This window comes from Pseudomonas sp. (assembly GCF_049300855.1).
Taxonomy (GTDB): domain Bacteria; phylum Pseudomonadota; class Gammaproteobacteria; order Pseudomonadales; family Pseudomonadaceae; genus Aquipseudomonas.
Genome location: NZ_JBAQKH010000002.1, coordinates 54,943 through 110,955, shown reverse-complemented (window position 1 = coordinate 110,955; position 56,013 = coordinate 54,943). Strand labels below are relative to the sequence as shown.

The window sequence follows — 56,013 nt, the reverse complement described above, 5'->3', positions numbered from 1 at the left end:
TGGTTTTGAAGTAAGTGTCGGCGAAGACTTTCTGGAAATATTTGAAGTCAGCCTCGATTTCCGGATGCTCCGGGTTCGGCAGCGGCGGCACGAAACCCGGGTCTTCCATCAATTCCCACGCCGGCAACTCGATACCCCAAGCCTTCGACAGCCCCGCCTGATTGCGATACTTGTCGCGCAACTGTTTGAGGAACGCCCGTTTGGCCGGCACGTCGGTGGTCATTTTCAAGGTGCCATAAGCCAGCGCATAGCGCGACTTCGCATCGTCGCCGGGGCCGGCCCAAGCCAATTCGTTGTCAGCGTAATAGCCGATCAGCCAGGGATCGTCGCGGTGATCACGGGCGGCAATGGCCACGGCACGCTCGGTGGCCATGGCGAAGCGCGGGTCGAACGGATCCGGCATGCCGCCCCACCAGTCGTTGCCGGTGCTGATGCTGGTGTAATCGCCAACGATCGACAACGGCAGGGTATACGGCACACGCTCGGCATCACTTAACGAATCGGCACTCCAGTTGCCGACCGTGTTGAAGCCCCAGGCTTGCAGGCGATCGAGCGTGTGGTTGGCCCACTGTTGCTCATCGACAGCGGCCTTGCACGGCTCGGCAGTTTTTTCTGTCGTTACTTGTACCGTTTCAGTCTTGGCGGCTTCAGCGACGCCAGACTTCGGCTCCGCAGGCACAGCGACAGGCTCAGCCGCTTTCACCGCAGCAGATTCGGCAGCTTCGGACTTGGCCGCGTCAGCGACGCCGGATTTAGCTTCACTGTCTGTTTTGCACGGATCGCCGTAAACACGCTGCAAGTTGGCGCCGTAGAAGTCGTACCAGCGTCCGTAACCGTAACCCCGGCCCTGATCGGCACCGTTGCCACCACGGTTGTCGCCCTCGCCAAAATGTCTGGCCAGTGGCTCATCGGGTTTGGGCAGCGATTCGAACATGTACTCTCGACCGGCGACGTACGTCTGGTTGACGTCCGGGCTGACGGTGTTCACGCCCAGCGAGTAAAACGGATGACCTTCAGGCGTGACCAGATACCAGCGACCGTCACGTTTTTCTGTGCGGAAGAAACCGCTGGCCTTGAACGCCGGGCCTTTGCTCCAGCCACCGAACTTGTCCAGCGAGGACTTTTCGCGCTCGGCCAGCCAGGTTTTCAACTGCTGCTGTTCCTTGGCGGCAGCGGATTTCAGCTGTTCGTCGCTGGCGACTTTTTCCGGCCATTTGCTGCGGGTCGATTGCCCGTAAGCGTCGACCAGATTGCCGTAGACAGCTTGGGTCACGGCATCGCCGTCCTGCACGCCGAAACGCTCGAGCAACAAGCTCTGCGCGACTTTCGGCTGATCCATCGACAGGCTCACCGACACCACCTGGCTGCGATCCAGCTCTCCGCTGCTGCTGGCCAGCAATACGCGCTGACCATCGACGGTCATCGGCATCGGCGGCCCGGCCTTCATGCCTTGGCTCAACGGTGTCGAGGCCACCAGCGGCACCAACAGGGTTTGCGCCGGGCCGGCCGGCAGGTCGACGCGGCTGACCAGCGTCTGGCCATTGTTGCTCTGGATTTGCACGTAGACCGTCACGGCCCAGTTCATCGCGCTCTGCAGGCGCAGGCTCATCATGCCCGACTGCGACCAGTCCCACGCGCCGGTCTGCGGCGCCAGGCGCAAGGTCGGCCGCGCCACCGGGTTGAACGTCACACGGCGCAGCACTTCACCTTCCGGGGTTTGTTCGGCGTTGGCTTGCGGCAGATCGGCGTTTTCAGTGGTGACTTTGACCACGTCGGCAGGGCGTACAAAGTTGAACAGGGTCTGCTGACCGGCGGGCGCTGCCAGCAACGGGGCAGCGAAGATCAAGGCGAATACGGCAGGCAACGAACGGCGGATCATAAGAACGGAGTTCTCCCTAACGACCAACTAAGGCCAATGGAAAAGCATGGCAGAGAGATAGACAACGCGGCGGGCAAAACTGCCCACCGTTGTCTCAGGATATTTCACGACGGAAAGGCGGCAACGCATTGAGGATCGCCTTGCCGTAGCGCTGGGTGACCAGTCGCCGATCGAGCAGAGTGATGGTGCCGCGATCTTCTTCGGTACGCAGCAGACGCCCGCAGGCCTGAACCAGTTTCAACGAGGCGTCGGGCACCGAAATTTCCATGAACGGGTTGCCGCCACGGGCTTCGATCCACTCCGACAGCGCCGCTTCGACCGGATCATCCGGCACCGAGAACGGGATCTTGGCGATGACCACGTGCTCGCAGTAGGCCCCCGGCAGGTCGACACCTTCGGCGAAACTGGCGAGACCGAACAGCACGCTGGAATCACCGCCATCAACGCGCGCCTTGTGCTTGTTCAGGGTTTCCTGTTTCGACAGGTTGCCTTGAATGAACACTTGCTTGCGCCAGTCGCGGTCGAGGCCGTCGAACACGTCCTGCATCTGTTTGCGCGAAGAGAACAGCACCAGCGTACCGCGCGAACCTTCGACCAGATCCGGCAGCTCACGGATGATCGCTGCGGTGTGGGCGGCGGCATCGCGCGGGTCGGCCTTCAGATCGGGCACGCGCAAGACACCGGCATCGGCGTGATGGAACGGGCTCGGCACCACCGCAGTGACGGCTTTTTTCGGCAGGCCGGCACGCATGCGGAAGCGGTCGAAGGTGCCCAGCGCGGTCAGCGTTGCCGAAGTCACCAGACAGCCGTAGGCCACGTTCCACAGGCTGCGACGCAAGGTTTCCGCCGCCAGAATCGGGCTGGCGTTGACCTCGATGTCGAACAGCGAACCGCTTTCGGCCAGGGTCAGCCAACGCGCCATCGGCGGGCTGTCTTCCGGGTCTTCGGCGGTGAATGCGGTCCACAGTTCCCAGTTGCCGGAGGCACGGGACAACAGGCTGCCGAACAGCGGATACCACTCTTCGGCCTGATTGCTGGCGATGCCGATGTTGACCTCGCCGTCCATGCCTTCCTTGAGCAGGTCGGTGAGGCGCGTGAACAGATCGTTGAGACGCGAGAAGCCTTTCTTCAACTCGATGCCCATTTCGCGCATGTGCTCGGGAATCACCCCGGCGACAAAACGATGGCGCGGCCGCTCACGGCCCTCGACGTCTTCGCCGGGTTTGAAATCGGCGACTTGTTCGCAGGCGCTGAACATGAACTGTTGCTGGGCCTTGATCTCCCGTGCCAGCTCCGGTACTTGTTCGATCAGTTTGCCGAGATCGCCCGGCAGCGGGTGCTGGGCCAGCAGTTTGGTCAGATTCTTCGCCGTGGTTTCCAGCCAGTCAGCGGTGGAACGCAGGCGCGTGTAGTGGGCGAAGTGGCCGATAGCCTTATCCGGCAGGTGGTGGCCTTCGTCGAACACGTAAATGGTGTCGCGCGGATCGGGAAGCACCGCACCGCCGCCCAAGGCCAAGTCAGCCAGGACCATGTCGTGGTTGGTGACGATCACGTCGACCTTGCCCATGCCTTCGCGGGCCTTGTAGAAAGCGCACTGGCCGAAGTTCGGGCAATGACGGTTGGTGCACTGGCTGTGATCGGTGGTCAGACGCGCCCAGTCGGCGTCTTCCAAGGCATTCGGCCAACTGTCGCGGTCGCCGTCCCACTTATTGCCGGCGAGCTTTTCGATCATGCTGGTGAACAGCTTCTGACTGGCCTCATCGACCTCGATCTTGAAGCCTTCTTCTTCGAACAGCTGGGCGGTGGCGGTTTGCGCGTGACCTTCCTGCAACAGCATGTCGAGCTTGGACAGGCACATGTAGCGGCCCCGGCCCTTGGCCAGGGCGAAGGTGAAATTCAGCCCGCTGTTGCGCATCAGGTCGGGCAAATCCTTGTAGACGATCTGCTCTTGCAGCGCGACGGTCGCCGTGGCGATGACCAGACGCTTGCCGGCGGCTTTCGCGGTCGGGATCGCCGCCATGCTGTAGGCCACTGTCTTGCCGGTACCGGTGCCGGCTTCCACCGCAACAATCGCGGGGTCGCCACTGCGCCGGCCTTCGTCGTCGGTGTCGATATCCCCGAGGACTTTGGCGATTTCAGCGATCATCAGGCGCTGGCCGTAACGCGGCTTGAGGCTCTTGGCCTCTAGAAAACGCGAATAGGCGCCCTGGATCGTGGTTTTGAGTTCAGTACTGATCATGGATTGTCGGGCGCAAAAAACGCTGGATAAATTTTCAGTGGTTTCGGATGGCGGCTATCATACCCCGCTAATTAATCCCGCGCAGAACGGAGTAACCCAATGACACTTTTTAGCCTCGTCTATCCCCTGCATGTGCTGTCCGCCCTGGTCTGGGTCGGCGGCATGTTTTTCGCCTGGATGGTCCTGCGCCCCGCGGCTGTGAAGGCCCTCGACGGTCCCGCCCGTCTCACCCTGTGGGTGGAAGTGTTTCAAGGTTTTTTTCGTTGGGTCTGGGTCGCGGTGATCCTGTTGCCGATCAGTGGCGTGGGCATGTTGCATTTACAGCAGGTCGGGTTTGAGACCGCGCCGAAATATGTGCAGGTGATGATGGGCTTGTACGTGGTGATGACGGCGCTGTTTATCCGCATTCAGGGGTTGATGCTGCCGGAGCTGCGTAAAGCGGTGGAAGCGAAGGACTGGCCGGCGGGTGCGGCGGTGCTGGGGCGGATTCGCCGGGTGGTGGGGCTTAATCTGATTGTCGGGTTGGTGCTGGTGGCGATTGCTGCGGCAAGGCCGTGATTGTTCCCACGCTCTGCGTGGGAATGCCGCAAGGGACGCTCCGCGTCCAGTGACGCGGAGCGTCACGGGCTGTGTTCCCACGCAGAGCGTGGGAACAATCAGCCATGGATAGCGTGAGTCACCTCGGTCGGCCCCCTCTCCCTCCGAGAGAGGGCTGGGCCGGCGGCGTTCCGATGAGGGTCTGCTTTTACAAGCGCTGCACCGTCACAGCCCCCGCCGCCCCCACCGGCCCAGGCTGGCCATCAACCCCGGGCTTGCCGTTCTTGCCGCCATCGGCGCGATACACCAGGCAACCCTTGGACTTGCCGCCCTTGCCTGCTTTGCCGCCAACACCCGCCGGGCCACCGTTGCCACCCGCCACGTTGACCTTGATCAGCTCCGCCGGAAACTCGCGCGGCACTTCAAGACGCACCAACGCACCCGGTGCACCCGGCTGGCCGTCGGCGCCGTTGCTGCCATCAAAACCGTGCCCAGCCGAACCATAAGTGCAGCCCGGGTCTTCGCCGTTACCGCCATCGAGGCCGACAAAACCCGGCGCGCCGGTGCCGCCACGGGCATCGACCAACAGTTGCGGCGCGTTCAACGCCTTGAACTGCAGATTCAGATTGCGCCCGGCACGGGCGGCTTTTTCATAAGTACCCGGCGCCCCGCGCGCGGTGATCTGGCTGCCTTCGCTCAGCTCTGCGCGAACGACCTTCATGTCCAAAGCGTTCTCGCCCGGAACGATCGCGATGCGTGCTTCATGGCCAAGACGTAGTTCACCGACACTCAACTCGGTCACGTTCGCTGGAATCAGCAACGTGCCGTAATCCGCCACTTCCAGTTTTTCCAACTGCAAGGTGCTGGTCGTGTTGGGCAAACGCATCAGCGAATTGGTCTCAACACTGACCACCTGGGCACAGGCCAGTGGGCTGATAAATGCAGCAAGCAAGCAAAGGTTACGCATGGGAAGAAGCCTCCGGAGCGGCCGGGGCCGGGATGGATTGCAGGTGGAAAACGCCAAACAAGAGGATGCGGCCACGGTCACGCCAAGGGTGCGGGCGACCTTTGAGGCTGCGATTGCACAGCAGCACTTCGAATAGATGAATCAGCAACAACAGACCGCCGGCCAGATTGACCAGCAGATGCAACGGATGTACGAACGGCACCAACTGATTGGCCAGTACCACGCAGCAGAACAGCAGGGTCAACAACCGCCCCAGCCCCCAGAACACTTTCATACGCTCCCCCGTGTTGCGAATTATTCTTTGGGCGCACAGTAACGGCTTCTGCGGGGGATAAGCCAGAGGGATAAATGAAAAAACTTTGCTCGACCGCCAAATGGCTGCCGGGACGATGAAGATCATCGCCCGGCAGCTCTAGCCCGCGGACTACAGACACCTCCTAACGATTGATGTGCAACTCCACACGACGGTTTTGCGCGCGCCCTTCGTCGGTAGCGTTATCCGCCACCGGCTCGCTCTCGCCCCGCCCTTCGCTGGTGAGTTTGTTCGGCGCCAGGCCCTGACTCAGCAAGTACGCCGCGACACTGCTCGCACGCCGCTCCGACAATGCCTGGTTGTACGCATCCGAACCTTTGCTGTCGGTGTGGCCGATGACCTTGATGCTCACCACGTCGGCATTGCGCAGTTTGTCCATCAGCGTATCGAGCTGGGCTTTGGCCGCCGGGGTCAGGTCGGACTTGTCGAAATCGAACAGCACGTTGCCGGCATCGCTCAAGGTGATGACTTCAGTTTGCGGCGCTGGCTCCGGTACCTTTTCCGTGACCGGATACTGCGGCAGCGGGCAACCACGGTGATCGACAGGGGTATTGGCCGGGGTGTCAGGGCATCGGTCGCGGCGGTCGAACACGCCGTCGCCGTCTTCATCGCCGTCCTGGGCATAACAGATCAGTCCGCCGGTCAGAATCCCCAGCGCTGCGCCGCCACCGGCCCAGCCGCCACTTTCAATGGCGCCGAGACCGCCACCGACCAGCCCGCCGATAAGGCTGCAGATCGGCCACGTACGTTGATTGAGGGGTGCCGTGCCATCGCTGTGGGTGGCGCAACCGGTGAGCAAGCTGCCTAGCAGTAGTACCGGCAAGACGGACCTTGAGAAAACACTCATTGTGAAAGCTCCTGTGTCACCGGCCCATACCGGTTACACAGGAGTAAAGACCCGCATCCGCGACTGCACAAGCCGCGGATGCGAGAGGTCTAGCGGACGATTTTGATTTCAGTACGACGGTTTTGCGCGCGACCGTCAGCGGTTTTGTTGTCGGCAACAGGCTGGCTTTCACCCAGACCGGACACCGAAACGAAGCTGGCGCGTGGCACACCCTGCTGGATCAGATATTCCACCACCGAGTGCGCACGACGATCCGACAGTTTTTTGTTGTAGGCATCGCTGCCCACGCTGTCGGTATGACCGGTCACGGTCAGTTGTGCAGTCGAGGATTCCTGTTTCAGGCGGGTGGCGACCTTGTCGAGCACTTGTTTATCAGGGCCGGTCAACGTGGCTTTGTCGAACTGGAAGTGAACATCACGGATAACAATGGTTTCTTCCTTGACCACTACAGCTTCTTCGACCACGGGTGCAGGCGCTGGTGGTGGGCAACCGTCAGCGTCGACTTGCACGCCTTTAGGCGTGTGCGGGCACTTGTCGCGACTGTCCGGCACACCATCGCCGTCTTCGTCGCCATCACCGTGCACCCAGCAATAGGCCGCTGCCGTACCACCGACCACCAACGCCCCATACCCCGCCCACGCCGAGCTTTCCGTCGCGCCGAGCCCCGCACCCACAACACCACCGACCGCCGCACAGGTCGGCCAGTCGGTTTTCTGCAAACCTGCGCAACCAGTCAACACACTGGTTAGCAGAATCAAAGGTAATGCTGTCCGAACTATGCTCATCTGGTTTTCTCCTGAGGGATCGGCTTAGAACCGATTCAGGGAGTAAAGACCGGAGTTTTAATCTCCGCCAGCAATAGGCCACCGCTGTTTGCGACCGTGTTCACAGGACTTTGGCGCTTTTGCCGCAAACCCGCGTGACAGGGCGCTAGGCTCCGGTGGTGGAGCGCGCTAGTCTTGGCGATCTGATTGAGGAGCTTCGATGAACGTCGCCATTTCTTCGCGCACGCCACAGCAGGCGTTGGCTGCTTTACTGGATCGTTATGCCCCGGCGCGCTTGCTGCTGATCGGCGCCAGCGAGTTTCCGGCGTTGAGCGCCTTTAAAGAGGCGCATCCGGACAACGTCGTCGCCCATGCGGCACCGGGTCCATTGCCCGCCGAGCTGGCCGCGCAACGTTTTGATCTGGCGCTGGTGGTCGATTGTCTGGAACATTTGCCCAAGCGCGATGGCCTGAATCTGTTGGGCGGCATCCGTAATCTCAACGCCAGCCGCATCGCTGTGCTGGCGGACCTGGCGGCCAGCGGCTGGCAGGAAACCGACTTCTATTCGCTGGCACTGCAAGCCAGTGAACGCTTCCAGCGCGACGATCAAGTGCTGACCCTGTTCACCTACGATCTGCTTGACTACAAACAAGTCCCCGACTGGCTCAACTCACGGTTCTGGGCCAATCCGGAAAACTTCGGGAAATACTGGTGGTAATGCAATGAGTACAGCCATTTGCCCTTGCGGCAGCGGCAATCTGCTGGATGCCTGCTGCGGTCACTATCACGACGGTCATCCTGCGCCGTGCGCCGAAGCGCTGATGCGGTCGCGCTACAGCGCCTACGTATTGGGCCTGATCGACTATCTGGTGGCGACCACCCTGCCCGCTCAGCAAGCAGGGCTGGATCGGCAGTCGATCAGCAACTGGAGCGCACAGAGCACCTGGCTCGGCCTTGAGGTTGAGGGTTCGGAAGTCTTCGGCGGCCAGCCGGAACACGCCTTCGTCACCTTCACCGCACGCTGGCACGACGATCAGGGCGAGCACAGCCATCGCGAGCGTTCTTCGTTCGTGCAGAACAGCGGGCGCTGGTACTTCATCGACCCGACGGTGCAGTTGAAGCTGGGGCGCAATGACAGTTGCCCGTGCGCCAGCGGGCAGAAGTTCAAGAAATGCTGCGCAGGGTATTTCGGCGCCTAGATTCGTCGGCGACTAGACTGGGGCCAAAGGGAGTTTTACTCGATGCTCAGTCAATGGCGCACATTCCAGATTTTCACCCTGATGCTGATCCTGAACCTCGGCGGTTGTGCGTCCTGGTTCAGCGATGACAGCGTCGACCCCGCCGTGCACCTGGTGAAAGTCGAGGTGGTGCGCGCCAAACTGCTCGAACAGAAATTCATCCTGCACTTTCGCATCGATAATCCCAACGACAGCGACTTGACCGTGCGCGGGCTCGAATACCGTATTCATCTGGCCGACATGCTTCTGGCCGATGGCGAATATGAACGCTGGATCACGGTCGGCCCGAAACGCAGCGGGATGTACAAAGTGCCGATCCGCACCAACCTGTGGCCGCAGGTAAAAGAGGTGGTGAAAATGTTGAAAAGTCCGAACCAGCAGATTCCCTATCGTTTGCAGGGTGAAATGGAAACCGGTTTATTCATCGCCCACTACGTGCACCTTGAGCGCAATGGCGTGATAATCCCCGCCGATTTAATTCCGGAGCAACACCGATGACCCAGCAACCTCATGTCCATGGCCCTGACTGCAACCACGACCATGACCACGACCATCATCACGATCATGACCACGGCCATGTTCACGGCCCGAACTGCGGCCACGCCCACCAGGAACCGGTGCGCAACGCCCTGAAAGACGTCGGCCGCAACGACCCGTGCCCATGCGGCAACGGCAAGAAATTCAAGAAGTGCCACGGCGCTTGATGCGCGGGGCGAAGACCCTCTTCGCCTGACCTGCCGCCTTCGCGAGCAAGCTCGCTCCCACCGTTGATCTGCACTGAACACATTTTTTGTGGACATCCGCAGGCCCTGTGGGAGCTGGCTTGCCAGCGATGAGGCCGGCACATTCAACATTGATGTCGCCTGTTACTCCGCCATCGCTGCGATGCGGCGTTCCGACAAGCCAGCTCCCACAGGTTTATCAGTCGGCTGCCAAAATCTGGGCAGTGCCGAGCACCGTCGCATACTCCCCGTGCAAATTCCCCAGCGACATCCCGTGTACCTCTTCAGCCGTACGCAACGTGCCGAAATAATCAGCCTTGTCGAAGGTGAAGCACGCATCCTCGGCCACCCACGTATCAAACCCAAGATTGCCGGCCGTGCGCGCTGTCGACTCCACCGAGTTATTGGTCGCCACTCCGACGATGATCAATTGCCCGATCTGCGCCTCACGCAACCGCGCCTCTAACCCAGTGGCACAAAACGCATCCGGCACCTGTTTCTGAATCAGCCATTCGCCACCCTGCGGCAAAAATCTTTCCTGAAATTCCACCCCGTCCTGCTCCGGCCAAAACACCGAATTCGGCTCGCGCGACAGATGCTGCACATGAATCACCGGCCTTGCGCTGCGCCGCCACAGCCCCAGCAGATCGAGGATTCGCGCTTGCGCCTGAGGATTATTCCTGCGCCCCAATCGCGGCTGCAGGATGCCTTTTTGCTGGTCGATGATGATCAGTGCAGCGTTGGCCTGAAGCTCCATGGCGATTTTTCTCACGCGGGGTCATTGAATTCTGCGCAGTTCAGCATCACCTGTTCCTACTAAGCAAGCCATCGAACGCACACGAGACGACCTGACGCCGGCGTTTGCTACTCGCACGCACGTCCATTTCAGCTTTGGAGTTTTCCATGATCGACCTGTATTACTGGACCACCCCCAACGGCCACAAGATTTCCCTGTTCCTCGAAGAAGCCGGCCTGCCGTACAACGTTCATCCGATCAACATCAGCCAGGGCGAGCAGTTTCAGCCGCACTTTCTGAAAATCGCGCCGAACAACCGCATCCCGGCCATCGTCGACCACACGCCTGCCGATGGCGGCGAGCCATTGTCGCTGTTCGAGTCCGGGGCGATTCTTTTGTACCTGGCGGAGAAAACCGGGAAGTTTCTCCCCAAAGACCTGCGCGGTCGGCAAACGGCGCTGCAATGGCTGTTCTGGCAGATGGGCGGACTGGGGCCGATGGCTGGGCAGAATCATCACTTCAGCCAGTTCGCCCCGGAGAAAATCCCTTATGCGATCAAGCGCTACATTGATGAAACGGCGCGGCTGTATGGCGTGTTGAACAAGCAACTGGCTGATAACGAATTCGTCGCCGGCAGCGAATACAGCATTGCCGACATGGCGATTTATCCGTGGATCGTCTCGCACAAGTGGCAGAGCCAGAACCTTGAGGACTTCCCGCATGTGTTGCGCTGGTTCAACCACATCAAGGATCGCCCGGCGACAGTGAAGGCCTACGCGTTGGTGCAGAAAATCAATCCACCGAAGGCTTGACCCGAGCTGATCGTTCCCATGGCAAGCGTGGGAACGATCAATGGCAAGAAATAACCACTCGCCCCGCTTGCGCGGCCACCTCCTGCTCACTAACGTAGCGCCTTTACTGACGCTACCCCCCGCAGGAGCTTTGCCATGGCCTCGCCAGCCCTCACACATTTTCTTCCCCGGTTCGGCGTTGCCGCAGCAGTGGCCGGTGTTTTGGGCCTGTCCGGTTGCCAGACCTGGAACGCTCAGGACACCCTCCCGCCCACCTCCGGCGTGCAACCGCTCAAGGGCCTGGCGCAGAACGTATCGGTGCGACGCAATGCCATGGGCATGCCGTTGATCGAAAGCAACACCTTCCATGACGCACTGTTCAGCCTCGGCTACGTCCACGCCAGCGACCGCATCAACCAGATGGTCACCTTGCGTCTTTTGGCGCAGGGCCGTCTGGCGGAAATGTCCGGCGCCTCGATGCTCGATGCCGACCGCTACATGCGCGCGGTCAATCTGAAGAAAAGCGCCGGCGAGCTCTATAAAGCGTCGTCGCCACGCCTCAAGCGTTTCTTCGAAGTTTATGCGCGGGGCGTCAACGCCTACCTGTTCCGCTACGCCGACAAGTTGCCGGGCGACCTCGCGTCCAGCGGTTACAAGCCGGAATACTGGAAGCCGGAAGACTCGGCGCTGATTTTCGCCCTGCTGAATTTCAGCCAGTCGGCCAACCTGCCGGAAGAAATTTCCTCGCTGGTGCTCGCGCAAACCGTGACCAGCGACAAGCTCGCCTGGCTGACGCCGTCCGCCCCCGACGAAAACCTGCCACTGTCCGAAGCCGACAAACTGCAAGGCCTCAAGCTCACCGGGCAGATTCCCGGCCTGACTGAATTGAGCAACGCCAGCCAGCAACTGTCGGCACTGAGCCTGCTGGGCACGCCGTCCTCGAACAACTGGGCAATCGCCCCGCAACGCAGCCGCAGCGGTAAAAGCATTCTCGCCAGCGACGCCCATGGCCCACTGGCCGCGCCGTCGCTGTGGAGCTTCGTGCAGATTCGCGCGCCGAAATATCAGGCCTCAGGCGTGACCGTTGCCGGTTTGCCGCTGGTCCTCGGTGGTTTCAACGGCAAAGTGGCGTGGAGCATGACCAGCGTGCTCGGCGATAACCAGGACCTGTTCCTGGAAAAAATCCGCCGCCAGGGCAACAACCTGACCTACGAGGTCAACGGCAAATGGCAGCCGCTGGGCGTGCGCAACGAAACCTACTTCGTCAAAGGCCAGCGACCGATTCGCGAGGCGGTGTACGAAACCCGCCACGGCGCCTTGCTCAACAGCGCGCAAGCGGCAACGCAAGGCAGCGGTTTCGGCCTGGCCTTGCAGACCCCAAGCTTTACCGATGACAAATCACTGGATGCATTTTTCGATCTGACCCGTGCGCAAACCGTCGAGCGCGCCTCGGACGCCAGCCGGGAAATCCGCGCCATCGCCCTGAATCTGGTGTTCGCCGATGCGAGCAACATTGGCTGGCAAGTCACCGGGCGCTTCCCGAATCGTCGCGAAGGTGAAGGTTTGCTGCCATCGCCGGGCTGGGAAGGTCGTTACGACTGGGACGGTTACGCCGACCCAATGCTGCATCCCTATGATCAGGACCCGGCGCAAGGCTGGCTCGGCACCGCCAACCAGCGCGTGATCCCGCACGGTTACGGCATGCAATTGTCGAACTCCTGGGCAGCGCCGGAACGCGGTGAACGTCTGGCCGAACTGGCCGGCAGCGGCAAACACGACAGCCGCAGTGTAATCGCCATGCAATACGACCAGACCACCACCTTCGCCGCCAAGTTGAAAAAAGTCTTCGAAGCGCCGGGCATGAAGCAACCGTTGAAACAGGCGATCGATGCCCTGCCGGAAGCGGATCGCAGCAAGGCGCGCGAGGCGCTTACGCGGTTGATGGCGTTCGACGGCAAGCTCAGCCCGACTTCGGCGGATGCGGCGATTTACGAACTGTTCCTGCAGGAAAGCATGAAGCAGATCTTCCTCGACGAACTCGGCCCGGAATCGAGCCCGGCGTGGAAAGCGTTTATCGCCAATGGCGATTTGTCTTACGCGGCGCAGGCCGATCATCTGTTGGGACGCGAAGACAGTCCGTTCTGGGATGACATTCGCACACCGCAGAAAGAAGACAAAGCGCTGATTCTCGCGCGCAGCCTCGCTGCCGCGATAAGCGCGGGCGACAGTCAGTTGGGCGGCGATCACCGCGCCTGGCAGTGGGGAAAATTGCACAGCTATGCCTGGAAGAACAGCAATGGCCAGACTGTACGTGGACCACTGGCGGCCGGTGGCGATCACACCACGCTGAACACTTCGGCGTTCGCCTGGGGTCAGGATTTCGCTACCACCCGCGCGCCGTCGATGCGCTTCATCGTCGACTTCGGTCAGACCGAGCCGTTGATGGGCCAGAACGGTACGGGGCAGTCGGGTAATCCGCTCAGTCCGAATTACCTCAATGGCATCGATGCGTGGCTGAAGGGGCAGTACATCGGTTTGCCGATGCAGCCGCAGAACTTTGACCGGGTGTATGGCAAGGCCCGTTTGACTTTGACTCCTGGGAAATAGCCTTACGTCAAAAGCCCCTCACCCTAGCCCTCTCCCGGAGGGAGAGGGGACTGATGGGGGGATGCTGCAGAATTACGCCGACCTGAAAGTGCTTTGCTGAATCCAGGATTTGCTCGGTTCGTGTTTTTCGACATCCTGGATTTGTTTGGTTCTTGCTGTGCCGAATCCATCATCAACTCGGTTCGTGTTTTGCCGAATCCATAATCGACTGGGTTTTTCAGGTCGATGTCACTCGCCAGACACCTCGGTCAGCCCCCTCTCCCTCCGGGAGAGGGCTGGGGCGAGGGTTGCTCTTCAAAGCCGATAGAACTTCCAAGCGCGCGTCAGCCTCATAGCTAACAAGCCCCCCATTCTGGTAACGACATGGACCTTGTTATCGCGCGTCCCGAAGGACTTTATTGCCCTGCGGGAGATTTCTATATCGACCCTTGGCGCCCCGTCGAGCGCTCGGTGATTACCCATGCCCACGGCGATCACGCCCGCACCGGCAACCAGCATTACCTCGCCAGCAGCGCCAGTGAAGGGATTCTGCGCGCGCGACTCGGTCAGGACATCAACCTGCAAACCCTTGCCTACGGCCAACGCCTGACGCACCACGGCGTCACTTTGAGTTTTCACCCGGCCGGCCACGTGCTCGGTTCGGCGCAGGTGCGTCTGGAATACGGTGGCGAAGTCTGGGTCGCGTCCGGCGACTACAAGATCGAACCGGATGGCACCTGCGCGCCGTTCGAACCGGTGCGCTGCCACACGTTCATCACCGAATCGACCTTCGGTTTACCTATCTACCGCTGGCAGCCGCAGGCGCAGATCTTTGCCGAAATCAATCAGTGGTGGTCAGCCAACATCGCCGCCGGCAAGGCCAGCGTGCTGTTCTGCTACTCGTTCGGCAAAGCCCAGCGGATTCTCCATGGCATCGACGAAAGTCTCGGGCCGATTCTCAGCCACGGCGCGGTCGAGCCGCTGAACCGGGTCTATCGCGAGGCGGGCGTGTATCTGCCGCCGACGATCTACGCAGGCGACGTGAAGAAAAGCGACCCGATCATGCGTCAGGCCCTGGTCATCGCCCCGCCCTCAGCCGGAGGCAGCAGCTGGATGCGTCGTTTCGGTGACTTCAGCGACGCCTTCGCCAGCGGCTGGATGCGCTTGCGTGGCACCCGCCGGCGGCGCGGTGTGGATCGCGGATTCGTCTTGTCCGATCACGCCGATTGGCCCGGCCTGCTCTGGGCAATCGAACAGACCGGCGCCGAACGGGTGATGGTCACCCACGGTTCGATTGGCGTGCTGGTGCGGCATCTGCGCGAACTGGGTCTGGATGCCCAGGGTTTCAACACTGAATACGGCGATGACGAAGAAGAAAACATCGCCGCCGAACCGACCATCGCCGAGATGCCCGCATGAAAGCATTCGCCGAGTTGTACGCCGAACTCGACGCGACCACGTCAAGCAACGCCAAACTGGCGGCGATGCAGGTCTACTTCGCCCAAGCAGAACCGCACGACGCCGCGTGGGCGGTGTACTTCTTGTCCGGTGGCCGGCCCCGGCAACTGGTGCCGGTGCGAATCCTGCGCGAACTGGCTGTCGAGATTTCCGGCCTGGAACCGTGGTTGTTCGAAGAAAGTTATCAAGCAGTCGGCGACCTCGCGGAAACCATTTCACTGGTGCTCGCAGAAAACCCGCACAGTTCCGACGCCGGCCTCGCCGAGTGGATCGAAGACAAACTGCTGCCGCTACGCGGTGAAACACCGGAATACCTCAGCCGCCAACTGCCCGCCCTGTGGGCGCAACTGGATCGATCAAGCCTGATGCTGTGCATCAAATTGATCACCGGCAGTTTCCGCGTTGGCGTCTCGAAATTGCTGGTCACCCGGGCCCTGGCCTCAATGGCCGGACTGGACAGCAAGCGCGTGGCGCAGCGTCTGGTCGGTTACACCGATCTGTCCAACCGGCCGAGCGCCGCCAGCTACCTGAAACTGATCGCTCCTGAATCCAGCGATGAACATGCCCAGCGCGGCGGTCAGCCCTACCCGTTTTTCCTCGCCCATGCCTTGTCGCAACCGGTGGAAGAATTCGAAGCGCTGATCGGCCCGGCCAGCGATTGGCAGATTGAATGGAAATGGGATGGCATCCGCGCGCAAGTGGTCAAGCGTGAAGGCCGGCTGTGGATCTGGTCGAGGGGCGAGGAACTGGTCACCGAGCGCTTTCCCGAACTGGACGTGCTGGTGCACGGACTGCCCGACGGCACGGTGATCGACGGCGAAATCGTCGTGTGGAAAAGCTCGCATCCGCGCACTGAAGACGCCTTCGATCCGCAATCGACCGAACCACCGGCCGTACAGCCCTTCGCCCTGCTGCAACAACGCATCGGCCGCAAGACCCTCGACAAGAAAATCCTCGAAGACGTGCCGGTGGTGGTGCTCGCCTACGACCTGCTCGAATGGCAGGGCGAAGACTGGCGCAATCAGCCGCAGGCCAAACGCCGCGCGCAACTGGAAGAGGTCATCGCGCGCTGTAACAGCCCGGTGTTGCTGCCCTCGCCCGTGCTCACCGGCAACGACTGGTTCGACCTCGCCCGCCAGCGCGAAGCCTCACGGCGGCTGGGCGTTGAAGGGATGATGCTCAAGGCGCGGGATTCGCTGTACGGGGTTGGCCGCACCAAGGACATGGGCGTGTGGTGGAAGTGGAAAGTCGATCCGTTCAGTGTCGATGCAGTGTTGATTTATGCGCAACGCGGGCACGGTCGGCGCGCCAGTTTGTACAGCGATTACACCTTTGCTGTGTGGGACGGGCCGCCGGAGTCCAGCCAACGCGCGCTGGTGCCGTTTGCCAAAGCGTATTCGGGGCTGACCGATGCGGAAATGCGTCAGGTCGACAGCATTGTGCGCAAGACCACGGTGGAGAAATTCGGTCCGGTGAGCAGTGTGAAGCCGAGTCTGGTGTTTGAGCTGGGTTTCGAAGGCATTGCCCTGTCGCGGCGGCACAAAAGCGGAATCGCGGTGCGTTTTCCACGGATGTTGCGCTGGCGCCAGGACAAGACTGTGGATGAGGCGGATAGCCTTGCCACCCTGCAGGATCTGCTGGCCTGACCCCTTTTCCCGGGACAGTGATTTTTTGATCGTTCCTACGCTCCGCGTGGGAATGCCTCAACGGACGCTCCGCGTTCGGCTCTGGATGGGACGCGGAGCGTCCCAGGCTGCATTCCCACGCAGAGCGTGGGAACGATCAGCCCTAAATCAGTGCAAGCTATTTTCAGTGCCCGTTTGCGGGCACTGATTCGCTAATCCAATCGCTGCGCCAACCTTTTAAAACACTTGTTCGGGACTCTGGTTCGGAAATTGCTACTTTCTATAGGTCGTACGCGTTCCAGTAACAATAATTCTGCGCCACAAGCGCTCATATTGGTTCTTAGGGATTGAATAATGAAAAAAGCATTGCTGACCCTTTCTGCACTGGCGTTGTGCATGGCCGCTGGCTCCGCGCTGGCCAAGGAATACAAAGAGCTGCGCTTTGGCGTTGACCCTTCGTACGCACCGTTCGAGTCGAAAGCGGCCGACGGCAGCCTGGTGGGCTTCGACATCGACCTGGGCAACGCGATCTGCGCCGAACTCAAGGTCAAGTGCAAGTGGGTCGAAAGTGACTTCGACGGCATGATTCCGGGCCTCAAGGCCAACAAATTCGACGGTGTGATCTCGTCGATGACCGTGACCCCGGCCCGTGAAAAAGTCATCGACTTCTCCAGCGAACTGTTCTCCGGCCCGACCGCCTACGTGTCGAAAAAAGGCTCGGGCATCACTGCCGACGTCGCTTCGCTGAAGGGTAAAACCGTTGGTTACGAGCAAGGCACCATTCAGGAAGCCTACGCCAAAGCCGTGCTGGACAAGGCTGGCGTGAAAACCCAGGCCTATCAGAACCAGGATCAGGTGTATTCCGACCTGACTTCCGGCCGCCTCGATGCCGGTATCCAGGACATGCTGCAAGCCGAACTGGGCTTTTTGAAGTCGCCACAGGGCGCCGACTATGACGTCAGCAAGCCAGTCGACAACGAATTGCTGCCAGCCAAAACCGCTGTCGGTATTAAGAAAGGTAACACTGAGCTGAAGGCGCTTTTAGATAAAGGTATCAAAGCGTTACACGATGACGGCAAATACGCCGAGATTCAAAAGAAACACTTTGGCGATCTGAATCTGTACAGCGGCAAATAATGCCCCGGCGCCCATCCTCGATGGGCGCCTTTTCCATCCGCTCAGGTTGCTGATTTATGTTCGAAAACCTCTTACAAAATCTGGGGCTCGCAGCCTTCAGCCTCAAGGGTTTTGGCCCTTTGCTGTTGGAAGGCACCTGGATGACCATCAAATTATCGGCGTTGTCGCTGTTGGTGGCCGTGTTGCTCGGCCTGCTCGGCGCCAGTGCCAAACTGTCAAAAATCAAACTGGTGCGCCTGCCCGCACAGCTCTACACCACGCTGATTCGCGGCGTGCCGGACCTGGTGCTGATGCTGCTGATTTTCTACAGCCTGCAAACCTGGCTGACGACGCTGACCGATTACATGGAATGGGAATACATCGAAATCGACCCGTTCAGCGCCGGTGTGCTGACCCTGGGCTTCATATATGGTGCGTATTTCACTGAAACCTTCCGTGGCGCGATTCTCGCTGTACCGCGCGGTCAGGTCGAAGCCGCCACCGCGTATGGCCTCAAACGCGGCCAGCGCTTTCGCTTTGTGGTGTTTCCGCAAATGATGCGCTTCGCCCTGCCGGGCATCGGCAACAACTGGATGGTGATGCTCAAGGCCACCGCGCTGGTGTCGATCATCGGTTTGGCGGATCTGGTCAAAGCCGCGCAGGACGCCGGTAAAAGCACCTATCAACTGTTCTACTTCCTGGTTCTCGCCGCGTTGATCTATCTGCTGATCACCAGTGCCTCGAACTTCATCCTGCGCTGGCTCGAACGCCGTTATGCCGCCGGTTCTCGGGAGGCCGTACGATGATCGAACTTCTGCAGGAATACTGGCGCGCCTTCCTTTATACCGACGGCCAGAACATCACCGGGCTGGCGATGACGATGTGGCTGCTCAGCGCGTCGATCTTCATCGGTTTCCTGGTCTCGATTCCGCTGTCGATCGCCCGCGTTTCGCCGCACTTCTACATTCGCTGGCCCGTGCAGTTCTACACCTACCTGTTCCGTGGCACGCCGCTGTATATCCAGTTGCTGATCTGCTACACCGGGATTTACAGCCTCGCCGCCGTGCGCGCACAACCGCTGCTCGACAGCTTCTTTCGCGATGCGATGAACTGCACGATCCTCGCCTTTGCCCTGAACACTTGCGCCTACACCACGGAGATTTTCGCCGGGGCGATTCGCAGCATGAACCACGGCGAAGTCGAAGCGGCCAAGGCTTACGGACTGACTGGCTGGAAGCTGTACGCCTACGTGATCATGCCGTCGGCGCTGCGCCGTTCGTTGCCGTATTACAGCAACGAAGTGATCCTGATGCTGCACTCGACCACCGTGGCCTTCACCGCGACCATTCCCGACATCCTGAAAGTCGCGCGGGACGCCAACTCGGCGACCTTCCTGACCTTTCAGTCGTTCGGCATCGCCGCGCTGATCTACCTGACCATTACTTTTGCGCTGGTCGGCCTGTTCCGCCTTGCCGAACGCCGATGGCTGGCCTTCCTCGGGCCGACTCACTAGGACAACTTTGCAAATGCGCCACCTGATCCATGACTTGCTGGCCCCGCTGCCGGGGACCGCACGACAGATCCACAGCTTCCACTTCGGCCCGGAGCAGGCCAAGGGCAAGGTCTACATCCAGGCCTCACTGCATGCCGACGAACTGCCGGGCATGCTCGTCGCCTGGCACCTCAAGCAGCGTCTGGCCGAGCTGGAAGCCGCCGGCCGCCTGCGCAGCCAGATCGTACTGGTGCCGGTGGCCAACCCAGTCGGCCTCGAACAAGTACTGATGGACGTGCCGCTGGGTCGCTACGAACTGGAGAGCGGGCAGAACTTCAATCGCTGGTTCGTCGACCTCAGCGAAGAAATCGGCAACGCCATCGAGGGCAAGCTCAGCGACGATCCGCAGCACAACCTCGAACTGATCCGTACGCATCTGCGCGACGCCCTCACCCGCCAGACCGCCAGCACGCAACTGCAATCCCAGCGTCTGACCCTGCAACGGCTGGCCTGCGATGCCGACATGGTGCTGGACTTGCACTGCGATTTCGAATCGGTGGTGCACCTCTACACCACGCCCGAAGCGTGGCCGCAGGTCGAACCGCTGGCGCGCTATATCGAGTCGCAGGCGAGCCTGTTGGCCACCGATTCCGGCGGCCAGTCGTTCGACGAATGCTTCACGCTGCTGTGGTGGCAATTGAAGGAACGCTTCGGCGAACACTTCGAGATTCCGCTGGGCAGTTTCTCGGTGACCGTCGAGTTGCGCGGTCAAGGCGATGTCACCCATCCGCTGGCCAGCCGCGACTGCCAGGCGTTGATCGACTACCTGATCCAGTCCGATGCGATCGTCGGCGAGACCAAACCGCAGCCGTCGCTGCCCTACCCCGCCACGCCGCTGGCGGGTGTGGAGCCGGTGACGACACCGGTCGGCGGCTTGCTGGTGTACACCGCAGTGGCCGGCCAATACCTGGAAGCCGGGCAACAGATCGCCGAAATCATTGATCCGATCCACGACCGGATCACCCCTATTCATTGCACCACTGCCGGGCTGATGTACGCCCGCTCGCTGCGGCGCATGGCCACTGCCGGCATGGTCATCGCCCACGTCGCGGGCACCGAAGCCTATCGCAGCGGCTACCTACTTTCGCCTTGAGGATGTCTGTCCCATGTACAAACTGACCGTTGAAGGCCTGCACAAAAGCTATGGCGACCATCAGGTGCTCAAAGGCGTTTCGCTCAAGGCCAGGACCGGCGACGTGATCAGCCTGATCGGCGCCAGCGGCTCGGGCAAAAGTACCTTTTTGCGCTGCATCAACTTTCTCGAACAACCCAATGACGGCGCCATGAGCCTGGATGGCCAGGCGATCCGCATGGTCACCGATCGCCACGGCATGCACGTCGCCGACGCCGATGAACTGCAGCGCCTGCGCACGCGTCTGGCGATGGTGTTCCAGCATTTCAACCTGTGGAATCACATGACCGTGCTGGAAAACATCACCATGGCCCCGCGCCGGGTGTTGGGTTGTAGCAAACAGGAAGCCGACGATCGCGCGCGGCGCTACCTGGACAAGGTCGGTTTGCCGGCGCGTGTGGCGGATCAATACCCGGCATTTCTTTCTGGCGGCCAGCAACAGCGCGTGGCGATTGCCCGGGCGTTGGCGATGGAGCCGGAGGTGATGCTGTTTGATGAGCCGACGTCGGCACTGGATCCGGAATTGGTAGGAGAAGTGTTGAAGGTGATTCAAGGGCTGGCCGAGGAAGGCCGGACCATGATCATGGTGACCCACGAAATGAGTTTCGCCCGCAAAGTTTCGAGCCAGGTGTTGTTTCTGCATCAGGGCTTGGTTGAAGAAGAAGGTGCGCCGGAAGATGTGCTCGGCAATCCGAAGAGCGAACGTCTGAAGCAATTCCTCAGCGGTAACCTGAAGTAATGATTAGCGCATAACCCTGTGGGAGCGAGCTTGCTCGCGAAAGCATTCTGTCGGTGACATTGATTTTGAATGTTCCTACGCCTTCGCGAGCAAGCTCGCTCCCACAGGGGAACTCTATAGCCGACAAAAATCAAACTTGTCGACCTGCCCCGTGGTCACTGGAAGAACACCTCCAGAGCACGCGCAGCCCGCATGGCGAAATCCCTCGACCTCGCAAAAACCTGGTTCAGTGCACGCGGCTGGAAGCCGTTCGCCTTCCAGAAACAGGTGTGGGCGGCGGTCAAGAACGGCGACTCCGGCCTGCTCCACGCCAGCACCGGTGCCGGTAAAACCTACGCAGTGTGGTTTGCCGCGCTCAATCGTTTCGCCAAACCCGCAGCGGTTGTTGAATCCCCGCGTAAACGCAAAGCCCCCGCAGAGCCGCTGACCGTGCTGTGGATCACGCCCATGCGCGCCCTCGCCGCCGACACTGCGCGCGCCCTGCAAACGCCAGTCGATGACCTGCAGATCCCCTGGAGCATCGGCCTGCGCACCGGCGACACCAGCAGCAGCGAACGCGCCCGCCAGAGCAGACGCCTGCCGACCACGCTGATCACCACGCCGGAAAGCCTGACGTTGCTGCTCGCCCGTGCCGATGCCCAAGTGGCGCTGTCGACACTGCGCATGATCGTCGTCGATGAGTGGCACGAACTGCTCGGCAACAAGCGCGGCGTACAACTGCAATTGGCCCTGGCCCGCCTGCGTCATTGGCAACCCGAACTGATCGTCTGGGGCGTCTCGGCCACCCTCGGTAATCAATCCTACGCCGAACAAGTGCTGATCCCGCAGGTCGGCGGCATCAGCGTTCAGGGGCAGAGCGAAAAATCGCTGAAGGTCGACACCCTCCTCCCACCGGCCATCGAGCGTTTTCCGTGGGCCGGGCACATCGGTCTGAAGATGCTGCCGCAGGTCGTTGCTGAGCTGGATGCCTGCGCCAGCTCCCTGGTGTTCACCAATACTCGGGCGCAATCGGAAATCTGGTATCAAGCGCTGCTCGACGCCCGACCGGACTGGGCGGGGCTGATCGCCCTGCATCACAGTTCACTGTCTCGCGAGACGCGCGACTGGGTAGAACAAGCCTTGAAGAACGGGCAACTGAAAGCCGTGGTCTGCACCTCAAGCCTGGACTTGGGCGTGGATTTCCTGCCAGTCGAGCGCGTGCTGCAAATCGGCTCGGCTAAAGGCGTCGCACGCCTGATGCAACGCGCCGGGCGTTCAGGCCACGCGCCGGGGCGCACGTCGCGGGTGACGCTGGTGCCAACCCACAGTCTGGAACTGATCGAAGCCGTCGCCGCCCGCGATGCCGTCGAGCAACGGCGCATCGAACCGCGTCTGTCACCGCACAAACCGCTGGATGTGCTGGTGCAGCATCTGGTCAGCATGGCCCTTGGCGGTGGTTTTATTCCTCAGGACTTGTACGAAGAGGTCCTTGGTGCCTGGGCTTATCGTGACCTGACACCGGCTGACTGGGCGTGGGCGCTGGCGTTCGTACGCCATGGCGGCATGTCTCTGACGGCTTATCCGGATTACCGCCGGGTCGAGCCGGACGAACACGGCGTCTGGCGCGTCCCCGATGCGCGACTGGCACGCCGGCACCGCATGAGCATCGGCACTATGGTCAGCGATGCCAGCATTCATTTGAAATTCTGGAGCAAGGGCGGTGGCGGCAAACAACTGGGCAGTGTCGAGGAAGGCTTTATCGCGCGGCTTAAACCAGGCGACGGTTTCCTCTTTGCCGGACGCTTGCTGGAACTGGTGCGGGTGGAAAACATGACGGCTTATGTCAAACGCAGCACCGCAAAAAAAGCCGCCGTGCCACGCTGGAATGGTGGGCGGATGCCACTGTCCAACGAATTGGCCGAAGCCGTGGTCAGGCGCTTCAGTGCGGCCGCACAGGGTGAGTTCGTCGGCCCGGAAATGCAGGCCTTGCGACCACTGCTGGAAACCCAGATGCGCTGGTCGGGTTTGCCCACGACAGGCAACCTGTTGGCCGAAGTGCTGAAGTCCCGTGAGGGCTGGCACCTTTTCCTCTATCCGTTTGCCGGGCGCCAAGTGCATCTGGGCTTGGCGAGCCTGCTGGCCTGGCGCGTCAGTCAACGCCAGCCCGTGACGTTTTCCATCGCGGTGAACGATTACGGCCTGGAATTGCTCAGCGCCACGCCGATCGACTGGGCCGAGTATTTGAATGCACAGCTGTTCAATGCCGATGATTTACTGGCCGACGTTCTGGCCAGCCTGAACGCTGGTGAACTGGCTCTGCGGCGCTTTCGCGAGATCGCGCGGATTGCCGGGCTGGTCTTTGCCGGCTACCCCGGTGCGCCAAAAAGCACCCGCCAGGTACAGGCCTCCAGCGGCCTGTTTTTCGAAGTGTTCAAACAATACGACGCCGACAATCTGCTGCTGGCGCAGGCCGGGGAAGAAGTCCTACGGGAAGAACTGGATATTCAACGCTTGGAACAGACTTTGGAACGGGTCAACGGGATGACACTGGACGTGCATCAGATCAAACGTCCTACACCGCTAGGGTTTCCGTTGCTGGTGGAACGCATGCGCGAAAGCATGAGTTCGGAAAAACTCGCTGATCGCATCAGGCGGATGGTCGGTGACCTGGAGAACAGCGCCGACAAGGATAAATCACGATGAATGCGGCCTACCCGGTGCGTCTGGCCGGCGAAGAACTCTGGCTATTGCCGGAAAAAGCCCTGTACTGGCCCGCGCAACAGGCGCTGTTGATTGCCGACGCGCATTTCGGCAAAGCGGCCGCTTACCGCAGCCTTGGTCAACCGGTTCCGCACGGCACCACGGCGAGCAATATCGCAGTGATTGATCGGCTGCTGGCGAGGCTGCCCTGCCGCTTGTTGATCTTTCTCGGGGATTTTCTCCACGGCCCCGGCTCTCATGCGCCGGGCACGCTGGAGGCGCTGGCACAATGGCGGGCGTGCCACGCTGACTTGGCGATGACGTTGATTCGCGGCAACCACGACAAACGCGCCGGCGATCCACCTGAATCACTGAATATTCGAGTGGTGCCGGAACCGCTGCTGCTCGGGCCATTCGCCTTACAGCATGAGCCAGATCCGCACCCAGAAAGGCACGTGCTGGCAGGCCACGTACACCCGGTCTATCGGCTGCACGGCAAGGGTCGGCAAAGCTTGCGCCTGGCGTGTTTCCGACTCGGCGAACGCATCAGCCTGCTACCGGCATTCGGCGCTTTTACCGGCGGGTACGCGGTCCAGCGGGAGGATAGTTGCAGGATTTTCGTCATCGGCGACAACGAAATATGGCCAGTCAGTTGACGTCTTCACAGACCTCATCTGACGGGCCATTCATTTGCAATGCCGATCAGGCAACCGGCGCCGGTGGCGGCTCGTCCGGAAGGGTCGGTTCGCCCGGCTCGGTCGGTTGTTCGTTGGGGGTATCGGGATCGGGCTGTCCGGGAATTCCGCCGGCCATGCTCAGTGGCGGATGCGCCAACAAGGACCAGGCCAATACGCCAATCTGATTGGGCTCGAGCCTTGCCAGTTCGGCAGTGATTTGCGGATCGATCTTCATAGGGCACTCCTCGGCGAAGGCCCGTTTTGCCGAAAGCAAAAACGGGCAGTACACCCCATAGAGTGTCTGCCCGCCAAAGAATTCCCGCGATCTGTCGGATGGACCGATCAGGTGCGCGGCAAGGTCACGCCACGCTGGCCCTGGTACTTGCCACCGCGATCCTTATAGGACACTTCACATTCCTCGTCGGATTCAAGGAACAGCATCTGCGCCACGCCTTCGTTGGCGTAGATTTTCGCCGGCAGGTTGGTGGTGTTGGAGAACTCCAGGGTCACGTGGCCTTCCCACTCAGGCTCGAGCGGCGTGACGTTAACAATGATGCCGCAGCGCGCGTAGGTGCTTTTACCCAGGCAGATGGTCAGCACGTTGCGCGGAATGCGAAAGTATTCGACGGTGCTGGCCAGCGCAAAGGAGTTCGGCGGAATGATGCAGACGTCGCTGTGGACGTCGACGAAGCTGCCCGGGTCGAAGTTTTTCGGGTCAACGATGGACGAGTTGATGTTGGTGAACACCTTGAAGTGGTTGGTGCAACGCACGTCGTAGCCGTAGCTCGACACACCGTAGGAGATCACCCGGCTGTCGTCGCTGCCACGCATCTGGCGCTCGACGAACGGCTCGATCATGCCGTGTTCCTGCGCCATGCGGCGAATCCACTTGTCCGATTTGATGCTCATGGCGGGTGTCCTGAATAGCGAGGTGGAAAAATTCTGTCCGGCATCTTACCGGGCGCGCCGCCGGGTTCAAAGTGCGGCCTGCAATTCTCGCCGATCCCCCATGATTTGCGCGCTCTGGCGACGAACCGTCACACCGCCGATCCCGAAAACAGAGAAACCTTCGCAAGAAGCATTGGCACTTCTCGGAAACTGGGTTAAGGTGGCGTCACTGTGTTGCTTGTGTCACTGAGAATCTCTACACGATATGTTGAATTTCGATCCAACCATCTACAAGAATTTTTCCTGCTCTTTGCACTCAGTCTCGGCCAGGGTTCTTCCTGAGTCGCAGTTATCTTTGTTCAAGGAGTTACACCATGTCTAATCGCCAAACCGGTACCGTTAAGTGGTTCAACGATGAAAAAGGCTTCGGCTTCATCACTCCACAATCCGGTGACGACCTGTTCGTTCACTTCAAAGCTATCCAATCCGACGGCTTCAAAAGCCTGAAAGAAGGCCAACAGGTTTCTTTCATCGCTACCCGCGGTCAGAAAGGCATGCAAGCTGAAGAAGTACAAGTTATCTAACTTGTAGCTTCTTTAGAAAAGAGCCCCGCCCTTAAAAGCGGGGCTTTTTTGTGGGCGTCTGTTTTGTACAGGCAAAAAAAAACGCAGCCCGAAGGCTGCGTTTTTTATGAAGGGGTTACCAAGCCACGCCAAACCCTGCGGTGTAACGGGTCTTGTTCAGATCGGCATCGTTGGTGCCGCTGATGATGTCACGCTCGGCCTTGAGGTTGAGCGATGCCCAGTCGGTGACCTTGTAGCGCAGGCCCATTTCCGCATCCAGCGCATAGTTGGCCACGTCGGAAAGCGGCTTGCCGATTTCACCGTTGGTGAAAAACTCGACTTTCTTGCCAATCAGGTAACGGTTGTAATCCCACTTCATGGCGACGGAATAGAAGTTGTCCTTGCTGCCATCGCGATACTCGTAATCGGTGCGGTTGAACAGCGAGCCCAGCGAGAATGCGCCCAACTCGTCGTCCCAGAACTGGTAGCCAGGACCGGTACCGACCACGCGCTGACGCGCCAACTCTTCGATGTGATCGCGCTTGTAGTTCAGACGGCCCTGCCAGAACCACTTATCGGTGAGGAAGCGGTCGAGTGCGTATTCCGCACGCCAGTTGTCGGTGGTGGTTTCCTCGTCCTGCACTTCGCGGTTGTATTCGCCTTCGGCGGTGTGGCGCCAGCGCCCATGACGTGCAGTGGTCTTGAAGCCGACATCGTAGTCGTCGGTGTCTTTCTCGGCGCGCTGATAATCCAGCGCCAGGTCGACATTGCCCTTCCACACCAGATCCTCGACCACCGGTTTCGGCTTGAGAATCTGCTGAATGCTCGCCAGCTCGACGGTTTTCGGCGCCTCACCGTTGGCGAGGGTGACCTTGCCGTCTTCGGCGGCCGTCAGTGATTTGGAAACTTCACCGGCGTAGGCATCCTGCTTGACCAGCAGGTGCTGATCGCTGTCGAGGGTCTTGACCTCTTTCCAGTCAATGGTGACTGCACCGGCATATTTGGTCTGGATCAACAGCTTGCCGCCATCGAACACGGTGATGGTGCCGCTCAACTTGTCACCGTTCTTCAACCAGACGGTGTCGGCAAGCAGGGGCGTGGACGCACTGAAAACAGCAAGGCACAGCAGGGATCTGGACAACATAAGCGAATCGAAGGCTCAAGTTTGCGGAAAAAGGTCGGCATTATCCGTAGGAATAAGACCCTGACAAGGACTGACCGGACTATTTCTGATGAGTTCATTTCTCAATTGCGCGATCACCGATTACTCTGAAAGCCATCAAACTGTTCTTGCTCAGGAACCGCGTACGTGAAAGACCCGCTCGACAGCGTTGAAAACGATGCGCAAATCCGACGCACGGCGCTCTACTCGACGCTCGCCCAAGTCCCCGAAGGCAAAGTCGTCAGCTATGGTCAGTTAGCTGAACTGGCCGGGTTGGGGCGCGCCGCCCGCTGGGTCGGTCGCACCTTGAGTCAGTTGCCCGGCGATACCAGGCTGCCTTGGCACCGTGTGCTGGGCGCCGGCGGTCGGATCAGCCTGCCGGTGGGCAGCCCGTCGGGCGATGAACAGCGCGCACGATTGCGCATGGAAGGCATCACCGTCCTGAACAATCGTGTGGATATTCAGCGCCATGGCTGGCGTCCGGTAGAGCACAGCGGTTAGAGTGCGCGCTTTGTTTTCGCAATCTTGAGGCAGACTTCAGCCCATGCCCCGTAAAACCTGGCGCGCCGCGCTAGCCGCTTATGCCAGTCCTTCGACGCTCGTGCTGTTGTTGCTGGGTTTCGCCGCCGGCCTGCCGTACATGCTGGTGTTTTCAACGCTTTCCGTCTGGCTACGTGAAGCGGGCGTAGCCCGTGAAACCATTGGTTACGCCAGCCTGATCGGCCTCGCTTATGCGTTCAAATGGGTCTGGTCGCCCCTGCTCGACCAATGGCGCCTGCCATTACTGGGCAAGCTTGGTCGACGCCGTTCCTGGCTGGTGCTGTCGCAGACACTGGTGATTCTTGGCCTGATCGGCATGGGCTTCTGCGACCCACAAAAGCACTTGTCCTGGCTGATCGCCATTGCCGTGGTCGTCGCCTTCGCCTCCGCCACCCAAGACATTGCGGTCGATGCCTATCGCCTGGAAATCGCCGAAGACAACCGCCAGGCCGCCCTCGCCGCCAGTTATATGTCGGGTTACCGCGTGGCGGCACTGCTGGCGACTGCCGGCGCCTTGTTCTTCGCCGAGGGCTTCGGCTCCACTGGCTTCAACTATCAGCATTCGGCCTGGGCCGGCACTTATGCGCTGTTCGGCGCATTGATGATTCCAGCACTGCTGACCACGCTGTTCATGCGCGAGCCGCCGGTGCCACTGCGTACGCAGTTGCAGGCCGGGCGATATACCTTCATGCATCAACTGATGTCGGTGTTTGTGTTGATTGTTTTGCTGGTGTCGGTACCGGCGATGTTCACCCAGCTCTACAACACCGATTTCGCCAGCGTGCTGTTTGGCGGCATGAGCCCGCTCGACCTGCTGCTCGAAGACCGCGCCTTCCTGCGCGCCATTCTCTACACCCTGCTGACCGGCCTGTGCCTGTCGACCATGGGCCGTCGCGGCCTGGCGCCAGTGCTGACGCCGGTCAACGACTTCATTCTGCGTTATCGCTGGCAAGCGTTTCTGTTACTGGGCCTGATCGCCACCTACCGGATGTCGGACACAGTGATGGGCGTCATGGCCAACGTGTTCTATATCGACCAGGGTTTCACCAAGGATCAGATCGCCAGCGTCAGCAAGATCTTCGGCCTGATCATGACCCTCGTCGGCGCCGGCATGGGCGGACTGCTGATCGTGCGCTTCGGTATCCTGCCGATTCTGTTTATCGGCGGCGCGGCCTCAGCGGCCACCAACCTGCTGTTCGTGATGCTGGCCGACATGGGTCCGAACCTGCAGATGCTGGTGGTGACCATTTCCCTCGACAACTTCAGTTCCGGTCTGGCGACATCGGCGTTCGTCGCCTACTTGTCGAGCCTGACCAACCTGAAGTTCTCGGCCACGCAATACGCCTTGCTCAGCTCGATCATGTTGCTGCTGCCGCGCCTGATGGGTGGCTATTCCGGCGTGATGGTCGAGAAGTTCGGTTATCACAGCTTCTTCCTGATCACCGCCCTGCTCGGCGTGCCGACGCTGCTGCTGATCGCCCTGCACTGGTTCCAGGAAAGCCGCCGCGAAGGCCCGACGCCAACACCCGAACCCGTACCGACGCAGGCTACAGAAGAGTCGTAAGACGTTTCGCCAACGGCGGGAGGAATCCTGCCGTTGGACCTCACCACCGGCCGCACGCCTGTACGCCAGCAAAACTCGCCGGTACACTGCTCCGTCATTTCCAGTCATAGCAACCGACAACGGCCAACCATGCGCACCAGTCAATTTTTGCTCGCCACACAGAAAGAAACGCCTTCCGATGCGGTCGTGATCAGCCATCAGCTGATGCTGCGCGCCGGCATGATCCGCAAACTCGCCTCGGGCCTGTACACCTGGCTGCCGATGGGCCTGCGGGTTATGCGCAAGGTAGAAGCCATCGTTCGTGAAGAAATGAACGCTGCCGGTTCTCTGGAAGTGTTGATGCCGAGCACCCAACCCGCCGAGCTGTGGCAGGAATCGGGGCGCTGGGAAGAATACGGCCCTGAGCTGCTGCGCATCAAAGACCGCCACGGTCGCGACTTCTGCGCGGGCCCGACCCACGAAGAAGTGATCACCGATCTGATGCGCAACGAGTTGAGCAGCTACAAGCAGCTGCCAATCAACCTGTACCAGATCCAGACCAAATTCCGTGACGAAATCCGTCCACGCTTCGGTCTGATGCGCGGCCGCGAATTCATCATGAAGGACTCGTATTCCTTCCACGCCGATCAGGCGTCGCTGCAGATCACCTATGACCGCATGCATGAAGCCTACTGCAACATCTTCACGCGCCTGGGTCTGAAATTCCGCCCGGTTGAAGCGGATAACGGTTCGATCGGTGGTGCCGGTTCGCACGAATTCCACGTGCTGGCCGAATCCGGCGAAGACGACATCGTCTTCAGCAACGGTTCCGACTACGCGGCGAACATCGAAAAAGCCGAAGCGGTGCCACGCGAAACTTCGCGCGCCGCTGCAACCGAAGAGCTGCGCCTGGTCGATACGCCAGACACCAAGACCATCGCGGCGCTGGTGGAAAAATTCAATCTGCCGATTGAAAAGACCATCAAGACCCTGATCGTGCGCGCCGAAGAAGAAGGCAAGCTGATCGCGCTGGTCATCCGTGGCGACCACGAGCTCAACGAAATCAAGGCTGCCCAGCAACCTGGCGTCGCCAGCCCGCTGGTCATGGCCACCGATGCCGAACTGCGTGACGCCATCGGCGCTGGCGCAGGCTCGCTCGGCCCGCTGAACCTGCCGTTGCCAATCATCATCGACCGTTCGGTCGAGCTGATGAGCGACTTCGGTATCGGCGCGAACATCGACGACAAGCACTACTTCGGCGTGAACTGGGAGCGTGATCTGCCGATTCCAACCGTGGCTGACCTGCGTAACGTGGTCGCGGGCGATCCGAGCCCGGACGGCAAAGGCACGCTGGAAATCAAGCGCGGCATCGAAGTCGGGCACATCTTCCAGCTGGGCAACAAGTACAGCAAGGCGATGAAGTGCGAAGTGCTGGGCGAGAACGGCAAGCCGGTGACCCTGGAAATGGGTTGCTACGGCATCGGCGTTTCCCGCGTGGTGGCTGCGGCCATCGAGCAGAACAACGACGCCAACGGCATCATCTGGAGCGACACCCTCGCGCCGTTCCAGATCGCTTTGGTACCGCTGCGTTATGAAACCGAGCAGGTGCGTGAAGCCACCGACAAGCTGTACGCCGAACTGACGGCGGCCGGCTTCGAAGTGCTGCTGGACGATCGCGACAAGAAAACCAGCCCGGGCATCAAGTTCGCGGACATGGAGCTGATCGGCATTCCGCACCGGATCGTGGTCAGCGACCGTGGTCTTGCCGAAGGCAACCTGGAATACAAGAGCCGTACCGAGCCGGAAGCGCAAGCGCTGCCGGTCGCCGATGTGGTGTCCTTCCTTCAGGCCCGTATCCGCCGCTGATTCCAGATAGAGACGTCATGTTCAAGCGAAACACCTTAGGCCTCGGTGGCACCGCCCTGTGCGGTGCCCTGTTGGTCAGCGGCTGTGCCAATCACATGTCACAACGCAGCGAGCACGAAGAGCGGGTCGAGCGAAAGCTGCTCGACCATAGCCTGCAGATCGATGTCGGTGAGCCTAAGGCGCTTGAGCTGCCGCAGCGACGCGTGAAGATCAACGAGCAGAAGACTTTCGAAGTCACCGAATTCGAGGTCACCCGTCGTTACGACCGTTACACGCCCTACCAGCCTTGGCGGGAGATCTACGAGATCCCGCTGGGCGCGGTGGCCGTGGTCGGTGGCGTCGGCGCCAACGTGGTCAACGTGTTTGCCCTCGGCAACCTGCCGGACAGCGTGACCAAGGACTGGCTCAGCTATGGCTTCGCCGGGCTCAACCCGTTCATGAACGTGCAGTCCAACGGTCGTGCACAGCAGAATCTGGCCGGCATCGATGAAGTCCAGCGCGACAAGCGCACGGAGTATTCGAGCCTGCCATGGAGCGAGCGCCCGGTGCAGGTCAAGGCTGGCAAGCAGACCTTCGACATGACCACCGACCGCAACGGCGTGTTGCGCTTGAACCTGCTCGACAGTCCGTTTGCCGAAAATGACCTCAATCATGTCGGCAAATTGCAGATCAGCGTCGAAGACGCCAAAGATGATGTGCACTCCGATTCATCGCTGATGATCAGCAGTCATCTGCGGGGCAAGCTGCTGGAAGCGCACGGGCTGATTTACGACGATCTGGAAGACGACGAAGTGAGCCAGTGGGTGCACCGGGTCAAACGTCTGTCGGAACTGGGTCTGGAAGAAGAAGCCAGCGAACTGGAACAAAGCCTGATCGAACTGACGCGCAACGATCCTGAGTTGCAGACTGAGTTTCTCAAGTCGCTGACCAAGGATGCCGGGCGTCTGGTGGCGGACCCAGGCCCGAATTAACAGCTGAAAGCATCGCGGGCAAGCCCGCTCCCACAAGGTCTCGGGTGTTCACATAATTTGTGTTTCACCATAGAACCCTGTGGGAGCGGGCTTGCCCGCGATGGCAATCTCGAATTCACCGAAAAATTAACGCTCAAACAACTCCATCTGCTCAAACCCGCCGCGCAAATCCTCAAGCCGCACCCCAACCCCCAACAACCGCACCGGTTTGCCGCCGCGATTGAACGCCTGCGTCAACATCAACTGATAGCTGCCCAGGTCCCGCCCTGCCCCGGCCTGCTCCAGCGTCGTCTGGGTAAAATCATGAAACTTCACTTTGACGAACGGCTTGCCCGGCCGATAACTGCTATCGATCCGTGCCATGCGGGTTTTCAGGGTTTCCAGCAGCTCCGGCAGTTTATCCAGGCAACTGCGCAGGTCCGGCAGATCAGCGTCGTAGGTATTTTCCACGCTGATTGACTGACGCCGACTGTCGTTATGCACCACCCGGTCATCGATCCCACGGGCGAGACTCCACAGTCGCTCGCCAAAACTGCCGAACTCGCGCACCAGCGCCAGCTTGTCCCACTCGCGCAAGTGCTGGCAGTCGACGATCCCCAGCTTGCCGAGCTTGTCGGCGGTGACCTTGCCGACGCCGTGCAACTTGCTCACCGGCAAACCGCTGACAAACTCCTCCACCTGATCCGGCGTAATAACGAACAAGCCGTTGGGCTTTTTCCAGTCACTGGCGATTTTTGCCAGAAACTTGTTCGGCGCCACGCCCGCAGACACGGTGATGTGCAATTGATTGGAGACCCGGCGGCGAATGTCTTGGGCGATGCGGGTGGCACTGCCGCCAAAATGCGCGCTGTCGGAGACATCCAGATAGGCTTCATCCAGCGACAACGGCTCAATCAGATCGGTGTAATCGGCAAAGATCGTGTGAATTTCTTTTGAGGCTTCGCGATAGGCGTCCATGCGCGGCTTGACGATGGTCAGGTCCGGACACAGCTTCAACGCATGCCCCGATGCCATTGCCGAACGTACACCGTACGCTCGCGCCTCATAATTGCAGGTAGCAATCACCCCGCGGCGGTCCGCCGAGCCACCCACCGCCAACGGCTTGCCGGCCAGACGCGGGTCATCGCGCATCTCGATGGCGGCGTAGAAACAGTCGCAGTCAATGTGGATGATTTTTCGCTGAGTCATGTCAGAAAAGGAAACGTGGCAAGCCGGACCGGCAGTATCTCACTGGCACCTGTATATAGCACCAGTGGTATGAATGTTCTTTCCAGACGGTAGGAAATGTCCTTTGAATTTATTTTCTCAATCGACGAGCGGCCGCCAATAGAGCTGAAAGCCTTGCCCCACCTGACCTGTAGCGTGAAAAACGCCCGAGAAAAAGCGCTAACCGATTGAACCTCAACAGATTTTATCCAGATTGGAGGTTGACACCCCGGCGTTCCGCTGTAGAATGCCGACACACAGACGCGGGATGGAGCAGTCTGGTAGCTCGTCGGGCTCATAACCCGAAGGTCGTCGGTTCAAATCCGGCTCCCGCAACCAAACATCAAAAAAGGCTACTCGAAAGAGTGGCCTTTTTTGTGCGCGTCTGTTTTGTCGATTTCCTCTTCTTATAAAGAGGTGATCGCCAAACAGGAATTCGTTGCATTTCCGAATGTTAGCGGGCCACCTGCGACCGTTTGACGCGATTGCACACTTATTTGACCCTTTACGGGATTAGCGGTTGACACCTCGCCGTTCGCCTGTACAATGCCGCCACACAGACGCGGGATGGAGCAGTCTGGTAGCTCGTCGGGCTCATAACCCGAAGGTCGTCGGTTCAAATCCGGCTCCCGCAACCAAACATCAAAAAAGGCTACTCGAAAGAGTGGCCTTTTTTGTATCTGTTGAAAAAGTCCTTTCGCAACAATGATCTGTCACTGTGCAGTGAACCGCTTGGGATCTTCAGAAGTCCTCACTTGCGACTATGCTTGAGTCGCAGGCAAGGCGTCTGCAATCCAGGAACTGCCCTCGCCGATACCCGGTGAGAGGCGTAGTATTTTGTGATTATTTTTTTCTACAGGGATTGGTAACTTGGCTGGATACCCCCATCCTGTCGCGCACAATCCAAGAGGTGATTGATGCGCGCCAACTCGTCTGATCCACAAGACACCGTCACAGCGGAACACCCGATCAAACCCGAGCGCCTGCGCTTGCTGGATCGGTTGAGCAAATACCGTCAGCCCATCGGGCTCGGGGTCACTTTGCTGTTGTTCGCGATTGCGCTGATTGCCTGTCGTCATCTGCTCGCCGAACTCGATCTCTATGCGTTGCACGACTCGATTCTCGATGTGCCGAAACCCGCCCTGCTCGGCGCTTTCGGTGCGACCGTGGTCGGCTTCGTTATTCTGCTCGGCTATGAATGGTCGGCCAGCCGTTATGCCGGCGTGACATTGCCGCCGCGCACATTGGCGCTCGGCGGCTTCACCGCATTTGCGATTGGCAATGCGATCGGTCTGTCGCTGCTGTCCGGCGGCTCGGTGCGCTACCGCTTATATGCACGCTTGGGTCTGGGGGCGTCTGAAGTCGCGCACATGACCTTGTTCGCCAGTTTGTCGCTGGGGTGCGCCCTGCCGCCGCTGGCAGCGCTGGCGACGCTGAGTGACCTGCCTGCGGCCTCTCAGGCGCTGGGGTTGTCCGAGAGCCTGCTCGGCACGGTCGCCGCTGTTGTGCTGGCGCTTGCCGTAGTCCTGGCTATCGGCATCTATCGTCGGCGCCTGCCGGAACAACCGTTGCGCGACAACCTATTGGTCAGGGTTGGCCGACGCACGCTGCGCTTGCCGGGTCGACGCCTGACGTTCCTGCAACTGATCATTACCGCCCTCGACGTTGCGGCTGCTGCCACTGTCCTCTATCTGTTGCTGCCAGAGGCGCCACCGTTTGGCGCGTTCCTGCTGGTGTATCTGCTGGCATTGGCGGCTGGCGTGCTCAGCCATGTACCTGGCGGCGTGGGTGTATTCGAAGCGATCCTGCTGGCCGCTTTCGCCGACACGCTCGGTGCCGCACCACTGGCCGCGGCGCTGCTGCTGTACCGCCTGATCTATGTGGTGCTGCCGCTGCTGGTCGCCTGCGTATTCCTGCTGATCAACGAAGGTCAGCGTCTGTTCCAGACTCAAACCATGCGCGCAGCCTCCGGTCTGGCGGCACCGATTCTGGCAGTGCTGGTGTTCTTGTCCGGCGTGGTGCTGCTTTTTTCCGGGGCGACTCCGGAAATCGATACGCGCCTGGAACACATCGGCTTTCTGATTCCGCATCGTCTGGTTGACGCTTCGCACTTCGGCGCCAGTCTGATCGGCGTCCTCTGCCTGATGCTCGCTCAAGGCCTGCGCCGTCGCCTGTCGGCGGCGTGGATGCTCACCACCATTTTGTTGCTGGTGGGCGCCCTGCTCTCGCTGCTTAAAGGCTTCGACTGGGAAGAAGCAACGCTGATGACACTGACGGCTGCGCTGCTCGGTGTGTTCCGTCGCTCGTTCTATCGCCCGAGTCGCCTGACCGAACTGCCCTTCTCGCCGCTGTACCTGGTGGCCAGCCTGTGCGTCCTCGGTGCGTCGACGTGGTTACTGCTGTTTGCCTATCAGGACGTGCCGTACAGCCATCAACTGTGGTGGCAGTTCACCCTTGATGCTGATGCGCCGCGTGGCCTGCGCTCGCTGCTCGGTGCCGCCGTGCTGTTGCTGGTGATCGCCCTGACCTGGCTGCTGCGCACCGCACGCCCGGTCATTCACTTGCCGACGCCCGACGAACTCGATCGCGCGGCAAAGATCCTGATGGCCTCGTCACAACCCGACGGTGGCCTGGCGCTGACCGGTGACAAGGCGTTGCTGTTTCACCAGAACGACGAAGCGTTCCTGATGTACGCACGCCGTGGCCGCAGCCTCGTGGCGCTGTACGACCCGATCGGCCCCGGCCAGCAACGCGCCGAGATGATCTGGCAGTTCCGCGACCTCTGCGACATCCACCACGCCCGCCCGGTGTTCTACCAGGTGCGCGCGGAGAACCTGCCGTACTACATGGACATCGGCCTGACCGCGATCAAATTGGGCGAAGAAGCCCGGGTCGACCTGCACCGCTTTGACCTGGAAGCCAAGGGCAAAGAGATGAAGGATCTGCGTTACACCTGGAACCGTGGCACCCGCGATGGCTTGTCGCTGGAGATTCACGAGCCGGGTCAGGCGCCGATGGACGAGCTGAAAGTGATTTCCGATGCGTGGCTGACCGGCAAGAACGTGCGTGAGAAAGGCTTCTCCCTCGGCCGTTTCAGCGACGAATACCTGAAGCATTTCCGCATCGCGGTGATTCGCTTCGAAGGTCGCCCGGTGGCATTCGCCAACCTGCTCGAGACTTACAGCCATGACTTGGCGAGTCTCGACCTGATGCGCGCGCACCCGGACGCCCCAAAGCTGACCATGGAATTCATGATGGTCGGCCTGATTCAACACTATAAGAGTCACGGATACGCGCGTTTCAGCCTGGGCATGGTGCCGTTGTCGGGGTTGCAACCCCGGCGTGGTGCACCGTTGACCCAGCGTCTGGGCTCGATGGTTTTCCGCCGTGGTGAGCAGCTGTACAACTTCCAAGGCTTGCGCCGCTTCAAAGACAAGTTCCAGCCTGACTGGGAACCCCGTTATATGGCCGTGCCCGCCGGACTCGATCCGCTGGTGGCGCTGGCCGACACTGCTGCCCTGATCGCGGGTGGCTTGACTGGATTGGTGAAACGCTGATGATTCAACGCTCCCTGAAGTACATCCTGGCCGCACTGATCGTGCTGGCCGTGATTGCCGGCGGCGGTTACTGGTACCTGAAACGCCCGGCACCGGAACCGACCGTCGAACAGCTGACCCCGGCCGATGGCGCCGCCATGACCCGTGTCATTCCCGGCACCAAGCCCAAGGCCCAAGTGCTGGTCGCGGTCAACGACGACCAGAAACTCAGTGAAAAACAACTGACCACCCTGAGCCGCAGTGCCTCGGCGCAGATCGTTCAGGTGATTCTGCCCAAGGACTGCCTGCTGCAAAGCCGCGCCCTGCAATCGGGTCTGCGGGAACTGAACGGCCCGGCCACGCTGGTCAGCGGTATTGGCCCGGGCGCTGTGCTGGCCTGGCGCTGGTTGTCCGAGCAGAAAGACGACAAGGCCCAGGCCGTGTCCGTCGACCTCGCGCTGGAAAAAGGTGGCTGCACGCACCTGCTGCCGAAATCCGCCGCCCACGGCCACTGGCTGGTGGCATGGAACGACAACCCGGACGACGCCAGCGCAGGCTTCGTGCGCGATCAACCGAACGCCGAAACCAGCATCAGCGACTACGACATCAACCTGCCGCAAGTGCTGAACAACGAACTGCGCAAGATCCTCGTCGGCGGTGACAAGGCCAACGGCGGTCTGGCGATCCCGGTGGTTGAAGTGCCGGCCGGTCAGGCGAAAGACACCGTGACCCTGTTCCTCTCCGGTGATGGCGGCTGGCGCGACCTCGACCGCGACGTCGCGGGCGAGATGGCCAAAATCGGCTACCCGGTCGTCGGCATCGACACCCTGCGCTACTACTGGCAGCACAAGAGCCCGGAGCAAAGCGCACTGGACCTGACCGAGCTGATGCAACACTACCGGCAGAAATGGGGCACCAAACGCTTCATCCTCACCGGTTACTCGTTCGGCGCTGACGTGCTGCCGGCGATCTACAACCGCTTGCCAGAAACCGAGCAGCAACGCGTCGACGCAATCATCCTGCTGGCCTTCGCCCGCACCGGCAGCTTCGAAATCGAAGTCGAAGGCTGGCTGGGTAACGCCGGCAAAGAAGCCGCCACCGGCCCGGAAATGGCCAAGCTGCCAGCCGCCAAGGTTGTGTGTATCTATGGTGAAGAAGAGACCGATGAAAGCGGCTGCACGGACAAGACTGCAGTCGGTGAAGCGGTGAAACTGCCTGGCGGCCACCACTTCGATGAGAACTACCCGGCGTTGGCCAAGCGCTTGGTGGACTTGATCGAGAAGCGTCAGAGCAAGGACTCGGTCGCCGAAGAGTGATCTGAGCCACGCCCACAAAAAGCCCCCGCAACTTCACAGTTTCGGGGGCTTTTTACATTCCAGCCGCCACCACAATCCCTGTGGGAGCGAGCTTGCTCGCGAAAGCGGCGGGTCAGTCAACAGATTCGCCGACTGACACTAAGACTTCGCGAGCAAGCTCGCTCCCACAGGGGGATTGCGCTGGATTCAGCAGTTTTGTGAAGGCTCGCAAATCTCTTGACTCTTCAGGAAGCTAAAAAAACCAAGTGTCCACATTCCATAAAACGTGGACACCTGCTTGATTGGCATTATCGATCGTCAACTCCACACTCATTCATCTGCCGAACAAATACCCGCAAAACCGCCAGCAACGTTTAGTTTCGTTTACTTCTGGTCTCGCAATATCAGATGACGCCCACAGACCTTGTAGGCAAACTCCGAAACTCACGTTGGGGCGGCTTACTGCCCTATTGCGCTGTTTTTTCACGGGATACTCTCCGGACGTCGCTGACCCATTCAGCGATCGGGCTTGGTAACCCGGTGGAATAAGGCGCAACAGCGCACCCGACACGACTCAGGCGTTATCCCGCCCGAGCCCCTGTGTTATGGCAGCTGTGCGTGGGACGCTTTCGGGCGTGCCGGTTTCCTTGATTCCCCGGTTTACCAACCTGCGCACAGCTGCCACCCATTCGCTTGGTATCGGATGCGGCAGCTCTCGAAATCAAGGGAACTGACAATGAACAATCCATCTGATCTTAAAACCATCGGCTTCACCCCTTTCCTCTACAACTCGGATCAAGCGTTCTTCAACGTCCGCGCCGGCATCCCGATCATCGATGCCTTGTCGCAATCCTCCGACCTGCTATCCCTCGCCAAATCCTTCGCAGAAGACGCCGCCTTCATCAGAGACACCGACCGCCATGCCTGGGCTGCGCATTATCTGACGGTGATGGGCAAAGCCTTGATTGATGATGTGATCCAAGCGCTGATCCCACGACCTGCGCGGACGAAGAGCGAATCCGAAGAAGAATTGCCTGAAAGCCACTAACACCACAGAACCCTTGTGGGAGCGAGCTTGCTCGCGAATGCGGTGGATCAGCCACCACATGTCTCGACTGACACTCAGCCTTCGCGAGCAAGCTCGCTCCCACAGGGGGATTTGCAGTGGATTGGAAGTTTATGTGCGGGCACAAAAAAGCCCCCGACAGCCTTGAAGCTGACGGGGGCTTTTCAGTTGAAGCGAGGCTTACATTTCCACCTGCGTCCCCAACTCAATCACCCGGTTCAGCGGCAGATTAAAGAAGCGCAAATTGCCGTTGGCATTCTTCAACATGAACGCAAACAGCGCCTCCCGCCAACGCGCCATGCCTTCCAGTTTCGAGGCAATCACCGTTTCGCGGCTGAGGAAGTACGTAGTGCGCATCGGGCTAAAATCCAGATCATCCAGATGACACAGCTTCAAAGCCTGTGGCACGTCCGGCTCGTCGGTGAAGCCGAAGTGCAGGATCACCCGGAAGAAGCCCTCCCCGTGCGCTTCCACCTCGAAACGCCGCGATGGCGGCACGCGCGGGATGTCTTCGTAGACCACCGTCAGCAACACCACTTGCTCATGCAGCACCTGGTTGTGCAGCAGGTTGTGCAACAGCGCATGCGGCACGGCGTCGGAGCGTGCGGTGAGGAACACCGCAGTGCCCTGCACACGATGCGGCGGTTGCACGCGGATGCTGCTGATGAAGATCGGCAGCGGTAGCGCGCCTTCGTCGAGGCGTTCGACCAGCAGTTGCTTGCCGCGCTTCCAGGTGGTCATCAGCACGAACAGGGCAATACCGGCGATCACCGGGAATGCGCCGCCCTGCACAATCTTCGGCACGTTGGCGGCGAAGTACAGGCCGTCCACCAACAGGAAGCCGATCAGCACCGGCACGGCGAGGATCGGTGGCCATTTCCACAGCAGCAGCATCACCGCCGACACCAGAATGGTGGTCATCAGCATGGTGCCCGTCACCGCCACACCGTAGGCGGAGGCCAAGGCGCCAGAGGATTCGAAGCCAAGCACCAGCAGCACAACGCCAACCATCAGCGCCCAGTTCACCGCGCCGATGTAGATCTGGCCCTGCTCATCGCTGGAGGTATGCTGGATGTACATGCGCGGGATGTAGCCGAGCTGGATCGCCTGACGGGTCAGGGAGAACGCACCGGAAATCACCGCTTGCGAGGCAATCACCGTGGCCAGCGTCGACAGGCCGACCAGTGGAATCAGCGCCCAGCTCGGTGCCAGCAGATAGAACGGGTTACGCGCCGCTTCCGGGTTTTCCAGCAACAAAGCGCCCTGCCCGAAGTAATTGAGCACCAGCGCCGGCAACACGAGGATGAACCACGCGCGGGCAATCGGCTTGCGGCCGAAGTGGCCCATGTCGGCGTACAGCGCTTCGGCACCGGTCAGTGCCAGCACCACCGCGCCGAGAATCGCCACGCCCATGCCTGGGTGCACGGTGAAGAAACGCACCGCCCACGCCGGATTCAGCGCATGCAGCACTTCCGGCGTATGGCTGATGCCATACACACCGAGGGCGCCGAGGACGAGGAACCAGGTGACCATGATCGGCCCGAACAGGATGCCGATCCGCGCCGTACCGTGACGCTGGATTAGAAACAGTCCGACCAACACCACCAGCGACAGCGGCACCACCCAATGGTCGATGCCATCAAACGCCAGTCCCAGACCTTCAATGGCCGACAACACGGAAATCGCCGGGGTGATCATGCTGTCGCCATAAAACAGCGCAGCACCGATCAGCCCACACACCACCAGCAACGAGCGCAGCTTCTTGCGATGCCCCGCCGCTCGCCGTGCCAATGCGGTAAGCGCCATGATGCCGCCCTCGCCCTGGTTGTCGGCACGCAGCACGAACATCATGTATTTGATCGAAACGACCCAGATCAGCGACCAGAAGATCAACGACAGAATACCCAGCACGCCGTCGTGGTTGACCGGTACGCCGTAAGCGCCGGAAAACACTTCTTTGAGGGTGTACAACGGGCTCGTGCCGATGTCGCCGTAAACCACCCCGACCGCCGCGACCAGCATACTCAGCGGCTTGGTGGCCGAACCCTCGGCGCCTGCCGCATGACTACTTGCCTGACCCATCCAACACTCCTACTTCTCAGAACCGGCTTCTTTGAATGAAGCACTATGCTTTGTGGTGCAGCATGCGCTGTTTTACCTGTTGTTACAGACGTTTTGTTGACTGTAAAAAATTGGTAAAGCTCAACGGCGCGAAGCATAGCGCAGCACTCGTCGTATTTCCCTGCATAAAGCTGGTCAAGTGCGTTGCCCGCCGCTAGAATTGCGCACTTTTTGATCAGAGGCGCGCCCTAAGCGCCCATCCGTCGGCTTTCGCACCCAGAAAGCGATGTCACAAAATACCGAGGTTAGACATGTCCACCACTCCTGCGCCGGCCAATCCAAAGGTTGGCTTTGTATCTCTGGGTTGCCCGAAAGCACTGGTCGACTCCGAGCGCATCCTGACCCAGCTGCGCATGGAAGGCTATGACGTGGTGTCCACCTATCAGGATGCCGACGTTGTAGTCGTCAACACCTGCGGTTTCATCGATTCGGCCAAGGCTGAGTCGCTGGAAGTGATCGGCGAAGCGATCAAGGAAAACGGCAAGGTCATCGTTACCGGTTGCATGGGCGTGGAAGAAGGCAACATCCGCAACGTGCACCCGAGCGTGCTGGCCGTGACCGGTCCGCAGCAGTACGAGCAAGTGGTCAACGCCGTGCACGAAGTCGTGCCGCCGCGTAAAGATCACAACCCGCTGATCGACCTGGTGCCGCCGCAAGGCATCAAGCTGACCCCGCGCCACTACGCCTACCTGAAGATTTCCGAAGGCTGCAACCACAGCTGCAGCTTCTGCATCATCCCGTCGATGCGCGGCAAACTGGTCAGCCGTCCGGTCGGTGATGTGCTCGACGAAGCTCAGCGTCTGGTCAAATCCGGCGTTAAAGAGTTGCTGGTCATTTCGCAAGACACCAGCGCCTACGGCGTTGATGTCAAATACCGCACCGGTTTCTGGAACGGCGCGCCGGTGAAAACCCGCATGACCGAACTCTGTGAAGCGCTGAGTACCCTCGGCGTCTGGGTGCGTCTGCACTACGTTTACCCGTACCCGCACGTCGACGAGCTGATCCCGCTGATGGCCGCCGGCAAGATCCTGCCGTACCTGGACATCCCGTTCCAGCACGCCAGCCCGAAAGTGTTGAAGTCGATGAAACGTCCGGCGTTCGAAGACAAGACCCTGGCACGCATCAAGAACTGGCGCGAAATCTGCCCGGACCTGATCATCCGTTCGACCTTTATCGTCGGCTTCCCGGGCGAAACCGAAGAAGACTTCCAGTACCTGTTGAACTGGCTGACCGAAGCCCAGCTCGACCGCGTCGGCTGCTTCCAGTACTCGCCGGTTGAAGGCGCACCGGCCAATGATCTGGATCTGGAGATTGTTCCGGACGACGTCAAGCAAGACCGTTGGGATCGCTTCATGGCGCACCAGCAAGCGATCAGCTCGGCGCGTCTGCAAATGCGTATTGGCCGTGAGATCGAAGTGCTGGTAGACGAAGTCGACGAGCAAGGCGCGGTCGGCCGCTGCTTCTTCGATGCCCCGGAAATCGATGGCAACGTGTTTATCGACAATGGCAGCAATTTGAAGCCGGGCGATAAGGTCTGGTGCAAGGTGACTGACGCTGACGAATACGATTTGTGGGCTGAGCAGATCTGATCTGAACGTCAAAAGCCCCTCACCCTAGCCCTCTCCCAGAGGGAGAGGGGACTGATTGAGGCGTTCTTTCGAGGTACATCGACCTGCGCGATCCGGTCGAACTCAGGTTTGAACAGCACGAAGATCAGCTCCCTTCCCCCTCGCCCCCTCTGGGGGAGAGGGTTGGGGTGAGGGGGAGAGTTCTTGCTGGCGACAGAGATAGCCAGCCAGACACCGCAACAAATACAAAAAGCCCCGCTCTTTTTACAAGATGCGGGGCTTTTTTACGGCTATCGTTTAGCGGGGGACGGACTCCCTTGAAACGGACAAGAGGCAGACGGGCATGCGTCACCATTCGGTCATCCACACGCCGAAACTCAGCGATTATCAGGAACTGACCCGGGTCTGGGAGGCCTCGGTCCGTGCGACCCATGATTTTCTGCCGGACAGCTACATCGAGCTGCTGCGTAATCTGGTGCTGACCCGCTATCTCGATGCAGTGATGCTGATCTGCACCAAGAACGCCGACCAGCGTATCACCGGGTTTGCCGGTGTCGCGGCGGGCAAGATTGAAATGCTGTTCATCGATCCCGAATATCGTGGCCAGGGCTTGGGCAAGAAACTGCTCACCTACGCGATGCAGCACTTGAATGCCGATGAACTCGACGTCAACGAGCAGAACCCCCAAGCCTTGGGCTTTTACTTCAAGCAGGGTTTCGAGGTGATCGGCCGCTCGGAGGTCGATGGCATGGGCCAGCCGTATCCGTTGCTGCATATGCGCCTGCGCCAAAATCAGCAACGCTCAGGCAACGGCTGATACACCATGGAACCCCTGTGGGAGCTGGCTTGCCAGCGATGCAGAAGCCTTGGTCTGACAGATGCACCGAGGTGATGCCATCGCTGGCAAGCCAGCTCCCACAGGTAAAGCGTACACCGTGTAAATGGAACCGGGCTTAACCGGCGCCACACAGGTACAATGCCCACCCCTTTTTTGTTACGGCCCTGTCATGACTGACCCGATTCGCCTCTCCAAACGCCTCATCGAACTGGTCGGTTGCTCCCGCCGGGAGGCCGAGCTGTTCATCGAGGGCGGCTGGGTCACCGTGGACGGCGAAGTGATTGACGAGCCGCAATTCAAGGTCGGCGACCAGAAGGTCGAGCTCGACAAGGACGCCAAGGCCACCGCGCCGGAACCGGTGACCATTCTGCTCAACGCGCCGGCGGGCATGGACGTCGAGACCGCCATGCAATCGCTCAGCGCCGAAACCCTCAGCGAAGAACACCGCTTCAGCAAGCGCCCGTTGCGCGGGCACTTCCTGCGCCTGACCGCCAGCGCTGACCTGCAAGCCAAGGCCAGCGGCCTGCTGGTGTTCACCCAGGATTGGAAGATCCTGCGCAAGCTCACCGCCGACGCCGCGAAGATCGAGCAGGAGTACGTGGTCGAAGTCGAGGGTGACATGGTCGCCCACGGCCTCAATCGCTTGCAGCACGGCCTCACGCACAAGGGCAAAGAGCTGCCGCCGGTCAAGGCCAGCTGGCAGAACGAAAACCGCCTGCGCTTCGCCATGAAAAACCCGCAGCCGGGGATCATCGCCCAGTTCTGCGAAGCGGTCGGCCTGAAGGTCATCGGCATCCGCCGCATCCGCATCGGCGGCGTCTCGATCGGCAAAGTCCCGGTCGGCCAATGGCGCTACCTGTCCGGCAAAGAGAAGTTTTAAGGCTTCCGCTGCCGCCACACATTCCGGCAGTGCGCCCTGCGCGCTGCCCACAACGCTTATCAGGATTACTCACATGATTCATAACGACGTATTGCGCAGCGTGCGCTACATGCTCGACATCAGCGACAAGAAGGTTGTCGAGATCATCAAGCTCGGCGGCATGGAAGTAGCACTCGCCGACGTAGTGACCTGGCTCGACAAGAAAGAAGAAGACGAAGAAGGTTTCGTGCGCTGCCCGGACGAAGTCATCGCGCACTTCCTCGACGGTCTGGTGATCTTCAAGCGTGGCAAGGACGAAAGCCGTCCGCCGCAGCCAATCGAAGTGCCGGTGACCAACAACATCATCCTGAAAAAGCTGCGCGTGGCCTTCGAACTGAAAGAAGACGACATGCACGCGATTCTCAAAGCTGCCGAGTTCCCGGTGTCCAAGCCTGAGCTGAGCGCGCTGTTCCGCAAGGTCGGCCACACCAACTATCGCCCGTGCGGCGACCAGTTGCTGCGCAATTTCCTCAAGGGTCTGACCCTGCGCGTTCGCCCGGCCTGATGCCCTTCTGCGGTGGCGACTGATGGTCGCCGCCGCAGCGCATGACCATTCATTCCCTGCGAAAATAGTGGCTCCGCTTTGTGCGGCTGACGACTAGGGTGTACTGATCCCTAATCCTCAGGACTCGCCATGCACCCGTATTTCTCCCTGCAAGGCCGCACCGCTCTGGTGACCGGCGGCACCCGTGGTATCGGCAAAATGATCGCCAAGGCCTTTGTCGAGGCTGGCGCGCGTGTTTACGTTTGCTCGCGCGACGCCGAAGCCTGTCATCAAACCGCCGAAGAACTCAGTGCCTTGGGCAAATGTCATGGCATCGCCGCAAACCTGGCGACGGAAGAAGGCGTACAGGAACTGGCCGCGCGCCTGGGCGAGCAGATCACGCATCTGGATATTCTGGTGAACAACGCCGGCACCACGTGGGGCGCGCCGCTGGAGAGTTATCCGGTCAAGGGCTGGGAAAAGGTCATGCAGCTCAACGTGACTTCGGTGTTCACCTGCATCCAGCAGTTTTTGCCACTGTTGCGCAAGGCTGGCTCGGCGGCGAATCCGGCGCGGATCATAAACATTGGCTCGGTGGCGGGGATTTCTTCATTTGGTGAGCAGGCGTATGCCTATGGGCCGAGCAAGGCTGCCCTGCATCAGTTGTCGCGGATTCTCGCGCGAGAACTGGTGAGCCAGCACATCAACGTCAATGTGATCGCGCCGGGGCGCTTTCCGAGCAAGATGACGCAGCATATTGGTAATGATCAGAAGGCACTGGCTGAGGATACGGCGTTGATTCCGATGAAGCGTTGGGGGCGCGAAGAGGAGATGGCGGCGTTGGCGATCAGTCTGGCGAGTACGGCTGGGGCTTATATGACCGGGAATATCATTCCGCTGGATGGTGGTTTCAGTCTCTGAGATCGGCGGCGCGGCTATCGCTGGCAAGCCAGCTCCCACAGGTTTTTGTGGTGTACCTGGATTATGTAGCCACTCGAGAACCCTGTGGGAGCTGGCTTGCCAGCGATGGCGTCAGCCCGGCCACCAGCAGACTTGAAGCTCGCCGGGTTATCATGCCCACCCCTGCCCCGCTTCGAATGCAAACCATGACTTACAGCGTTTCCCCCATCGGCTTCGTGCGCTCCTGCTTCAAGGAGAAATTTGCCATCCCCCGCCAGCCCCAACTGGCCCCCGCCGCCCGTGGCGTGCTGGAGCTGGTGGCGCCGTTCGATCAGGGTGACGCCGTGCAGGGCCTGGAACAGGTCAGTCATGTCTGGCTGCTGTTTCTGTTTCATCAGGCACTGGAAGACAAACCTCGCTTGAAAGTCCGCCCACCACGCTTGGGCGGCAACAAGTCCATGGGCGTATTCGCCACCCGCGCCACTCACCGGCCCAACGGCATTGGCCAATCGGTGGTGAAACTGGACAAGGTCGAAGCCAATCGCCTGTTCATTTCCGGGATCGACTTGCTCGACGGCACGCCGGTTCTCGACATCAAGCCCTACGTGCCTTACGCCGACATCATCCCCGACGCCGCCAACAGCATCGCCAGTGCGGCGCCGCAGCTGATTGACGTGCAGTGGACGGACTCGGCGCTGAAACAGGCGCACACACACGCTCAGCGCCTTGGCGAACCCTTGGTTGAGCTGATTGAACAGTGTCTGGCTCAGGATCCACGTCCGGCCTATCAAACCCCGGTGCCTGAGCGCGAGTACGGCGCGCAGTTCTGGGATCTGGACGTGCGCTGGCATTACCCGACCCCCGAGCAAATCCGCGTACTCGAAGTCATCCCCGCCGAGGCGTAAACCCCGGAAACGAAAAAGCCCGCGCTGCCTTCACAGGCAACGCGGGCTGATCGTTCCCACGCTCCGCGTGGGAATGCATCCAGTGACGCTCCGCGTCACCGGCCAAAGGCTTACTTCTCGACGAACGCACGCTCAATCAGGTAATCACCCGGCTCGCGCATCCGCGCCGAGATCTTCAGGCCGAAGCTGTCGAGCACTTCGCTGGTCTCGTCGAGCATGCTCGGGCTGCCGCAGATCATTGCGCGGTCGTCCTGCGGGTTGATCGGTGGCAGACCGATGTCGCTGAACAGCTTGCCGCTGCGCATCAAATCGGTCAGACGGCCCTGATTCTCGAAAGGCTCGCGGGTCACGGTCGGGTAGTAGATCAGCTTGTCACGCAGCGCTTCGCCGAAGAACTCGTTCTGCGGCAGGTGCTCGGTGATGAACTCGCGGTAGGCGACTTCGTTGACGTAGCGTACGCCGTGAACCAGGATCACTTTTTCAAAGCGCTCGTAGGTTTCCGGGTCCTGAATGACGCTCATGAACGGCGCCAGGCCAGTGCCGGTGCTCAGCAGGTACAAGTGCTTGCCCGGGTTCAGGTCGTCGAGCACCAGGGTGCCGGTAGGCTTTTTCGAGATGATGATCTCGTCGCCTTCCTTCAAGTGCTGCAGCTGCGAGGTCAGCGGGCCGTCCTGCACCTTGATGCTGAAGAACTCCAGATGCTCTTCCCAGTTCGGGCTGGCGATCGAGTAAGCGCGCATAAGCGGGCGGCCGTTGGGCTGTTGCAGGCCGATCATCACGAACTGACCGTTCTCGAAGCGCAGGCCCGGATCGCGGGTGCACTTGAAGCTGAACAGAGTGTCGTTCCAGTGATGAACACTGAGGACACGCTCGTGGTTCATGTTGCTCATGTACGTTTGACTCCTGGAGATTGGGTCAGCGCTGGCTTTTGAAGGCGACGGTGCGCAATTGCATCGCATTCTAATAGCGACGACAATATCTGTTAACTGGATTATTAAGATAAGGGTTATCGGTTATATCGATATGCGATTTACTCTCCGTCAACTGCAAGTCTTCGTCGCCGTCGCCCAGCAGGAAAGCGTATCCCGTGCTGCGGGTCTGCTCAACCTCTCGCAGTCGGCCGCCAGCACCTCGATCACCGAACTCGAGCGCCAATCCAGCTGCCAGCTGTTCGATCGCGCCGGTAAACGGCTGAGCCTCAACGCCCTCGGCAAACAACTGTTGCCGCAAGCGGTGGCCCTGCTCGATCAGGCCAAGGAGATCGAAGACCTGCTCAACGGCAAATCCGGTTTCGGCTCGCTGTCGGTGGGCGCCACGCTGACCATCGGCAATTATCTGGCGACGCTGCTGATCGGCAGTTTCATGCAGCGCCACCCCGAGAGTCAGGTGAAGCTGCACGTGCAGAACACCGCCAATATCGTGCAACAAGTCGCCCACTACGAAATTGATCTGGGTCTAATCGAAGGCGATTGCAGCCACCCGGACATCGAAGTGCAGAGCTGGGTCGAAGATGAGTTGGTGGTGTTCTGCGCGCCGCAGCATCCGCTGGCCAAACGCGGCAGCGCGACCATGGAAGAACTGACTCGCGAGGCATGGATTCTGCGCGAACAGGGTTCGGGTACGCGGCTGACCTTCGATCAGGCCATGCGTCACCATCGCAGCTCGCTGAATATCCGTCTGGAACTCGAACACACCGAAGCGATCAAGCGCGCGGTGGAATCGGGGCTTGGGATTGGCTGCATCTCACGCTTGGCGCTGCGTGACGCGTTCCGCCGTGGCAGTCTGGTGCCGGTGGAGACGCCGGACCTGGATCTGGCGCGGCAGTTCTACTTCATCTGGCACAAACAGAAGTACCAGACTTCCGCCATGCGCGAGTTTCTCGAGCTGTGCCGCGCTTTCACAGCCGGGGTGCAGCGCAGCGACGAGATCGTCTTGCCGACAATCGCTTAGAGCAGAATCACTGCCCACACCAGCGCGATCATGCTCAGTGCGACGAATTGTGCGGCGCTGCCCATGTCCTTGGCGTTCTTCGACAGCGGGTGCAGTTCCAGCGAGATGCGATCAATGGCCGCTTCCACCGCCGAATTCAGCAACTCGACGATCAGCGCCAACAGGCACACAGCAATCAACAGCGCCTGTTCGACACGGCTGACATTGAGGAAGAACGTCAGCGGAATCAGCACCACGTTCAGCAGTACCAGTTGGCGGAACGCCGCTTCACCAGTGAAGGCTGCGCGCAGGCCGTCCAGCGAATAACCCGAGGCGTTGAGAATACGTTTCAGGCCGGTCTGGCCCTTGAAAGGTGACATAAAGTAGAAACCAACCAAAAAGGAGTGGGAAAGCTAGAGCAACAAAAGTCAAAAAAGCGTGAAGACGCCAGCCTTTATTGGCTCGGAATTGACTCAAGTTGTTGCAGCAGTAAAGCCGCTTGCGTGCGAGTGCGCACATTCAGCTTGCGAAAAATCGCCGTGACGTGGGCTTTGATCGTCGCTTCCGAGACACTCAGTTCATAGGCAATCTGCTTGTTCAGCAGGCCTTCGCAGACCATGGTCAACACACGGAACTGCTGCGGCGTCAGGCTGGCGAGGCCGTCGCTGGCGGCTTTGGCTTCGTCGGAAACGGCAACTGCTTCGAACGCCTGCGGTGGCCAGAACACATCACCGTCGAGCACTTTGCGCACAGCTTGCTGAATCACGCTGAGGTCGCTGGACTTGGGAATAAAACCACTGGCGCCAAACTCACGGGATTTGACCATCACCGAAGCTTCTTCCTGCGCCGAAACCATCACCACCGGAATCTGCGGGTATTGCCCGCGCAGCAGCACCAACCCGGAAAAACCGTAGGCGCCGGGCATGTTCAGGTCCAGCAGGACCAGATCCCAGTCAGCCTTTTCAGTCAGGCGCGCTTCCAGCTCGGCGATGCTCGCCACTTCCACCAGCCGCACATCCGGGCCAAGGCCCAGCGTCACCGCTTGATGCAGGGCGCTACGAAACAGGGGGTGATCATCGGCAATCAGGATGTCGTATGTGGCCATTTTTCAAATGATCCTGTTTTTGATGGCAGACGCGGTGCATTCCGGTCTGGCCAAAGCAACTCAAGATGCCGCTTGAAAGCGGTATCCACAGGGGCACGTTCAACGCCAATCAACAGCAAACACGGCGTTTCAAACCTTGGCCGCACCCTAATCGGCGCCAAGCATGCCCAGCGAAGACAGGGTGGTCAAGCAGCACGGCCGCCGCTGTGTACAGTATGGGCCACTATTGGGCCAACTCCGGCTGCGGCTTTCGTATATAAGGCAGCAACTCGGCATGAGCGGGGGTGGCTTCATTCATGTCCACCTGTTGTTTGGCGCCGAGATAATGCTGGCTGAACACGTCGAAATAGGCGTCGAGCGCTGAGGCGGCGTCGCTGTCACCGGCCAGTTCCAGGCACAGTGCCGCGACTTCGGCGGTGCACAAGTGCTCGCTGCGGGTCGAGCGGCGCAAGCGATAACGCGAGAGTTTGTCGGGCAGCAGGCTCAAGATCGGCAAGCGATCGAAATACGGGCTCTTGCGGAAAATCTTCCGTGCTTCGGTCCAGGTTGCATCCAGCAGAATGAACAGCGGGCGCTTGCTGCTATCGGCAGCGACCGTGTTGGTCACCCGCGATGGCTCGACGTATTCGCCGGGAAACACCAGGTACGGCTGCCATTGCGGGTCATTGAGCAGTGCGAGCATCTGCGGATCGGGCTCGGTGCGTGACCAGATAAACGCATGGTTATCGCGCACTACATCGGCAATCAGCCATCCGGTGTTGCTCGGTTTGAAAACTTCCTTACCGGTCATGATCAGGCACACGCCCGAACGGGTGTCGACACTCGGACGCCAGGCGCACAGGCAATGGCTGATGATCACCCGACAATCGCGGCAGCGCTCGGAGCGAAAGCCACGGGCCTGAATCGGCTTGATGCCCTCATCTTCGCGTTGATCACGCAGACGGGCAACGGCGTTGGGGGCATGCTTCATCGCGGGCAACGCCGGCAGACAGGGAAACTCGACACGAACAACACTCGGCAGGGCAATAAAGGCCGGCAGTTTACCAGAGCAACGGGCACAAGCCTGTACCCTCCCGACCGGCTCCCCTATAATTCGCCGCCACTGAACGCACAGTCACGTGGCTGGTCGAACCACCAGTCACTGAACCAGGAGAGTTTCATGCTGCGCCTTATCGTTCCCACCGCTGCCATTCTGCTGGCGTCGTCCTTCACCGCTCAGGCTGCCTCCCTGAGTGAGCAGAATCTGAACCGCGAGCTGCGCAACGTCGCCGCCCAAAGCAGCGTCGGCACGCCACGCGCCATCAATGAAGACATTCTTGATCAGGGCTACACCGTTGAAGGCACTCAGTTGATCAACCACCTGAGCGTACAAAAGAGCCACGCCGACAAAATGCGCGCTGACCCCAAAGCCGTGTATTTCCAGTTGGGCGCCTCGGTGTGCAACAACCCGTCGTTCCGCAAGCTGATGGCCAAGGGCGCGATCATGCGTTACGACTTCACTGAAGTAAAAACCAACAAAGCGATCGGCTCCGCCAGCTACCAGGAATCGGATTGCCCGAAAGCCGGCCCGGCGAAGAAGAAGTAATCATCGCGAATTGGCGCGCCGCTGTTCATCCTCGGCGCGCAGTTCGGCCAGCAAGGCCTGTAAATAGTGCGAACGGCGCTCGCCGCCCGCCAACCGCCGGCAGCACTCCTCTTCGAGACTGAGATGATTGGTCTCGGCTGATGCCTTCAACATTCGATACAGCTGCGTATCGATCTCCAGAATCACTCTGGCCATGTGTCCTGCCTCCTTGCCACCCGCTAATCCTTGAATAGCGTGCACCTTGCGTACGCTCATGACGCAAAGTTGTCGTACGGCGCCTGTAACTCAGTTAATCAGAGCGTTTGCCGCCCGGCGCACGTTCAGACGAGCGGTGACGATATCGCGCAACTGTCAGTAAACGGTTGCCAGCCAGGACTTTGCGGCGCAATGATCAAGTCAGCGCGAATGAGCGCAAGGGTCTGGATTCAGAGTATTCCCGATCATTTTTCAGCGGCAGGCAAGGAACTGCCGATCGTGTGTTTTTTGCAGCGCGGCACTGACGCCGCTCGTCAGGGCCATCCGCTCTGTGCAGAAGGAGACGTTGAATGCCTTACCAACCGAATGACCTCTTGAGCCGTCATTTTCAGGAAAGCGGTCCCGACCTCATCAGCCAGGTCGAAGCACAACTCAACCGTGTGTCCCCCAACAGCCCGAATATCCCCATCTACCGCGACATGATTCTGACCGTGCTGCGCATGGCCCAGGAAGACCATAACCGCTGGAACGCCAAGATCACCCTGCAAGCCCTGCGCGAACTGGAGCAGGCGTTCCGGGTGCTGGAACAATTCAAGGGCCGTCGCAAAGTCACGGTATTCGGCTCTGCGCGCACACCGGTTGAACATCCGTTGTATGCCATGGCCCGAGAGCTCGGCGCGGCACTGACACGGTCGGACATGATGGTCATCACCGGTGCAGGAGGCGGCATCATGGCCGCCGCGCATGAAGGTGCCGGCCGCGATCACAGCCTCGGCTTCAACATCACCCTGCCCTTCGAACAGCATGCCAACCCGACCGTCGACGGCACCGGCAATCTGCTGCCGTTCCACTTCTTCTTCACTCGAAAACTGTTCTTCGTCAAAGAAGCTGACGCACTGGTTTTATGCCCCGGCGGGTTCGGCACGCTGGATGAAGCACTGGAAGTGCTGACGCTGATCCAGACCGGCAAAAGCCCGCTGGTGCCGGTGGTACTGCTGGATGCGCCGGGCGGCACATTCTGGCAGGGCGCGATGGATTTCATCCGCCAACAACTGGAAGAAAATCACTACATCCTGCCGACTGACATGAAATTGATGCGACTGGTTTACACCGTTGAGGAAGCGGTGGAACAGATCAACCAGTTCTACAGCAACTTCCACTCCAGCCGCTGGCTCAAGCGGCAATTCGTGATTCGCATGCATCACAAGCTCAGCGATCAGGCACTGGAACACCTGCAGGAAGCCTTCGCGGATCTGTGCCTGAGCGACCAGTTTCATCAACACGCCTACAGCGGTGAGGAACACGATGAAGCGCAGTTCAGTCATCTGGCGCGACTGGCCTTCGCCTTCAATGCACGCACTCACGGGCGCCTGAGGGAGTTGATCGATTACATCAACCTGCCGGAAAACTGGGCCGATTCAAGACCGCAATCAATTGAGCGCTCGCGCGAACCGTCAAAGGCAATTTGAAGGCAAAAAAAAACGGCCCGCTATTTTCATAACGGGCCGTTTTTATTGAATCGGGTTTAATCGTCCATGCCGCGACCGCTGAACAAGCGGTTGATCATCTCCATCGAAAACCCTCGATACGCCAGAAACCGGCCTTGTTTGGCCCGTTCTTTGGCATCAATCGGTAAATGTCCGGAGAACTTGCGCTGCCACGTTTCCTGCAGTTGCTCCTGCCAACGGATGCCGCTTTCGCGCAGGGCGAGTTCGATATCGGCGCGTTGCAAACCGCGCTGGCTCAACTCCTCGCGGATTCGCAGAGGACCGTAGCCGGAACGGGCCCGGTAGGAAACAAAGCTTTCAAGGTAACGGGTTTCGGAAAGCAGCCCTTCTTCCGTCAAACGGTCGAGGGCTGTTTCGATCATCTCCGCCTCGGCGCCGCGCTGACGTAGTTTGCGCGTCAGTTCGACTCGACCGTGCTCGCGGCGTGCGAGCAGGTCCATGGCGGTTCGCCGCACAGCGACGAGGGTATCGAGTACGGCGGTGGTCATCGCAGCGATCAGAGATCAGCGTCGGCCAGGTCGTCTTCAGTCTCTTTGACTGCAGAGGCCTTGGAGTCGATCACTGCCGGCGTCAGCAGCTTGTCACGCAGTTGCTTCTCGAGCTTCGCGGCGATTTCCGGGTTGTCTGCCAGGAACTTGGCCGAGTTGGCCTTGCCCTGACCGATCTTGGTGCCTTCGTAGGCATACCAGGCGCCGGACTTCTCGACGAAACCGTGCAGCACGCCCAGGTCGATCATCTCGCCATTGAGGTAGATGCCTTTGCCGTAAAGAATCTGGAACTCGGCCTGACGGAACGGCGAAGCGACCTTGTTCTTCACAACCTTGACGCGGGTTTCGCTACCCACCACTTCATCGCCTTCCTTCACCGCGCCGGTACGGCGGATGTCGAGACGAACCGAAGCGTAGAACTTCAGCGCGTTACCACCGGTGGTGGTTTCCGGGCTACCGAACATCACGCCGATCTTCATGCGGATCTGGTTGATGAAGATCACCAGGCAGTTGGCGTTCTTGATGTTACCGGTGATTTTACGCAGCGCCTGGGACATCAGACGGGCTTGCAGGCCCACGTGCATGTCACCCATTTCGCCTTCGATTTCAGCCTTCGGTACCAGTGCTGCCACGGAGTCGACGATGATCACGTCAACCGCGTTGGAGCGCACCAGCATGTCGGTGATTTCCAGGGCCTGCTCACCGGTGTCCGGCTGCGACACCAGCAGGTCGTCGACGTTGACGCCCAGCTTGCCGGCGTACTCAGGGTCGAGGGCGTGTTCGGCGTCGACGAATGCGCAGGTCGCGCCGGCTTTTTGCGCCTGAGCGATCACGGACAAGGTCAGTGTGGTTTTACCGGAAGATTCAGGACCGTAGATTTCAACGATACGGCCTTTTGGCAGGCCGCCAATGCCGAGCGCGATGTCCAGACCCAGAGAGCCAGTGGAGATAGCCGGGATCGCCTGACGGTCCTGATCGCCCATACGCATCACGGCACCCTTGCCGAATTGACGTTCGATCTGACCCAGGGCCGCAGCCAAGGCTTTCTTCTTGTTGTCGTCCATTAAAGTCCTCACGTAATCAATAAGGCCTGACGGCCAACACCTGTATAAGTAGCCAGTATTATTCCACAGCGTTCGCGGATCGCCTACCCCTGATTTTCGATTTCTCGTGCCGCTAGTCGCAGGAGCCCCTCTAGCGCGGCCTTCACCGTTTGTCGGCGGACTTCGTCGCGGTTGCCGGGGAAGTGCTGAACCTCGCTGGTGACCGTTTCGCCAACGCCCCACGCCAGCCACACCGTGCCGACCGGTTTGTTTGGCGAGCCACCGTCCGGCCCGGCCACGCCGCTGACCGCCACGGCAAATCGCGCCAGGCTTTTGTCCTGCGCGCCACGCACCATGGCTTCGACCACTTCGCGGCTGACCGCACCGACTGTTTCAAACAACTCGGTCGGCACATTCAATTGCTGGGTTTTCTGCCGGTTGGAGTACGTCACGTAACCCGCCTCGAACCATGCCGAACTGCCCGGAATCCGGGTGATCGCCTCGGCAATCCCGCCACCGGTACAGGATTCGGCGGTAGTGACGTGGGCATTGAGCAGTTGCAGACGTCGGCCCAGTTCGGCGGCCAATTGAGTGATCTCTTTCACGGCGTGCTCCGGATCGTGTGGAATGCCTCCACCGTACACGAGCCGGTTGCGCTTTCAATACACAGACTCATTCAAAATGTTCAGGCGCCAGCGCTCTGACATACGCCTGACACGCCTGCAAGGCGATCAATCCACGGTCGCCGGTGTCGGTGATGGCGATAATTCGTTGAGCATGCGCCGGGTCAAGTCGGGCGCGTACGGTTGCATGATCCACGCCGCCGGGGCTGGCGGTGGCTGGCAGGTTGCAGCCCTTGGCAACGTCGCCGGCGTCGAGAAGGACTGACAGGCGCACATCAGCAGTGGCAAGACGATCGCGCAGGCGATCCTGATCACGTTGGGCATCGCTCAGCGCTCGATAGTGGGTTTGTTCACTGGCGGTGAGCCGTTGCTCCAGCGCCAGGCGTTTATCCTGCTCGACCTGTTGCGCGCTGGCGGCGGCCAGAGTCAGTTGATTGAGGGTTTCGGCGTTTAACCGGGCCTGCTCGGCCAATTGCCGTTCGTAGCGCCACTCCTGAAACTGCCACGCCGCAGCGAAAGCACCAGCAGCCAGTAATACAATCGCGATCATTCGCCAGGGGATTGGCATA

The 56,013-nt window shown here is 60.0% G+C and carries 55 protein-coding genes and 2 tRNA genes (2 of these 57 cut by a window edge); 35 read left to right on the top strand and 22 right to left on the bottom strand.

Features of this window, described 5'->3' with window-relative positions; translation table 11 throughout:
• Positions 1-1,879: the 5' portion of a beta-galactosidase gene (locus WA225_RS00715; RefSeq protein ID WP_422606487.1), read on the bottom strand. 602 nt of this gene lie to the left of the window's left edge; the window shows 1,879 of its 2,481 coding nt (coding positions 1-1,879); its start codon is at positions 1,877-1,879; the stop codon falls past the left edge of the window.
• Positions 1,880-1,973: 94 nt separating this feature from the next.
• Positions 1,974-4,118, bottom strand: a complete 2,145-nt coding sequence (gene dinG, locus WA225_RS00710; protein WP_034154974.1) for an ATP-dependent DNA helicase DinG — start codon at positions 4,116-4,118, stop codon at positions 1,974-1,976.
• Positions 4,119-4,217: 99 nt separating this feature from the next.
• Here dinG and WA225_RS00705 point away from each other — a divergent pair, with 99 nt between their 5' ends.
• A complete protein-coding gene (locus WA225_RS00705; protein WP_422606486.1) occupies positions 4,218-4,676 on the top strand; it encodes a DUF2269 family protein in 459 nt (152 codons plus the stop codon).
• A gap of 187 nt (positions 4,677-4,863) precedes the next feature.
• On the opposite strand, the gene WA225_RS00700 is transcribed toward WA225_RS00705, so the two are convergent.
• The 4 genes from WA225_RS00700 to WA225_RS00685 all read right to left on the bottom strand — a co-directional run bounded on the left by WA225_RS00700 (position 4,864) and on the right by WA225_RS00685 (position 7,567).
• On the bottom strand, positions 4,864-5,622 hold the full coding sequence (locus WA225_RS00700; protein ID WP_422606485.1) for a collagen-like protein: 759 nt from the start codon (positions 5,620-5,622) through the stop codon (positions 4,864-4,866).
• Positions 5,615-5,896 (bottom strand): DUF1145 domain-containing protein, encoded by a 282-nt coding sequence (locus tag WA225_RS00695; protein WP_422606484.1) that lies wholly within the window; start codon positions 5,894-5,896, stop codon positions 5,615-5,617. Before WA225_RS00695 ends, WA225_RS00700 begins: the two co-directional genes overlap by 8 nt.
• Positions 5,897-6,059: 163 nt before the next feature.
• The gene (locus WA225_RS00690) at positions 6,060-6,782 is read right to left on the bottom strand and encodes an OmpA family protein (protein ID WP_422606483.1); all 723 of its coding nucleotides are present in this window, start codon (positions 6,780-6,782) and stop codon (positions 6,060-6,062) included.
• A gap of 89 nt (positions 6,783-6,871) precedes the next feature.
• Complete coding sequence (locus WA225_RS00685; RefSeq protein WP_103306591.1) at positions 6,872-7,567, bottom strand: OmpA family protein; 696 nt, start codon at positions 7,565-7,567, stop codon at positions 6,872-6,874.
• A gap of 199 nt (positions 7,568-7,766) precedes the next feature.
• On the opposite strand from WA225_RS00685, the gene WA225_RS00680 reads away from it, so the two are divergent.
• The 4 genes from WA225_RS00680 to WA225_RS00665 are packed head-to-tail and all read left to right on the top strand — an operon-like array spanning position 7,767 to position 9,488.
• On the top strand, positions 7,767-8,264 hold the full coding sequence (locus WA225_RS00680; RefSeq protein WP_422606482.1) for a DUF6231 family protein: 498 nt from the start codon (positions 7,767-7,769) through the stop codon (positions 8,262-8,264).
• 4 nt (positions 8,265-8,268) lie between these two features.
• On the top strand, positions 8,269-8,745 hold the full coding sequence (locus WA225_RS00675; RefSeq protein WP_422606481.1) for a YchJ family protein: 477 nt from the start codon (positions 8,269-8,271) through the stop codon (positions 8,743-8,745).
• Positions 8,746-8,787: 42 nt separating this feature from the next.
• A complete protein-coding gene (locus WA225_RS00670) occupies positions 8,788-9,282 on the top strand; it encodes an LEA type 2 family protein (RefSeq protein WP_422606480.1) in 495 nt (164 codons plus the stop codon).
• Positions 9,279-9,488, top strand: coding sequence for an SEC-C metal-binding domain-containing protein (locus tag WA225_RS00665; protein ID WP_008083915.1), 210 nt, complete (start codon positions 9,279-9,281; stop codon positions 9,486-9,488). Before WA225_RS00670 ends, WA225_RS00665 begins: the two co-directional genes overlap by 4 nt.
• Before the next feature lie 217 nt (positions 9,489-9,705).
• On the opposite strand, the gene WA225_RS00660 is transcribed toward WA225_RS00665, so the two are convergent.
• On the bottom strand, positions 9,706-10,263 hold the full coding sequence (locus WA225_RS00660; protein ID WP_422606479.1) for a cysteine hydrolase family protein: 558 nt from the start codon (positions 10,261-10,263) through the stop codon (positions 9,706-9,708).
• Positions 10,264-10,409: 146 nt separating this feature from the next.
• On the opposite strand from WA225_RS00660, the gene WA225_RS00655 reads away from it, so the two are divergent.
• The 11 genes from WA225_RS00655 (at position 10,410) to pdeM (ending at position 24,576) form a co-directional block, all read left to right on the top strand.
• Positions 10,410-11,054, top strand: coding sequence for a glutathione binding-like protein (locus WA225_RS00655; protein WP_422606478.1), 645 nt, complete (start codon positions 10,410-10,412; stop codon positions 11,052-11,054).
• Between the two features lie 135 nt (positions 11,055-11,189).
• On the top strand, positions 11,190-13,640 hold the full coding sequence (locus WA225_RS00650; protein ID WP_422606477.1) for a penicillin acylase family protein: 2,451 nt from the start codon (positions 11,190-11,192) through the stop codon (positions 13,638-13,640).
• Between the two features lie 363 nt (positions 13,641-14,003).
• Complete coding sequence (locus WA225_RS00645; RefSeq protein ID WP_422606476.1) at positions 14,004-15,038, top strand: ligase-associated DNA damage response exonuclease; 1,035 nt, start codon at positions 14,004-14,006, stop codon at positions 15,036-15,038.
• On the top strand, positions 15,035-16,723 hold the full coding sequence (locus WA225_RS00640; RefSeq protein ID WP_422606475.1) for an ATP-dependent DNA ligase: 1,689 nt from the start codon (positions 15,035-15,037) through the stop codon (positions 16,721-16,723). Before WA225_RS00645 ends, WA225_RS00640 begins: the two co-directional genes overlap by 4 nt.
• A 333-nt stretch (positions 16,724-17,056) precedes the next feature.
• A complete protein-coding gene (locus WA225_RS00635; RefSeq protein WP_008083900.1) occupies positions 17,057-17,839 on the top strand; it encodes a transporter substrate-binding domain-containing protein in 783 nt (260 codons plus the stop codon).
• A 56-nt stretch (positions 17,840-17,895) separates the two neighbouring features.
• A complete protein-coding gene (locus WA225_RS00630) occupies positions 17,896-18,624 on the top strand; it encodes an ABC transporter permease (protein WP_034154961.1) in 729 nt (242 codons plus the stop codon).
• Positions 18,621-19,331: an ABC transporter permease gene (locus tag WA225_RS00625; RefSeq protein WP_034154960.1), complete on the top strand. Its 711-nt coding sequence runs from the start codon at positions 18,621-18,623 to the stop codon at positions 19,329-19,331. Before WA225_RS00630 ends, WA225_RS00625 begins: the two co-directional genes overlap by 4 nt.
• 13 nt (positions 19,332-19,344) lie before the next feature.
• On the top strand, positions 19,345-20,463 hold the full coding sequence (locus WA225_RS00620) for a succinylglutamate desuccinylase/aspartoacylase family protein (RefSeq protein WP_422606474.1): 1,119 nt from the start codon (positions 19,345-19,347) through the stop codon (positions 20,461-20,463).
• Positions 20,464-20,476: 13 nt separating this feature from the next.
• Positions 20,477-21,241, top strand: a complete 765-nt coding sequence (locus WA225_RS00615) for an ABC transporter ATP-binding protein (RefSeq protein WP_422606473.1) — start codon at positions 20,477-20,479, stop codon at positions 21,239-21,241.
• 192 nt (positions 21,242-21,433) lie between these two features.
• Entirely contained in the window at positions 21,434-23,923 is a 2,490-nt protein-coding gene (locus tag WA225_RS00610) for a ligase-associated DNA damage response DEXH box helicase (RefSeq protein WP_422606472.1), read from the top strand.
• Entirely contained in the window at positions 23,920-24,576 is a 657-nt protein-coding gene (pdeM, locus tag WA225_RS00605; RefSeq protein WP_422606471.1) for a ligase-associated DNA damage response endonuclease PdeM, read from the top strand. The genes WA225_RS00610 and pdeM overlap by 4 nt, the downstream gene beginning before the upstream one ends.
• A gap of 46 nt (positions 24,577-24,622) precedes the next feature.
• Here pdeM and WA225_RS00600 read toward each other — a convergent pair whose 3' ends face one another.
• Both WA225_RS00600 and dcd read right to left on the bottom strand, forming a co-directional pair.
• Complete coding sequence (locus WA225_RS00600; protein ID WP_007918615.1) at positions 24,623-24,832, bottom strand: hypothetical protein; 210 nt, start codon at positions 24,830-24,832, stop codon at positions 24,623-24,625.
• A gap of 107 nt (positions 24,833-24,939) precedes the next feature.
• Positions 24,940-25,506, bottom strand: a complete 567-nt coding sequence (gene dcd, locus WA225_RS00595; protein WP_007918616.1) for a dCTP deaminase — start codon at positions 25,504-25,506, stop codon at positions 24,940-24,942.
• A gap of 353 nt (positions 25,507-25,859) precedes the next feature.
• On the opposite strand from dcd, the gene WA225_RS00590 reads away from it, so the two are divergent.
• On the top strand, positions 25,860-26,069 hold the full coding sequence (locus tag WA225_RS00590; protein WP_002554837.1) for a cold-shock protein: 210 nt from the start codon (positions 25,860-25,862) through the stop codon (positions 26,067-26,069).
• A 115-nt stretch (positions 26,070-26,184) separates the two neighbouring features.
• On the opposite strand, the gene WA225_RS00585 is transcribed toward WA225_RS00590, so the two are convergent.
• The gene (locus WA225_RS00585; protein ID WP_422606470.1) at positions 26,185-27,192 is read right to left on the bottom strand and encodes a DUF481 domain-containing protein; all 1,008 of its coding nucleotides are present in this window, start codon (positions 27,190-27,192) and stop codon (positions 26,185-26,187) included.
• 165 nt (positions 27,193-27,357) lie between these two features.
• Here WA225_RS00585 and WA225_RS00580 point away from each other — a divergent pair, with 165 nt between their 5' ends.
• From WA225_RS00580 to WA225_RS00565, 4 genes are all read left to right on the top strand, one after another.
• A complete protein-coding gene (locus WA225_RS00580) occupies positions 27,358-27,711 on the top strand; it encodes an MGMT family protein (protein ID WP_034154953.1) in 354 nt (117 codons plus the stop codon).
• A 43-nt stretch (positions 27,712-27,754) separates the two neighbouring features.
• Positions 27,755-29,314 carry an AmpG family muropeptide MFS transporter gene (locus WA225_RS00575; RefSeq protein WP_422606469.1) on the top strand — a complete coding sequence of 520 codons (1,560 nt, stop codon included), beginning with the start codon at positions 27,755-27,757 and terminating at the stop codon, positions 29,312-29,314.
• Between the two features lie 129 nt (positions 29,315-29,443).
• Positions 29,444-31,159 carry a proline--tRNA ligase gene (locus WA225_RS00570; protein WP_422606468.1) on the top strand — a complete coding sequence of 572 codons (1,716 nt, stop codon included), beginning with the start codon at positions 29,444-29,446 and terminating at the stop codon, positions 31,157-31,159.
• 17 nt (positions 31,160-31,176) lie between these two features.
• Complete coding sequence (locus WA225_RS00565) at positions 31,177-32,130, top strand: hypothetical protein (RefSeq protein WP_034154950.1); 954 nt, start codon at positions 31,177-31,179, stop codon at positions 32,128-32,130.
• A gap of 126 nt (positions 32,131-32,256) precedes the next feature.
• Here WA225_RS00565 and dinB read toward each other — a convergent pair whose 3' ends face one another.
• Positions 32,257-33,318 (bottom strand): DNA polymerase IV, encoded by a 1,062-nt coding sequence (gene dinB, locus WA225_RS00560; protein ID WP_422606467.1) that lies wholly within the window; start codon positions 33,316-33,318, stop codon positions 32,257-32,259.
• 280 nt (positions 33,319-33,598) lie between these two features.
• On the opposite strand from dinB, the gene WA225_RS00555 reads away from it, so the two are divergent.
• The 5 genes from WA225_RS00555 (at position 33,599) to WA225_RS00535 (ending at position 39,215) form a co-directional block, all read left to right on the top strand.
• Positions 33,599-33,675: transfer RNA gene (locus WA225_RS00555), tRNA-Met, on the top strand.
• Between the two features lie 222 nt (positions 33,676-33,897).
• A tRNA-Met gene (locus WA225_RS00550) sits at positions 33,898-33,974 on the top strand.
• Positions 33,975-34,253: 279 nt separating this feature from the next.
• The gene (gene mprF / locus WA225_RS00545) at positions 34,254-36,893 is read left to right on the top strand and encodes a bifunctional lysylphosphatidylglycerol flippase/synthetase MprF (RefSeq protein ID WP_422606466.1); all 2,640 of its coding nucleotides are present in this window, start codon (positions 34,254-34,256) and stop codon (positions 36,891-36,893) included.
• Entirely contained in the window at positions 36,893-38,188 is a 1,296-nt protein-coding gene (locus WA225_RS00540; RefSeq protein WP_422606465.1) for an AcvB/VirJ family lysyl-phosphatidylglycerol hydrolase, read from the top strand. The genes mprF and WA225_RS00540 overlap by 1 nt, the downstream gene beginning before the upstream one ends.
• Positions 38,189-38,903: 715 nt before the next feature.
• The gene (locus WA225_RS00535; RefSeq protein ID WP_422606464.1) at positions 38,904-39,215 is read left to right on the top strand and encodes a DUF3077 domain-containing protein; all 312 of its coding nucleotides are present in this window, start codon (positions 38,904-38,906) and stop codon (positions 39,213-39,215) included.
• A gap of 198 nt (positions 39,216-39,413) precedes the next feature.
• Here WA225_RS00535 and WA225_RS00530 read toward each other — a convergent pair whose 3' ends face one another.
• A complete protein-coding gene (locus tag WA225_RS00530; protein WP_422606495.1) occupies positions 39,414-41,255 on the bottom strand; it encodes a potassium transporter Kup in 1,842 nt (613 codons plus the stop codon).
• 350 nt (positions 41,256-41,605) lie between these two features.
• On the opposite strand from WA225_RS00530, the gene rimO reads away from it, so the two are divergent.
• The 6 genes from rimO to tsaA all read left to right on the top strand — a co-directional run bounded on the left by rimO (position 41,606) and on the right by tsaA (position 46,968).
• Positions 41,606-42,943 carry a 30S ribosomal protein S12 methylthiotransferase RimO gene (rimO, locus tag WA225_RS00525; RefSeq protein ID WP_034154944.1) on the top strand — a complete coding sequence of 446 codons (1,338 nt, stop codon included), beginning with the start codon at positions 41,606-41,608 and terminating at the stop codon, positions 42,941-42,943.
• Positions 42,944-43,265: 322 nt separating this feature from the next.
• Positions 43,266-43,739 (top strand): GNAT family N-acetyltransferase, encoded by a 474-nt coding sequence (locus tag WA225_RS00520; protein WP_422606463.1) that lies wholly within the window; start codon positions 43,266-43,268, stop codon positions 43,737-43,739.
• Between the two features lie 190 nt (positions 43,740-43,929).
• On the top strand, positions 43,930-44,640 hold the full coding sequence (locus WA225_RS00515) for an rRNA pseudouridine synthase (RefSeq protein ID WP_042704893.1): 711 nt from the start codon (positions 43,930-43,932) through the stop codon (positions 44,638-44,640).
• Positions 44,641-44,713: 73 nt separating this feature from the next.
• A complete protein-coding gene (locus WA225_RS00510; protein ID WP_007908719.1) occupies positions 44,714-45,184 on the top strand; it encodes a DUF1456 family protein in 471 nt (156 codons plus the stop codon).
• A gap of 129 nt (positions 45,185-45,313) precedes the next feature.
• A complete protein-coding gene (locus WA225_RS00505; RefSeq protein ID WP_422606462.1) occupies positions 45,314-46,084 on the top strand; it encodes an SDR family oxidoreductase in 771 nt (256 codons plus the stop codon).
• A 185-nt stretch (positions 46,085-46,269) separates the two neighbouring features.
• Positions 46,270-46,968, top strand: coding sequence for a tRNA (N6-threonylcarbamoyladenosine(37)-N6)-methyltransferase TrmO (tsaA, locus tag WA225_RS00500; protein ID WP_422606461.1), 699 nt, complete (start codon positions 46,270-46,272; stop codon positions 46,966-46,968).
• Positions 46,969-47,078: 110 nt separating this feature from the next.
• On the opposite strand, the gene fpr is transcribed toward tsaA, so the two are convergent.
• Complete coding sequence (gene fpr, locus WA225_RS00495) at positions 47,079-47,858, bottom strand: ferredoxin-NADP reductase (RefSeq protein WP_007908723.1); 780 nt, start codon at positions 47,856-47,858, stop codon at positions 47,079-47,081.
• Between the two features lie 133 nt (positions 47,859-47,991).
• Between fpr and WA225_RS00490 the strand changes: the two genes are divergently transcribed.
• On the top strand, positions 47,992-48,918 hold the full coding sequence (locus WA225_RS00490; RefSeq protein ID WP_422606460.1) for a LysR family transcriptional regulator: 927 nt from the start codon (positions 47,992-47,994) through the stop codon (positions 48,916-48,918).
• Here WA225_RS00490 and WA225_RS00485 read toward each other — a convergent pair.
• The 3 genes from WA225_RS00485 to WA225_RS00475 form a co-directional block, all read right to left on the bottom strand.
• A complete protein-coding gene (locus WA225_RS00485; RefSeq protein WP_003222276.1) occupies positions 48,915-49,277 on the bottom strand; it encodes a diacylglycerol kinase in 363 nt (120 codons plus the stop codon). The genes WA225_RS00490 and WA225_RS00485 overlap by 4 nt on opposite strands.
• 74 nt (positions 49,278-49,351) lie before the next feature.
• Complete coding sequence (erdR, locus tag WA225_RS00480) at positions 49,352-50,002, bottom strand: response regulator transcription factor ErdR (RefSeq protein ID WP_422606459.1); 651 nt, start codon at positions 50,000-50,002, stop codon at positions 49,352-49,354.
• Positions 50,003-50,225: 223 nt separating this feature from the next.
• Entirely contained in the window at positions 50,226-50,972 is a 747-nt protein-coding gene (locus WA225_RS00475) for a tRNA-uridine aminocarboxypropyltransferase (RefSeq protein WP_422606458.1), read from the bottom strand.
• Positions 50,973-51,161: 189 nt separating this feature from the next.
• On the opposite strand from WA225_RS00475, the gene WA225_RS00470 reads away from it, so the two are divergent.
• Positions 51,162-51,587 carry a PA3611 family quorum-sensing-regulated virulence factor gene (locus WA225_RS00470; protein WP_034154935.1) on the top strand — a complete coding sequence of 142 codons (426 nt, stop codon included), beginning with the start codon at positions 51,162-51,164 and terminating at the stop codon, positions 51,585-51,587.
• On the opposite strand, the gene WA225_RS00465 is transcribed toward WA225_RS00470, so the two are convergent.
• Positions 51,588-51,782 carry a hypothetical protein gene (locus WA225_RS00465; protein WP_034154934.1) on the bottom strand — a complete coding sequence of 65 codons (195 nt, stop codon included), beginning with the start codon at positions 51,780-51,782 and terminating at the stop codon, positions 51,588-51,590.
• Between the two features lie 350 nt (positions 51,783-52,132).
• Here WA225_RS00465 and WA225_RS00460 point away from each other — a divergent pair, with 350 nt between their 5' ends.
• Complete coding sequence (locus WA225_RS00460) at positions 52,133-53,251, top strand: TIGR00730 family Rossman fold protein (RefSeq protein ID WP_422606457.1); 1,119 nt, start codon at positions 52,133-52,135, stop codon at positions 53,249-53,251.
• 56 nt (positions 53,252-53,307) lie between these two features.
• Here the strand turns inward: WA225_RS00460 and recX are convergent, their stop codons facing one another.
• The 5 genes from recX to WA225_RS00435 all read right to left on the bottom strand — a co-directional run.
• Entirely contained in the window at positions 53,308-53,778 is a 471-nt protein-coding gene (gene recX, locus WA225_RS00455) for a recombination regulator RecX (protein ID WP_422606456.1), read from the bottom strand.
• 8 nt (positions 53,779-53,786) lie between these two features.
• A complete protein-coding gene (gene recA, locus WA225_RS00450) occupies positions 53,787-54,842 on the bottom strand; it encodes a recombinase RecA (protein ID WP_122591453.1) in 1,056 nt (351 codons plus the stop codon).
• Positions 54,843-54,925: 83 nt separating this feature from the next.
• Positions 54,926-55,426 carry a CinA family protein gene (locus WA225_RS00445; RefSeq protein ID WP_422606455.1) on the bottom strand — a complete coding sequence of 167 codons (501 nt, stop codon included), beginning with the start codon at positions 55,424-55,426 and terminating at the stop codon, positions 54,926-54,928.
• A gap of 67 nt (positions 55,427-55,493) precedes the next feature.
• Complete coding sequence (locus WA225_RS00440; RefSeq protein ID WP_422606454.1) at positions 55,494-56,012, bottom strand: lysis system i-spanin subunit Rz; 519 nt, start codon at positions 56,010-56,012, stop codon at positions 55,494-55,496.
• Positions 55,991-56,013, bottom strand: partial view of a glycoside hydrolase family 19 protein gene (locus WA225_RS00435; RefSeq protein WP_422606453.1) — the 3' end only. The gene runs 544 nt beyond the window's last position; 23 of the gene's 567 nt are visible here — the last part of the coding sequence; the start codon falls outside the window, past its right edge; it ends in the stop codon at positions 55,991-55,993. Before WA225_RS00435 ends, WA225_RS00440 begins: the two co-directional genes overlap by 22 nt.

Coding starts and splice junctions, on each gene's coding strand:
- WA225_RS00695 (WP_422606484.1), bottom strand. CDS start 5,896: ATGAAAGTGTTCTGGGGGCTGGGGCGGTTGTTGACCCTGCTGTTCTGC.
- recX (WP_422606456.1), bottom strand. CDS start 53,778: ATGACCACCGCCGTACTCGATACCCTCGTCGCTGTGCGGCGAACCGCC.
- WA225_RS00465 (WP_034154934.1), bottom strand. CDS start 51,782: ATGGCCAGAGTGATTCTGGAGATCGATACGCAGCTGTATCGAATGTTG.
- mprF (WP_422606466.1), top strand. CDS start 34,254: ATGCGCGCCAACTCGTCTGATCCACAAGACACCGTCACAGCGGAACAC.
- WA225_RS00630 (WP_034154961.1), top strand. CDS start 17,896: ATGTTCGAAAACCTCTTACAAAATCTGGGGCTCGCAGCCTTCAGCCTC.
- fpr (WP_007908723.1), bottom strand. CDS start 47,858: ATGAGCAACATGAACCACGAGCGTGTCCTCAGTGTTCATCACTGGAAC.
- WA225_RS00700 (WP_422606485.1), bottom strand. CDS start 5,622: ATGCGTAACCTTTGCTTGCTTGCTGCATTTATCAGCCCACTGGCCTGT.
- dinB (WP_422606467.1), bottom strand. CDS start 33,318: ATGACTCAGCGAAAAATCATCCACATTGACTGCGACTGTTTCTACGCC.
- WA225_RS00655 (WP_422606478.1), top strand. CDS start 10,410: ATGATCGACCTGTATTACTGGACCACCCCCAACGGCCACAAGATTTCC.
- WA225_RS00610 (WP_422606472.1), top strand. CDS start 21,434: ATGGCGAAATCCCTCGACCTCGCAAAAACCTGGTTCAGTGCACGCGGC.
- WA225_RS00690 (WP_422606483.1), bottom strand. CDS start 6,782: ATGAGTGTTTTCTCAAGGTCCGTCTTGCCGGTACTACTGCTAGGCAGC.
- WA225_RS00650 (WP_422606477.1), top strand. CDS start 11,190: ATGGCCTCGCCAGCCCTCACACATTTTCTTCCCCGGTTCGGCGTTGCC.
- WA225_RS00685 (WP_103306591.1), bottom strand. CDS start 7,567: ATGAGCATAGTTCGGACAGCATTACCTTTGATTCTGCTAACCAGTGTG.
- pdeM (WP_422606471.1), top strand. CDS start 23,920: ATGAATGCGGCCTACCCGGTGCGTCTGGCCGGCGAAGAACTCTGGCTA.
- WA225_RS00590 (WP_002554837.1), top strand. CDS start 25,860: ATGTCTAATCGCCAAACCGGTACCGTTAAGTGGTTCAACGATGAAAAA.
- WA225_RS00530 (WP_422606495.1), bottom strand. CDS start 41,255: ATGCTGGTCGCGGCGGTCGGGGTGGTTTACGGCGACATCGGCACGAGC.
- WA225_RS00460 (WP_422606457.1), top strand. CDS start 52,133: ATGCCTTACCAACCGAATGACCTCTTGAGCCGTCATTTTCAGGAAAGC.
- WA225_RS00440 (WP_422606454.1), bottom strand. CDS start 56,012: ATGCCAATCCCCTGGCGAATGATCGCGATTGTATTACTGGCTGCTGGT.
- WA225_RS00665 (WP_008083915.1), top strand. CDS start 9,279: ATGACCCAGCAACCTCATGTCCATGGCCCTGACTGCAACCACGACCAT.
- WA225_RS00670 (WP_422606480.1), top strand. CDS start 8,788: ATGCTCAGTCAATGGCGCACATTCCAGATTTTCACCCTGATGCTGATC.
- WA225_RS00660 (WP_422606479.1), bottom strand. CDS start 10,263: ATGGAGCTTCAGGCCAACGCTGCACTGATCATCATCGACCAGCAAAAA.
- dcd (WP_007918616.1), bottom strand. CDS start 25,506: ATGAGCATCAAATCGGACAAGTGGATTCGCCGCATGGCGCAGGAACAC.
- WA225_RS00475 (WP_422606458.1), bottom strand. CDS start 50,972: ATGAAGCATGCCCCCAACGCCGTTGCCCGTCTGCGTGATCAACGCGAA.
- WA225_RS00640 (WP_422606475.1), top strand. CDS start 15,035: ATGAAAGCATTCGCCGAGTTGTACGCCGAACTCGACGCGACCACGTCA.
- WA225_RS00505 (WP_422606462.1), top strand. CDS start 45,314: ATGCACCCGTATTTCTCCCTGCAAGGCCGCACCGCTCTGGTGACCGGC.
- WA225_RS00485 (WP_003222276.1), bottom strand. CDS start 49,277: ATGTCACCTTTCAAGGGCCAGACCGGCCTGAAACGTATTCTCAACGCC.
- WA225_RS00600 (WP_007918615.1), bottom strand. CDS start 24,832: ATGAAGATCGATCCGCAAATCACTGCCGAACTGGCAAGGCTCGAGCCC.
- WA225_RS00540 (WP_422606465.1), top strand. CDS start 36,893: ATGATTCAACGCTCCCTGAAGTACATCCTGGCCGCACTGATCGTGCTG.
- WA225_RS00520 (WP_422606463.1), top strand. CDS start 43,266: ATGCGTCACCATTCGGTCATCCACACGCCGAAACTCAGCGATTATCAG.
- WA225_RS00535 (WP_422606464.1), top strand. CDS start 38,904: ATGAACAATCCATCTGATCTTAAAACCATCGGCTTCACCCCTTTCCTC.
- WA225_RS00645 (WP_422606476.1), top strand. CDS start 14,004: ATGGACCTTGTTATCGCGCGTCCCGAAGGACTTTATTGCCCTGCGGGA.
- WA225_RS00625 (WP_034154960.1), top strand. CDS start 18,621: ATGATCGAACTTCTGCAGGAATACTGGCGCGCCTTCCTTTATACCGAC.
- WA225_RS00675 (WP_422606481.1), top strand. CDS start 8,269: ATGAGTACAGCCATTTGCCCTTGCGGCAGCGGCAATCTGCTGGATGCC.
- WA225_RS00680 (WP_422606482.1), top strand. CDS start 7,767: ATGAACGTCGCCATTTCTTCGCGCACGCCACAGCAGGCGTTGGCTGCT.
- WA225_RS00705 (WP_422606486.1), top strand. CDS start 4,218: ATGACACTTTTTAGCCTCGTCTATCCCCTGCATGTGCTGTCCGCCCTG.
- tsaA (WP_422606461.1), top strand. CDS start 46,270: ATGACTTACAGCGTTTCCCCCATCGGCTTCGTGCGCTCCTGCTTCAAG.
- WA225_RS00615 (WP_422606473.1), top strand. CDS start 20,477: ATGTACAAACTGACCGTTGAAGGCCTGCACAAAAGCTATGGCGACCAT.
- WA225_RS00635 (WP_008083900.1), top strand. CDS start 17,057: ATGAAAAAAGCATTGCTGACCCTTTCTGCACTGGCGTTGTGCATGGCC.
- WA225_RS00570 (WP_422606468.1), top strand. CDS start 29,444: ATGCGCACCAGTCAATTTTTGCTCGCCACACAGAAAGAAACGCCTTCC.
- WA225_RS00585 (WP_422606470.1), bottom strand. CDS start 27,192: ATGTTGTCCAGATCCCTGCTGTGCCTTGCTGTTTTCAGTGCGTCCACG.
- WA225_RS00575 (WP_422606469.1), top strand. CDS start 27,755: ATGCCCCGTAAAACCTGGCGCGCCGCGCTAGCCGCTTATGCCAGTCCT.
- WA225_RS00620 (WP_422606474.1), top strand. CDS start 19,345: ATGCGCCACCTGATCCATGACTTGCTGGCCCCGCTGCCGGGGACCGCA.
- WA225_RS00565 (WP_034154950.1), top strand. CDS start 31,177: ATGTTCAAGCGAAACACCTTAGGCCTCGGTGGCACCGCCCTGTGCGGT.
- WA225_RS00490 (WP_422606460.1), top strand. CDS start 47,992: ATGCGATTTACTCTCCGTCAACTGCAAGTCTTCGTCGCCGTCGCCCAG.
- WA225_RS00470 (WP_034154935.1), top strand. CDS start 51,162: ATGCTGCGCCTTATCGTTCCCACCGCTGCCATTCTGCTGGCGTCGTCC.
- rimO (WP_034154944.1), top strand. CDS start 41,606: ATGTCCACCACTCCTGCGCCGGCCAATCCAAAGGTTGGCTTTGTATCT.
- WA225_RS00515 (WP_042704893.1), top strand. CDS start 43,930: ATGACTGACCCGATTCGCCTCTCCAAACGCCTCATCGAACTGGTCGGT.
- WA225_RS00510 (WP_007908719.1), top strand. CDS start 44,714: ATGATTCATAACGACGTATTGCGCAGCGTGCGCTACATGCTCGACATC.
- dinG (WP_034154974.1), bottom strand. CDS start 4,118: ATGATCAGTACTGAACTCAAAACCACGATCCAGGGCGCCTATTCGCGT.
- erdR (WP_422606459.1), bottom strand. CDS start 50,002: ATGGCCACATACGACATCCTGATTGCCGATGATCACCCCCTGTTTCGT.
- recA (WP_122591453.1), bottom strand. CDS start 54,842: ATGGACGACAACAAGAAGAAAGCCTTGGCTGCGGCCCTGGGTCAGATC.